This is a genomic window from Clostridium sp. CF012 (genome assembly GCF_018861755.1).
In the GTDB taxonomy this organism is placed as follows: domain Bacteria; phylum Bacillota; class Clostridia; order Clostridiales; family Clostridiaceae; genus Clostridium_AD.
This window is the reverse complement of sequence record NZ_JAHLEF010000033.1, coordinates 1-55,512: the sequence shown is the minus strand read 5'-3', so window position 1 is coordinate 55,512 and position 55,512 is coordinate 1. Positions and strand designations below refer to the sequence as shown.

The following is a 55,512-nucleotide window of genomic DNA, read 5'->3' as shown; positions in this document are numbered from 1 at the left end:
AAAAAGAATACACAGTAGCATCGGTTATATATCCCCTCAAAAATGTGAAGATTTAGCTAGGACAACCGCATAAAAAGTTCAACTTTTTGTGTCTAAGATATTGACATAGATTCAGTATAGGAACTGTTGGTACTGTAGTCTTAGGTATTATTTTATTTAAAGAACCGTTTAATGTGATGCGTATGATTTGTATTGTATTTATAGTTATTGGAATCGTTGGTCTAAAATTAATATCAATAGACTAATAATCGTATATAGTTTAGAAATAGCAAAAAATAAGTATAATATTACCGAAAGAGAAGTAATAAGGGTAAAATATGTAGCTATCTCATTTTAATATGAAGGAGGAATTTCAATGAAAAGGTTTGTTATTGAAGATGATTTTTGGAGCCTATTTCCCAATGCACGGATAGGAGTTGTTATTTGTCACGGCATAGATAACTCTATAAAAGATGAAGAACAATATAAGGATATGATTTATAATTCAGAAAAGGAAGCCTTAAAACATTTGAAGAATGCAGAATTCAGCAGTAACGAAGTTATAAAAGTATGGAGAGAGGCGTTTCAAAAATTTAAAACGAAGAAAGGTGCAAGGTCATCGATTGAGGCATTACTAAAGCGAGTGCATAATGGAAACCATTTAGGGACTATTAATCCACTAGTTGATATCTACAACTGTATTTCATTAAGATATGCATTGCCCTGCGGTGGTGAGGATATCGATACATTTGTTGGGGATATAAAATTAACTAAAGCAGTTGGAAATGAAGATTTTGTTACATTAGGAACGGATGAAAATGCTCCACCATATGAAGGTGAAATAGTATATAAAGATAATGAAGGAGCAATTTGCAGGTGTTGGAATTGGCGTGAAGCAGTAAGAACAATGCTTACTGAAAATACAAAGAATGCTTTTTTATGTATTGAATTGGCGGATGAAAAAAGATATATGGAATTTGACAATGCCTTAAAAGAACTGGCAAAAACAGTACAAAACGATTTAGGAGGAACAACTCAAATTTCAATTTTAGATATTAATAATAAGAAGATATCAATTGATTAATTTAGTTTGGAGGGATGATAAATGAGTATTTTCAATTACAAGGATGTTTATTTAGAGGATGGCCTAAGGGTTCTTGAAGTTAATATTCTACCAGAGAAATATTGCAACTTCGATTGCATATTCTGTCCAATTGGAAGGTCAAACAATAAAATAGATACGCCACAGTCCTTTGATGAAATGGAGAATTCATTAAGAGAACTAGAAAGTATCTTAGAAAATAGTAATGTAGACTTAGTCTTTATTAACTCTAAAGGTGAAGCTTTAGTAAATGATAAAATTGTTAATGTTATTAATTTAATTAAAGATAAGGGATTATCTGTAAGATTGCTTTCAAATGGATACCTACTGGGTAGGGATGAATATATTAAAATTGCCAATATGTGTGATGAAGTCATTGGTGAACTAAAAGTAATATCTGAAGAACATTTTCAAAAAATTCAAAGACCAATTAACGGATATACAATGAAGGAGCATATTTCAAATATGGTTTCTTTTAATAAGCAATACAAAGGGAAATTTATATTTGAAATTACTATCATTAAGGGCTATAACGATGATGAAGAATCAATTATGAAGACAAAAGATATTATTAAGGAAATATCTCCCGATAAGATAATTATTGTAAGAATGGACGATGAAAAATTTAAGAAAAAACTTGGTATAACAGATGAAAGATTTGAGGAAATTTCAAATGCATTACTAAATATTTAATAATGTTAATAAATAATATTCCTTTATTATATAACAAGTGAGGATAGGTTCATGGAAGATATCGTTATTAAAGATGGATTAAAAAATATGCACTTCGAGAAAGTTACCAAAATGCTTTCAAATGCATTATTAACCTCCATTTTATAAACTCTTGACCTCTTGTTTCAGAGAAGTTATAAACTCTTATTTTGCAATGTCTTTCAATTATAATAAAAATGGCAAACACTAAATTTGTGCCTACCATCTTTTACTGCATAGTCAGGAAATAAGTGGAGCTTTTTATTACCCTTTATTTTATGCAATATTCTCCACCAACTGTATTCTCATACCGTTTGGATCCTTTATAAAGAAATATCTAACATGCGGGTTAGGCTGGGTCGGCCCGCTGTCAACATTGATATCTTTTTCTTTAACCAAAACAAGTGCCTTATCAAGAGACTCGACTTCAAATCCCCAAGAAATATCATTGCCGACAACTGTATCCCTGCTCTCACCGTCGCAAATGAGCTCAATTTTTGTTTCTCCTTTGCCTAAAAATGCAATCTCCACTTCAGGCCCTGCGTTAAATTTGCTTACCACCTCAAGCCCTATGACGTCTGTATAAAACTTGATTGATTCCTCCAAGTTCTTTACGTTTAGGGTACTCCAACAAAATCTCATAAAACCACCTCCCAAAATATACAACATTATTATAGTGTAAAAACAAATTGCGAACCCTTTAAAATAATTCTCACAAATATTATACAAGGTTAAAAATGTAGGAATTTGTTACATAAAACTATATAATTTTACGCTTATTTCAATATTTATTTAGTTATAATTGACAACTATGATCTTTGGCTTTGTATTGTTCTAAGAATAAAGGATGAAAAATCATTTGGTTTTCGTCCTAATATCCAAGTTAAAACATTTGGATTGCCGACAAATCCATGTTCATTATAATGCTTAAACATCTTTAATAACGTACTAACTTGATAGTCCCCTACTCCATGCTTTTTTAATTGTGCTGCAAACATTTCGTCCTGAGGCGTTTCAACTTTGATTTCGCGGCCAAAATGCTGTTCCATAGCTGCCAGCATATCCGACAAAGATAAATTTTCAGGTCCGCAAAGTTCATATGTGGCTCCCGTATAACCAGGATTTGTGAGAATTATAGAAACAGCCTCAGCTAAGTCTTTCAAGTCAAGCAAACACATGCGAGTTTCTGATGAAGTAAAAAACTTCTGTTGAAATATACCTTTTTCACTAAGTGACTTCCAAGACTCTAGTATATTCTGCATAAATACTGCTGGTTGAATAATAGTATATGGGATTCCTGAATTCACCAGAAGCTCCTCAACCATGAGTTTTTTCTGATGATGTGGCATATCTTGAAGTACCGAATGCAATACTGAATGGTATACGAAATGCTCTACTTTGGCCTTGCGAGCAGCGTTTATTGCCATTTGTCCTATCTCAACTTCGTGGGGATTTACAGCAGAACATATGTGATAAACTGTACTAATTCCGATAAATGCTTCATCAACAGCCTTTTGATCCATCATATCTCCTACAACTACTTCCATCTCGCCTAAGGATTTAATTTTCTGAATTTGTTCGGTTGTATAAACGAAAGCCCTAATCCTCTCACCTTTAGATAATAAAGCTTTAATTATTGCACGACCAGTTTGCCCATTTGCTCCAGTTATAAGTATCATAATAATATCTCACCTTTCTATATTAAAGTAAATTCTTTGATAAAAAATTAAGTAAAGAGGTTAATTCCTTCAATTGATCATCCTCAAGTCCAGACATTAGCTTAGCAATTATATTGTAGTGTATAGGCAAAATCTCCTCCAATATACATAATCCTTTTGAGCTTAGACGGACTAAATAACTTCTCTGATCACTAGGGCTTGGAATTTTCTCTATGAAACCTTGATTTTCAAGGCCAGCTATTAACCCTGTCATTGTTCCCTTAGTAACTTCAGCCTTTTTGCTAAGGCATATTGGAGATAATTGATAATCACTCTGGCGATATAAAAGCATTAAAATTGTAAATTTTCCTTCCGAAATATCATATTTAGAAAAATGTTCATCAAGTATTTTTGATATATCAGAAGCCGTTCTGAGAAGTGCGATACAACCTTCAACTGCATCTACATTTATACCTGAAAATCGGTTAGAAAATTTATTTAAAATCTCTCGTTTTGGTATATCCCTAAGACTAAATTTAAAACCCTCCATAATAAAACCTCCTTATTTACATAGTAAGCCTCCTTACTACATTTGTAAACATTTATTTCATAAACATAACTAAGTATATATTTTCTGTAATATTAAAAAACACCTTCCTTCAAAGTTACTCAAGCCACTAATTCATTACAGCCAAAAGCACTGATATTTGTTCCAGAAAGCAAAATCTGACCGGATGTTGGCTTCATAATCGTAGCAATGCAATTCAATAGTGTTGTCTTCCCTGAACCACTGGCTCCCATAATTCCTAAATATTCTCCAGGAAGGACGTCAAAAGTAATACCCTTTAACGCTTTTGTGGGAATACTACCTTTTTCATAAGACTTGTGTAAGACCCTGACTTCTAATAATTTTTCTGTATAATTCATAAATAGATACCTCTCATTTCATTTGATTTATTCCTAATTTACAAGTTCATTTTACATTATAGTGACATGATATTCCACTTACATTCATTGTAAGGTTTATTTGAATATGATTTATTCCGATCAATGCTATGAGATGATTTATTGTTCAAATACATGTTAAATTTTATTTCGAAATAAAGGAAAAATAAAATTTACGTAGAATATAATTACATTAAATCAAATATTATGAAATAATATGGGCTATTATATACTATTTAGAAATGTATTAGACAGGGGGAAATATAATGAAGTATGAGGATTTATGTAGTTCTAATCAAAACAGTGATATTATAGATTTCTATAAACTAGTATTTAAATCTAAGGACCCCATCATTATTGATTTGGTAGGAGCTACAGGTGCTGGAAAAACTACTTTCTGCCAGCAATTTGTAGATGAAGAAGGGAAAAAAATATTAAGCAAGACTATTACATCTTCAGGAAATAACACAATAATTCAAACGGATATAGCCATTCTTGAAAATACAAAGAATCGGCTTTTTTTAAAGGCCAGAGCTAAGAATGATATAATTAGAGACTTAATTTTAGTATCTTTGAGTATAGATTCAGAATATAAATTCAATATAAAAAAAGATATTACAGATGTAGCTAATAAAGCAGGAGTGAAAAATAAGGTGAAGGAAATTAAAATTAATAGCGATTTATTACAAGGTGCATATAATCTATTTAGGACTATTAAATTACTTGGAAGATTTCAAAAAATCGCAAAAGACTTGCAACTAAATTTTACGGATGAGTATATCATTCATGAATATGTAGATAATAATGTAGCCAATGAAGAGTTAAATAAATTACTTGATGATATAATATATTCGCAGTTAAAGATAGATAATTTTTACGAATACCGCCATGAAATTTCACTAGAAGAGGAGAATATTTTAGAGAAAACTATAATACCTACCAAGACATTTAATAAATACAAGGAACAAAAGGAAGAATTTCATGAAATAGTATCTTATAGATTGCTTTTTGAACAGGCCATATTGGTGTTAAATTGTGATGAAAAAGCTAAAGGGCAGTTAACTGAAAAATTTAAAAGTGGAGTAGTTTTTAGAGACTCACAGGGGCATAAAAAAACAGAAGATCAATGCATAGCATCTGATTTTAAAGAGAGATATAAAATATTACTTATTGCTGCTGGTACCGCTGGGGAATTAGTTGATGATAAGTTTCTAGAACAATTAAAAAATATTATATCAGAAGCAAAACAAAGTATAGTAGTAATTACAAAAATTGATAAAGCAAGTTCCTATGAAGAGTATACCCATAGCAGCTATGAGGCATTTATAGAAGGTTTAAAGGAACAAATTGTTATCACTCATAATAGCTTAATTGGAAGATTAGAAGCAGTAGAGGAGTGTAATGTAAATAAGCTTCATAAATTTGATATAAAGACAATGGCCGAAAGGTTAATCGCTTCTTTTGATAACGCATATTTATCAAAAATCACTAAAGATAAACAAGGAAATTATGATGCAGAGCTCCATAAGATAGTATGTAAGAATACAAGTAATAAGGAGATTTCAGCATCAGATATAGAAGATGTAGTAGTTTTAGATAGTTGGCATACCTTAGTTTCAAGTATTTTAGAAAGAGAAAATAGAGGTTGTTATGATCGGGTAATATAGATTTTGAAAATATTAGAATAATAAAAATAAAGATAAATTAATAGTGTAGCAGCAAAAAAAAGAAGGAAAGTTATAGCCATTTTAATATTGGCAGAGCTTTTCTTCTTTTATTATTTTATTTTGGTTTAAGTCTATCAGCATTACATAAAGATTTGCTCTTAGGGACTTAGGCGGTTTATTTATGAAAAGGTCAAATTCAATTTTACTTCCAACAGCTATAGATACTTTTATATCTGCTGCCAATTCCATACAAGCTATTTCGCCATAAACATTATAAAGTGTTGTGGAGTTAACGAAAGATGTAATTTTAATATCCCATTTTGAATACTTCCAGTTAATCATTTCAAGCATTAAATCTGCAGGGGCATTGATAGTTTTATTCAAACTAAACTCCACTTCACGGCTATATAAGTCTGAAATAATAGCTTGAAAAATTTTATTCTTGTTTTCTGCGATTTTTACTCGCTCATCATTTGTAGGACTTTCTTCTGTTTTATAATTTATGTGTCCTGCAGCAAACATTAATTCACTATAGGTAACTCCATTGTAAGCATCACTAGCAAATTTATTTATTGTTTCAGGGGAAGGCGGTGATTTTACTAGTTTTCGGAGTAGTCTTGAGATGTGAGCTGCACTTACATCAACTTTATTTGCATATTGAGTAATTGAACGATCACCTTTGGATTTTTCTAATAATAGAGCAAATGTAACTGTATTAAAATTGCTATGGTCATCCATTTAATCACCTCTTAATAATCATTATACCATTTTACATTGTTTGTAGTCAATAAAAGTGAAAAACATAACAAAGTTTTAAAAAAAGTATTGTGTGCATTTAATAATTATGATATATTGTTTGTAGATAATGTAATTAACTGTAAATAATGTAATTATTTAAGGAGGAAGGATTGTATGGATTTAAAGAAATCTGCATTGCAACATTTATTGGAAGAGTGCTTTGGTAGTAGTTATACAAAGCTATCAAAGGCGATTGGTGTTGATGTAGCACATGTATATCGAGTTCTTGTTAAAAATAACGCCCCTGGGCTTAAGTTCTTCAATGGATTAATGAAGTGGTGTACAGATAATAAGTTAGATTATAGAGAATATATTTTTTTACCCACACCGTTAACTGTAGTTAACAATAAAACTAAAATAGAGTAAAGATGAATAGGTTAAATTCATTGCTGGAAGTAGCACTCAGCTTGAAAATAGTAACTGCTAGATAGTATTTTTATAATTAATACTTAGGGGAGGAATAAAAAATGGCTAAATATAGACAACTTTATACTGAATTTTGGAGTGATAGCTTTGTCCTTGAACTCACACCAGAGGAAAAATATTTTTATTTATATCTTATAACAAATACTAAAACAACTCAGTGCGGAATCTATGAAATATCGAAAAGAACTATTGAGACAGATACGGGATATAACCGGGAAACTGTAGAAAAACTAATTAAAAGATTTTGTGACTATAAAAAGATCTTATATTGTGAGGACACGCGTGAGCTTATGGTTACAAATTGGATAAGATATAATGTGCCTAACAACCAGAATGCTATAAAGTGCGTTCAACGAGAAATAGAAAAGGTTAAGCATAGTGAATTTGTTAAAATACTATTCAACAAATGCCAGGCAGCAGGCCTGGATGTAGAGAAAATTTTTGAGAACTTTATAATAGAAGAATCCTTTGATAACGTGCCTACAAATGATAGAGCGGATTCTTTAGACTCCTCCTTTGAAAAAGTGGAAAAGTCTCCAGTAGAATTTAATTTGGATGGTGGCTCTGAAGAGGAATTTAATTTTGATAAAAATCATGAGGATATTTTTAAGAAAATAGAAATGCTACAGCCAGAAACCATTGATGATGAGATGCAAGCGAAAAAAATCCAGAAAACAAGTCAAGTTAAAATAAATAAGCCCCTTGTTAGGGGCTTACAAGGGGATACTAAGGGGCTTGGTAGTAATAGAATAAGAAGTAATAAAGAAGAAATAAGAAGTAATAAACAAAAAGCAATAAATAAAGAAGAAGAAGTAAGAAGCAAAAAGATGGGAGTAATAAAATTTGAAAATAATTCTGTTACTGATTCTGAAGGGCTTAAAAATATAATTAAAGTTTTCGAGAAAAATGTACATGCTATCACCCCACTAGAATATCAAAAATTATTGGATTTTTCTACTCAGGTAAGTTGCGATGTTATTATTATGGCCATTGAGGAAGCTGTAAACTATGATGCTAAGACCCTGAAGTATATAAGCAAGATACTCAATAGCTGGATTAGTCAGGGCATAAAAACTGGGGATGAGGTAAAAATTCATCAAAAAAAATGGACTAATAAAAGGGCAAATAGCCTAAGGCAAAGCGTGAAAAAGGGTAGTTTCTGTGACTTTGAACAAAGAACCTATGACTATGATGACCTTGAAAAAAAGTTGTTAGGATATCTGGATGCTGAGGACAATAATGATACTGAGGGTGCAAAGGGTATTAAGTATATAGAATAAACTATTAAGGAAAATTAATTTAAATTTATTTGAATAATTTAAATATAAACTAGAATGCTGACAAATTATTTTTTAAATATCCTAATTAATAAGTAAAAGGGTGGTGTATTTTATTATGGAAAAACTAATTGAAAAGGCTAAAACTAGAGAGGGAGGAGCTACAGAAGAGATTATAGAAAAATTCAAACATCTTATATTCAAGGAGGCCGCCAGATATCACATTCCAGGTTATGCTCTAGAAGATTTGGTCCAGCATGGATACCTGTCTGTTATAAAAGCCATAGCCATGTATACGCTAGGCAGCAATAGCTTTAACGGCTACTGCATAAATAGTATAAGAATGAACTTCAAAGCTCTTCTAAAGGGCCAAATAAAACATTTCAGAGAGGTTCCAAACAATGAAATGCTAGATTATGATACCTCTGGAGATTATGAATTTACCTTAGAGGATGAGGTGATAGCTTATGATGAAGTTAAAAAACTGTATGTAGCTCTTGATAAACTGGACCCTTTGGAGCGCGATATTTTACAGAGATACTATATTTTGGACCAATCTCTAGGAGAAATAGCCTGTGATAGCGATAAAAGCTATCATCAATTTGCAAGAATAAAAAGAAAAGCCCTAGAAAAACTAAGAGCACTTATGTAAATTTATATTTTTTTAAAAACTCCGCACAAAACTTCGAAGGGGCATATATATTCAATGAAAACAAAATGAAAGGGGGAATTAACATGGCAGTTAAATCAACAAAGGTAGCCAGTGCATTAAAGCTTACTATGATAGTTGGAGTTGACATCAAAGGCAAAGACAAACATGCAACAAAAAGACTAAGCAATTTAAAAGTTGCTGCAGCAGATGAAGATATATTTGCAGTAGGACAAGCTATCTCTAACATTAAGACTTATCCATTAGTAGGACTAGACAGAGAAGATCAATACAGCTTAGTTAATGCGTAGTTGTTAGCTAAAAATTGAAAACAGAAAATGAAAACCTAGAATTTAAAACCCTTGAGTCAAATAATTAAAAGGAGGTAATGTGATATGAATAAATTAGCTATGAGATTTTTAACATCTACAGAAGGTAAGTATTTTACTTTAACTGTAGATGACATTAAAGCTGATGAAAATGGAGTTCCATCTGTTACAGAAGCTGAGGTAAATGCTCTTATGGACTTAGTCATTTCAAAAAACATTTTTGCATCAGCTAATGGTAACTTAATTGGCAAGAAAGATGCTAAAATAATTACTACTGATACTAGTACAGTTGAAGTAGGTTAGGAAGGATAGTGCCTGTGAAAGGGCACTGTTTTTTTGTCGATTGAGATTGTATCGGTAAAATTTAGTGGACCATGATGTTGCGCACTTATTATTCTGTTAACATGCCCTTATGGGTATGGTCTAGAAGTTACATACAAAGGAATGATAAAAGTATTTGTATAGGGGCATTTTAATAATTAATAAACAACAGTTTGCTATAGTATTATTTATGTCGGAATATTATTGAAGTACGACGTAAAAATGCCGTAAAATTCAGTTATGAATAATACGGCATTTTAAGGGATTATTCGGTTTTAATAGTTGTGACGCTTAATGCGAATTATCCGAACAAGGCTAACTTGCTACACACCCAAAGAAAGGCAACGAAGATACTGAAATATACTAATATAAAAATAAGGATATTAACGGAATCGTTATATTTAGCGTCCTCATGTTTTTTACTTTTAAACAATTCAAATATAAATTGAATAATGAAATCCATAACTACAACTCCCTACACCTATTTATAAATAGGTTTTTAAAAACAATATTATACCATGTCGTCTTAGCTAATGGTAATTATAGCATATTTCTATCTAAGTAATTACTATCTTTGTAAAACACATCAAATTATTTCATTTTTAAATACCGTATTATGTAGTTTTCAAAGAGCATTGTTCGTACTTCCTATTTCAACTTATACATCGCAATTTTCTCATATTTCGTCTTAACTTAAAATAAAAATACCGTAAAACTAATTTCTGAATTATACGGTATTTAAGATATATCTGAGTTTAGTTCCAATGGACTAAAAACATTCTTTGAAAATTGTTTTTGCGAAAATTATATATATTTTGCCGTTAGCAAAACAGATTGAGTTCACAATTTGTTCACGACCCTCGAGGGTGTTTATGAGCGAAGTGAATTTGCTAATATTACAGGGAAGCTTGATGGCAGAATTGCAGGAGAAATTCAACAGGAATTCATATTAAATTTTTATGAGAAATATCTATACAATAATTCTAATAGTAATGTTGAGGAAGTTTTAAAAAAATATAATGAAGTTAAGAAAATATATAAAAATAATAGCAAAAGGATTTGTGGTACAATCAGTATGCTAATAATACGACCTAAATAACGTAAATCGAAAGGAATGGATTTTAAGAATGATAAACAATACCGAATTAAAACAAAAACAATTCATAGCTGCTATGGATCTTTATGAAAATAAAAGAATTTATCAACTCTTTGGAAAATTTATTTCTACTATAAATATTTCACTTCAAATCATTATAGCGTATATGGTTATACCTATTTATATAGATGTTTGGTGGAAAATATTTTCATTCATTGTTGCGTATGTTCTTGCTGACTTTATAAATGGACTAGTACATATGCATATGGATAATCAGGATGATTATAAATCCATAGCAGGACCACTAATAGCAAGTTTTCATTTGCATCATAAAACACCGCTCTACACAAAAAAAAATATTTTGTTGGTCTATTTTAATGAATCAGGTTCAAAGATTTGGCTTTCGGGGTTTTTAATAATTACGTCAATAGCAATTGGCATATTTCATATTAATACGGTAATTTCATATATCATATTATATTTTAGTTTATTATCATCGGTAGCGGAGGTTTCGCACTATCTTTGCCACGTATCAGACGAAAGATTAGTAGATTTTTTTAGGGGAAGTGGTTTATTACTTGGGAAACGTCATCATGGAACACATCATAGTGAAGATAATGTTAATTATGCATTTTTAAATGGTATGTCCGATCCCTTGATTAATATAATCGCAAAAAGATTTTATTCAGGATATAAAAATACAACAGATAAACATTATGCGTATTACCAAGGTAAGGGCACAAAAAACAGGGGGCAAATTTCAGAGCAAACTTATATAAAGTAAAACATGAACAATTCATAATTGTTCAGTACATCATAGATATACCAAGAGGTAATAAATGAATTTACTAAAGGATATTAAAGACGGGTCAAAAGAATATTTAGAGTACTTATTAAAATATAAAATATTAATTTTAGTAGCATATTTACTTTGTCAATTAGGTATATATATGCTTATAGGAAAAACTAACTATTTTATATTTGCAGCTAGTTTTTTTATAACAATATTTATAATTAGTTCATTAGTTTTAATGCTAAAGGATTCAAAAACTGCCATACTCATATATAATATTTCCATACCAATACTGCCTATGCAGTTATACTTATTAAATAGATTGAATCAAAATAGTATTGCTGCTACAACGTAGCAAACAATAACTTCCAGTTATTGTAACGTCTCCCGAGGTCGTAGCATAGCCATCAACCTAACAGAACCATTAAATGTAAGTAGTGAATTTTTTTTATTAAACCTCTTATAAATACGATCAAATACAGGGTAAAAATTATGATTTAAATTATTAATATTTATTTTAATAAAAGGTGTGTTTTATACCTAATTATGGTATAAAATGCACTTTTGTTTTTTGATTTATTGTTAAATAATATATAATTAGTGTATAGCAAAACAAATTGAGTTCACAATTTGTTCACGACCCTCGAGGGTGTTTATGAGCGAAGTGAATTTGTTATAAATCAATAATATCAGATGTTGAATTAAATGTATTTAGTGAAAAAAACTTATGGAATGAAATTTACTTAGTGGATGAAGAAGATAACTTCTTGTATGTAAATGGATTTTTAAATGAAGATGAAAATGAAATGAACAATTCAGGTTCAAATAATTCAAGCGAAGGTGGGAGAACAGAAACTCATACAAAACGTTCTGCTAGGTCTAAAAAAGCAAGGGACCGGTGTATTGAGATTTATGGAGCAAAGTGTGATATATGTGAATTTAATTTTGAAGAAACATATGGCGAAGTCGGTAAAGGCTTAATACATGTACATCACTTAAACCAATTAAGTAAAAATACTGAAAAACATATAGTTAATGCTCGGGTGGATTTACGTCCAGTATGTCCTAATTGTCATTTAATACTGCAAAGAAGAAAGGAACCATTTTCAATAGAAGAAGTTATTGATATGATTAAAAACAATAAAAATATTCCTAAAAACGTACCAAAAATAAAAGAGTAACTAATCTGACTAAAGCTATTTAAAAGTACGATAAAAGGCGGTTGAGCTAATTAAGGCTAAGCCGCTTTTCGTTTACACTAGGAATTAGTAAAAGGTTAGTAATCGTAAAAAAAAGTTTGCCTCATGGAGAGTTTGCTAAGCAGCTTGAAGATAAAGTAGATATAGGTGCAAGAACTGGTTTATGCAAATTGCTACAGAATTTCCCAATATGTCAACGTTGACGGATTTGAACCAATCTAAGATATTCGCACTTTTAGATATTCCCCAAGAAGAAAGAAAAACCTTTTTAGAAGAAAACCCAGTTAATGAAATGATTACTAGGGAACTCCAACAAGAGAATAACCTACTACGCTGTAATTGAATAGAAAAAGAGCACGGAAAGACAAAACGCATCATATGGCCTTCTAGAAAGACAATAGATAATTGTAGCTAAATTATACACATGACGTACAAGAGTGGCTTAGAGTTGATATTACATGGCTTATAGTGTGAAATAGAGGTAAAAGAAGTTGTAAGGGGGAAGGCTAATGTGTAAAAGTAGGTGGGAGGAAGTTAAAGATAAATTATTATTAATAGAAGCCTGGTGCAGAGATGGACTTATAGAAGAACAGATTGCTAAAAACTTGGGTATAGGTGTATCTACTTTATCTAAATATAAGGTGGAGCATGTAGAGTTAGTAGAAGCCCTAAAGGATGGTAAGGAAGTTGCAGACATAGAAGTAGAGAATGCTTTAAAGAAAAGAGCTACAGGCTACTCATATATAGAATATAAGACCACTACTAATGCAGCTGGGATAAGTACTACTACAGAAGTTACTAAAGAAGTAGCTGCGGATCCTACATCAATGATTTTTTGGCTAAAGAACCGTAAGCCTAAAGAGTGGAGAGATCGTAAGGACATAGATAGTAATATAAATGTGACAGGTGAAACTTCTACCAAATATGATCTTAGTGGATTTACTACAGAAGAGCTCAAAGAGATGCTAAGAGCATAAAAACCTAAATAAGCTATTGAAGTTTTAAATTACTTAGTACCGCATTATTCAAATAGTGTGGTACTTTTTATTATCTTAAATGGGAAGAAGCATTAAAGTGTTTGCATATAATATGTTATAAGAATTAAATAGGGGTTTGAAAATGAATAGAAAAAGAATTGTAAAAATTGTTAAAAAATTAGTTTGTGGCTTAATCCTCGTAGTTTATTTAACTACATCAGGGATTGTTCTGTGGTCAAAGATAGTGAGAGCATCCACCGCAAATAATTCTAAATATACAATTACAAATAAGTATGCAATGACAGAAGATGAAGTGAATTTACTTGCAACTAAAAGTGTATTTTATGTTATTTTCACAGCATCGGAAGATAAAAAGTTGGCATACAGTTCATTAAATATGGAACGGAGTAAAAAGTTTTGAAGTAAGATATAACTTTACAACAATTTTTCTAGATAAAAAGCTAAGTGGACATTGGATATATAAGACCTTGTATTATTATCTGCGAGAATACTTAAAAGGTGAAGTACTTTCGTAAGGTTACACCTCATTTCACAAAGTGTATGCTTAATATATATGATACTTACATTCAAAAAAAAGTCGTATCATGAGCTATTAGTTTTGATGTGGCTTTTTAATTTTATTTGGAAAATTAATGATATATTCTACCGATTAATCTACAACCAATCGTGAAAAAAGCTCATATAACTCCTACATGACCAGAAACTGTAGTTTTTGGTCCTGTACCTAAAACCCCACCAAAGAATGCTCTTAACGGTGCTAAGAATACTTCAAATCCATGTGGGCTCCTAACAAAAGTAAATTCTAAGTACACAGTAATTCTATGAGTTAATCTTAAAAATACCAGTACAAAGAACCGATGAAGTAGTAACTATTGTGGCACATCTAATGCAATAGCCATAAGTTTTTATTAAGAAAGAAGTATTAGAAAAATAGTAGTTGTGCTAACTCTTAGCGCAGGAGTTGCAATAACTGCAAATGCCCAAATAACAAGATTAAATGGATCAGACAGATATTTAACATCTTCAGGGATTATGTTACCAAAGGCGATGATCTTACAGTAGCACCTCTTGTATAAGCTAAAAATGTGCTATCAGTAATTGTTAATCTAAAATTCTGTTGAAAAAACCGTGGCTAAGTTTACAGCATTAAATGTAAAAACTATGAACATTGTTAATGGCACTGAAGTTTTTATTTATGTACAATGCTTTTTAATTAATAAACGAGCTAATCCATCTAAATCTGGATAAATACTAAATTCATCAATACCTGCTAGTTTAAGAAATGTATTAGCTTCTGGAATAGCATCTATTGGTATCTCAAATTTTGTTAAACAAGTTGGATATAACTTTTCTAAAGGTTTTTCATTACTTCCAAAGATAGTAAAAACGCCCTTTTGTGCAAATACTCTAGGACTTTGTTTCTTGGGATAAATTGCTATAGGGTCCTTATTTTGTATTGTGATTTTTTTAATAAAATCATCATAATAATTTACTTCAATATCTAATTCAGGCACTAAAATTGATTCTTTTCCGGTTGATTGTGTATTTAATGCAAAAGGGTCCAACATCCAAATACACGGATTTAAAGCAGTATCATTTCCATTTAAAGCAAAGTATAATGCAACAGCAAAGTTCTCTGACCAATCCAACAATCTAGTTGGCACTCCATGGTGTCTCATTTCGAAAAGTATGTCCCACGATGTGACCTTGCCTAAAAGTAACTGAGCCGAATAAGAATGAAATTCATAATATAATACTGATTCCAGACCAGCAAATCTATTTGGAATACGAAAAATACTTGGTAATAATGGCCAGCTTGAAATACTATGTCCTCTGAAAAATGGAACGTCGCAACCCTTTGCATCAAGCACATTAATTTTTGATTCAATTTTATTTATAAAGCTTGTCCATGAACTCATACTATAATCCTCCTTCATGATAATAATCCTTAACTATAAAAGCTATCTATCTATAATTCTGTAAAAATGGTATTTTTATATATGGTGGTATAATTTATTTGTAAGTTTCATCGGAGTATATTTGTAATACAAAGTAAATGTTATTATTCCTTATAACCATCTGGCGGTTTTCCTGGATCAAACCATATTTCTTTAGTATAATTACGATTTACTATAAAGTATTCATGCGCATAAAATCTTGTTGTTCTATTAGAATTATCTAACATATCATCCGAAATGTTAATGTAATCATTTAAAGGCGCCCACGACAAGAGTGCCTTTTGTTTCGGTGAAATTGGTAATGTTATTTCAATTCTAGGATATGCTAAGCCTGGACTTCTATACATAGCTGGTCTTTCATAAGCTTTTGGGTCAAACCACACACATGGCGCATCAGATGTAATAAAACCAACATTATTATTTGTACATAAAATACTAAGATTCATTGGCATAAATGCTGCTGTTAGTGCATTTATGGATGGAATAAGTGTTTCTTGCAAGGGATCTTTTGCAATTCTACTTACTTCTTCCATACTAAATTTAGGACTATCTTCAGATAAAGGTCCTAGAGATTCCATTGCTTTTCTTCGCTCTGGAGATGCTCCTTCCATATCTTTCTTCATGAAATTCATTAAATCCAAAGCGCTTCCCCATTGCTTTTTATAATGTTCTCTTCGTGACGGCGTTCTACTATAAGAAGCCGCAATAAACGCAAGGATCATAATTCGATCTTCATGATTAATTTCCTTATGTTTAGCTAGACAATTTGTTCGTATATTTGCAAAAGTATTTTCTAAACCAGCCAAACCGTGTTCAATATCTAAAATTCTTGTTCCATCTTTTAACTGAATTGTATACATGTCAGGTTCGAAAAAAATGTTTTTCGGAGCTTTTTTTTTCGGATCACTTCCATCGGATTTGAATCTCCATACATACTTATCATACGCCTTAGGAGTATTAGGGTCACACCATTCTTCTAGATATGATTGAGGTATCCAATGCTGTTTTTTATAATCCATATAAACCACCATCCTTTAATACAACATAATTATATGGAAATTATAACATATTTTTCATACCAGTGTTTTTATTTTAAATACCGCAATATTTAGTTTTCAAAGAACATTAGTTTTGATTAGTAGTGCACGTTTTTTTCACACTGCGTAGTAAAGATTGCAAATAAGTGATTCAAAATACTATAGTATTAGGAAACACGATATAAGCAACCTGGAACAGGCAGCAAATGCAGTCATAACATAATGACCCATACCCCCTTTGTTAGACACGAGGAACTCGTGCTATACTAAAAATGAAGGGTGGATGGTTTATATGAATAAAAGTTATAGTGCTGAATTTAAAATGGAAGCGGTAAAGAGATTAGATAAAACAGGAGAACCAATGTCAAAAGTAGCTGCTGATTTAGGTGTTAAGCCCACTACAATGCAGGGCTGGGTAAATAAGTATAGAAAATCTCCTAAGGCTCCATTTATAGGTAGTGGACACTTAAGCCCAGAAGATGAAAAACTACATAAGCTTGAAAAAGAAAATAGGGACCTCAAAGAGGAGAATGATATATTAAAAAAAGCGGCAGCCTACTTCGCGAGAAACCTCAAATAAAGAGATTTCTATTTATCAAGGCTAATCGCATGAACTACCATATAGCGAAGCTATGCATGGTCCTATCAGTTTCTAGGAGCAGCTACTATGCATGGGAGAAACGTCCAGAAAGTATGAGATCACAAGCAAATAGTCTTCTATTAAAGGAAATTAGTGATATCCATGTTAAAAGCAAGAAAGTTTACGGTTCAACAAAAATTACACGGATATTAAACACCAAAAGCAAATCTCCTATTAATCATAAAAGAGTGGAACATATTATGAGTGAAAATGGCATAAAGTCAAAGGTTTCAAAGAAATTTATAGCAACTACAAATTCTAATCATAAGCTTCCAGTTGCAGAAAATATCCTTAACCGCGACTTTTCTGTGGATAAACCTAATGAAAAAATGGTAAGTGATATCACCTACCTGTGGACAGATGAAGGATGGCTTTATATCGCTGGAATATTGGATTTATGTGGACAAAAAATTGTTGGATTGTCCATGAGTGAAAGAATGACAAAGGACTTAGTTATTGATGCGTTGAATTCGGCATATCTACGTGCTGGTAAGCCTTCAAACGTCATTTTACACTCTGATAGAGGCTCGCAGTACTGTTCTTATGACTACCAAAATTTGATTAAAAAGTATGGTTTTACATGTAGCATGTCCCGAAAAGGTAACTGTTGGGATAATGCACCAATGGAATCTTTCTGGGGTAAATTAAAATGTGAATGGCTCTATGGTACCCACTTTAGAACTCGTGAAGAAGCCCGTGCAGCTGTATTTGAATATGTTGAGGTATTTTATAATCGACAGCGAATCCACGCCTCAAATGGATATGTGACACCTGAAGACTATTATAATAAAGCTAATCGAAAAGCTAAAGTAGCTTAAATTGAAATATTAAGTCATTGTACGAAAACAAGAGATAATACGAGTTTAGAGTGTCTAGTTTATTGGGTAAGGGTCATAAGCCAATGTGTAACACCATTCAATAATTCTGTTTAATGTTACCTGTAATAGGTATAGGCTCTAAAAAACAACAGGATAATAAATAAAACAGGATTTCTTTATATCCAATTTAAGGTAGTAATAGTATAATTAAATAAATGCTTTATGTCGTACTCGTAGATTATGACGAAGCACTTATTATTTATATTTTGTACGTATAACGTACACGAATGGAGGAATAAACTTGGTTGAACTTTGGGATATATTAGATAAAAACGGTAATGTAACAGGACGTGTTCACGAGCGTGGCAAGCCCATGAACAAAGGCGAATTTCACCTTGAGGTTTATGTTTGGATTGAGAACGACAACGGTGAATACCTTATATCGCAAAGGTCTCCGAACAAGACGTTCCCAAATATGTGGGAATGTACGGGCGGAAATGCGGTTGCGGGCGATGATAGCTTGACTACGGCATTGAAAGAAGCAAAAGAAGAATTAGGTATTATTCTTGAGCCGCAGAACGGACGAATGATTCAACATCACTTACCGTGTAGCGACGTTGAATGTCGCGGTTTGGCTGATGTTTGGTTATTTCGGCAAAATGTAGACATATCAACCGTAATTCTTGCTCCTGATGAAACCTGCAATGCAATGTGGGCAAGCCGTGATGAAATTAACCGTATGATTGACGAGGGAACATTCACAACATGGGAACAATATACATACATTGACGAATTGTTTGAGGAAATTAAAATGGATTGCACACAGTATAAGCATTTTTAGTACCAAACTACTACACAACATTCTTATATTGCGCAATTGAGACTGTATTTAAAAATGCAGTTTTTTGTTATTTTATGAACCGATGAGAACATATAAGCGTAAACAATAACATTTGTTTTACACTACACTTTAAATGTGCCAACGTTGGCGACTTTGGATTACTTTTAAGTGGGGTTCAAGGTACTTTTATATTAAAAACTGTAGTCGAAAATATTTATACCATTTTGTATACATGTTGGAATAAATAGTATATTATATATTTAGAGTGTATTTGAAAGGGTGGGGAATATATGTTATATGGATATGCAAGATGTTCTACAGACAATACTAAGCAGGATATTACGAGGCAGACGAGAGAATTAAAGGCGTTAGGAGTTACTACTAATAATATATACCTGGAATATGCTAGTGGCACTAAGACAGACAGAATAGAGTTTAATAAGCTATTAGATAAAGTAGAGCAGGGAGACACTATAATAGCAACAGAAGTTAGCAGAATTACCAGGAGCACCAAACAATTATGTGAAGTTATAGAATTAGCTAAAATTAGAAGAATTAAATTAGTGCTAGGAAATTTCATTGTAGATTGCATAAAAGCATTAGATCCAATGACAGAAGGAATGTTAAAGATGATGGGTGTATTTGCAGAGCTAGAGCGAAACATGATAAGCCAAAGAGTTAAAAGTGGTATGGCTAATGCTAAAGCTAAAGGAAAGTTAATAGGTAGACCTACAACTACTATAGAAGATGTTCCAGTGGCAGTAGTCAAAGCTTATGGCCTATTAAAGAATGGCAAGATAAATAAGAGTGAATGTGCTAGAATGTGCGACATATCAAGATCTTGTTTATATAAATACATTAAGATCATTGAAGAGAGCACTAAGTAATGGGTAAACATAAAAGGTTATATGAGAAGTATCTAGAGCTATAAAACAATGAATGTAAATCAGACATAATAGGTATGACAAATTTATAGAAACTGGACACGATATAGCAATGAAGGATAAGTTTAAAGATGGTAACTGTTTAAGTGACTACTACACAGACAATTAAGAGTTAGAATCGTATTAAATTTAACTGAAATTTAATTATGCAATGAGAGGGTTAACTAAGCCTTCTCTTTTTTTATGTGACGATTTTGGACAATAGATGTAGTAGGTGGTGCAGCAGCATGGATAAATATATGTATCACTTTTATTGTATAGGAGTAATTTTAAAAATGAAAGTTCTAAAAGAAAAACCCCCACACAGAGAAGGAGTAAAGTGGCGTATATATAGATTAATGTAGAGAGGAAAGGACAATAAAAACATCTACAAAAAATAATTTAAAAAATATATACAAAATAATTTCCCCGAAAAAATATTTATAAAGAAGACAAAATAAGATTTACATGATACTTGTTCTATACTTTCGCAGACTAAGAAAGTCAACAGAATAGGTAATCTTTATGTACAAAAAGTAAGTTAAATAAAAATATAAAATAACATCATAGTATTTTCCAAATGAATGATATAATTGAGTGAACATTAGATGAAACACATGGAGGTTATTGCATTATGGCAGAAAACACAGCAACAGTAGGATTTGAAGATAAATTATGGCTCGCAGCAGATAAGCTAAGAGGAAGTATGGATGCATCTGAATATAAGCATGTAGTACTAGGCTTAATATTTTTAAAATATGTATCAGATTCTTTCTCGGAAAAACATGAGGAGCTAGCAAAAGAAGAAGAAGGATTTGAAGAAGATAAGGATGAATATTTAGCAGAGAATATATTTTGGGTACCATTAGAGGCTCGGTGGAATGAAATAGTATCTTATGCTACTTCTGTAGATATTGGTAAAAAAATAGATACAGCTATGGAACTCATAGAAAAAGAGAACCAATCTTTAAAAGGCGTATTAAACAAGAACTATTCAAGACCAGAACTTGATAAAACTAGATTAGGTGAGCTAGTGACATTATTCACTAATCTTGATATAGGAAGTGATAAAGCAAAGGAAAGAGATATGCTTGGACGTGTATATGAGTACTTTCTAAGTAAATTTGCTAGTGCGGAAGGGAAACTAGGAGGGGAATTTTATACGCCATCTTGTGTTGTGCGTACTTTAGTAGAGATTTTAGAACCATACTCAGGACGTGTATATGATCCGTGCTGTGGATCTGGTGGTATGTTCTGCCAATCTGCTAAGTTTGTTAAAGAGCATCAAGGCAATATTAATAATATATCTGTATATGGAGAAGAAAGTAATCCTACCACATGGAAGCTGGCTAAAATGAACCTAGCTCTAAGACAAATAGAAGCAGATTTAGGAACTCATAATGCTGATACATTCCATGAAGATTTACATAAAACTTTAAAAGCAAACTATATATTGGCTAATCCTCCATTTAATATATCTGATTGGGGCGGCGAAAAGATACAAGAAGATATTAGGTGGAAGTATGGGGTACCACCAGTTGGCAATGCTAATTATGCATGGTTACAACATATGATCCATCATCTGTCACCTAATGGAGTAATGGGTTCAGTACTTGCAAATGGTTCATTAAGTTCCAGTACATCAAATGAAGGAACAATAAGAACAGCAATAGTAAATGATGATATAGTTGATTGTATTGTAGCGATGCCAGGACAATTATTCTATTCTACAGGTATACCAGTATCATTATGGATATTGCGCAAGGGTAAGGAAGAAATTACTAAGAATAAAGTATTATTCATAGATGCCAGAAATTTAGGTCATTTGGTAAATAGAAGATTAAAAGAACTAGATGAAAATGATATTAAAAAGATTGCAGATACATATCATAATTGGAAAAATAATAAGAGCTATGAGGATATAAAAGGTTTCTGCAAATCTACTAGTATAGATGAAATAGCTCAGCATGGATATGTATTGACTCCTGGAAGATATGTTGGGATAGAAGAAATAGAAGATGATGGAATTCCTTTTGAAGATAAGATGGAAGAAATAACGAGTCAATTAGCCAAGCAGTTTGAAGAATCTAAGAAACTAGAGGATAAAATTAAAAATGCTCTAGGAGGAATTGGGTATGAATTATAACAAATGTTCCTTGAAAATAGGAGAATATTTATATATTAAAGGTCGAATAGGTTGGAAGGGCTTGAAAAAATCAGAGTATTTAGAAGATAGTAATTATAGAATTATCAATGGAGATGCATTAGAAGTTTATGGAATTAATTGGAACAAATGTGGTCATATTAGTAAAGAAAGGTATAACGAATCGCCAGAAATAATATTGAAGGAACAAGATATATTAATTTCAAAAGATGGAACAATTGGAAAAATTGGATATGTAATGAGTCTAGATATTCCAACAACAGTTGCATCAGGTATTTTTGTAATAAGAAATGAGAGAACAGATATAATAGATACGGATTTTTTGTATTACTATTTTAAATCGCAATATTTTAAATCATTCATTGCAGCTAGAACAGAAGGAAGTGTAATACCTCATCTATATCAGAGAGATTTTGTAGAAATGCAATTTCCATTGTTTGATTTGCGTATTCAAAAAAAAATGAGCTATATTCTTAAAATTATTGATAGTAAAATCGATTTGAATAATATAATTAACGAGAATCTACAAGCTCTATCTCAGCTCTTATTTAAACAATGGTTTGTGGATTTTGATTTCCTAAATGAAGTAGGATTACCTTATAAATCTTCTTGTGGAGAGATGGTTGATAGCGAGTTAGGAAAAATTCCTAAGGAATGGAAAGTAGGTACTCTAAATATAATTGGAAATTTTAAAAATGGAAAAGGTATTAAAGAAGAATTAAGAACGGGAAAAGGTAATAATTTTATATTTGGTTCGAATGGAATAATAGGAAAAACTAATGAAATATTACAACATGAATCATGTATAGTAGTGGGTAGAGTAGGGGCGTATTGTGGTTCAATACGATTAACACTAAAACCATGTTGGATAACAGATAATGCTATAATTGCTTCATCAGTTGAAAAAGAAAATTTACCATATTTATATATCTGTCTCTTAAGATTATCATTAAGAGATTTAGCTGGAGGTTCCGCTCAACCGCTTATAAATCAAAATATTCTGAATAATATAAAAATAATTTTGCCGCCATCAAATTTAGTAGAAAAATATTCTATTATTGTATTTAGTTTAATGCAGAAGATAGAAATCAACATTGAACAGAATGCTAAATTAAATAATCTAAGAGACACCCTTCTCCCCAAACTAATGAATGGAGAAATAAATTTAGATAACCTAAAAATAAATCTTTAAAAGTGAGGTGATACCCATGACTTTTACAGAAGATACTTTAGAGAAAGCAATAATAGAACAGTTTCAATTATTGGATTATGAATATGTATATGGGCCAGATATACAGCGCGATTATAGTCAAGTTATTCTTAAGGATTATTTCTTTGAATATGTTACTAGTATCAATAAAGGTATAACGCAGGATATATTAGAAGAGGCCTACAAGCAGGTAAGAAACTTAGGGCTTATTAAGCTAGCAGATATTAATGAGGGCTTTCACAAGCTATTAATTGAAGGGGTGTCGATACCTTATAAAAAGGATGATGAGAATAGAACCTTTCAAGTTAAGATTATAGACTTTGAGAATGTTTATGCTAATGATTTTAAAGTAGTTAATCAGTACACAATTATAGAATTTAAAACGAAAAGGCCAGACATAATTATATATGTTAATGGCATCCCTTTAGTTGTGTTTGAACTTAAGAATGCAATGAAGGATGATACTACTATAGAAAATGCTTACAATCAGATAAAGAACTACCAGCTAGATATACCATCACTATTTTACTATAATGCTTTTAATGTTATATCAGATGGAGTAACTGCAAGGATGGGAACTATTTCAGCAGATTTTAGCAGATATATGGAATGGAAGTCTAGACATGGAGAAGCACCTGTTGGTGACTTTAATCCTATTGATGTGTTACTCGATGGGGTATTTAGAAAAGGTAGGTTACTAGATATTATTAGAAACTATATTGTATATCAAGATGTAAAAGGTATTACTGTAAAAATTGTGGCCGGTTATCATCAATATTTTGCTGTTACTAAGGCCGTCAACAGAACTAAGGAAACATTAGCTAATAATGATAAAAAAGTAGGTGTTGTTTGGCATACACAAGGAAGTGGTAAGAGCTTTTCTATGGTATTTTATACAGGATTACTTGTGACAGATCCAAAACTTAACAATCCTACAGTAGTAGTAGTAACAGATAGAAATGATTTGGATAATCAACTATACACTACCTTTGCAGCTTCATCAAAGCTATTACTTAGGCAAGAACCTAAGCAAGCTAAAGATAGAGAACACCTAAAAGAGCTACTAAGGGTAAATGCAGGAGGCATCATATTTACTACTATTCAGAAGTTTGAAGAGAATCCAGATGTGTTATCAGAAAGAAGTAATATTATATTTATAGCAGATGAGGCTCATCGCTCACAATATGGATTAGAGGCTAAGTTAGATAGAACTACAGGTGAATGGAAGTATGGATATGCTAAAAATATGCGAGATGCCCTACCAAATGCTACGTTTATAGGATTTACAGGCACACCCATAGATTTTAATGATAAATCTACAAGAGAAATATTTGGAGAATACATAGATGTGTATGACATGACACAAGCAGTTGAAGATGGAGCAACTGTTCCTATTTATTATGAAAATCGAACTGCTAAATTAAAACTGGATGAAGAAGTGCTAAAACAGATAGATGCTGAGTACGCTAAAATAGCTGAGGAAACAACAGTGTATATTATAGATAAATCTAAACAGGACTTATCCAGAATAGAAACTATAATAGGATCTAAGCAAAGACTTCAGATGCTTGCTAAAGATATAGTAAAGCATTATGAAGAACGCCAATATGTCCTTACAGGGAAAGCCATGATTGTTTGTATGAGTAGAAAGATAGCAATAAATCTCTATAAGGAAGTACTAGAATTAAGACCAAACTGGACTAATAAGGTAAAGGTAGTTCTTACAGAAAGCAATCAAGATGATGAGAATTGGCACGATATTATCGGTAACAAGGAATATAGAAAAAATCTAGCTATTGAATTTAAGGATGAAAAAAGTGAAATGAAGATAGCCATTGTAGTTGATATGTGGCTAACAGGCTTTGATGTACCATCTATGGCTACTATGTACGTAGACAAGCCTATGAAGGGACACAATTTAATGCAAGCAATAGCTAGAGTAAATAGAGTATATAAGGATAAAGAAGCAGGTCTTGTTGTTGACTATATAGGGATGGCGGCAGAGCTTAAGAATGCATTAAATCAATACACTAATAGAGATAAAGACAAAGTCCCAGATGTAAGCCAGGCATTAAATATAGCACTAGAGAAGTTAGAGATAATGAAAGATTTCTTCTACGGATTTGATTATCATGCATTCTTTGGAGAATCACAGAAAGAAAGGTTAGGTATATTGTTAAAAGGTATTAACTATGTACTAGGATTTGATGAAGAAGATTCTAAACTCTTTATTAGAGAAGCAACGGCACTTAGCCAAGCTGAGACACTCTGTAGAGCATTACTTAATGAAGAACAGAAGAAAGAGATAGAATATTTTAAGGGAATAAAAGCTGGTGTATGTAAATTGGCGAATAGAGGTAAGCTTACTGCTAATGAAGTAAATGCAAGAATAGAAGTAATAATTGAGCAAGCTATACAACAAGAAGGAGTATTTAATATATTTGAAGCTACTAATCAAACTAATCCTGAAATATCAATTTTGTCAGAGGAATACATGAATAGCATCAAAAATATGAGGCATAAAAACATAGCTGCTGAGATGCTTAGAAAATTACTTAATGATAATATAAAAGTATTTCAAAGAAGCAACGTTGTTAAATCAGAGCTGTTCTCTAAAAAACTAAAAGATTTAATGAAGAAATATAATAATAGAATGATTACAAGTGCGGAAGTAATACAAGAACTACTTAACCTATCTAAAGACATAGTGACCGCTGTAAAAGAAGGAGAAGAAAAAGGTCTATCAACAGAGGAATATGCATTTTATGAAGCATTAGTAGCAGATCCAAAAGTACTAGAAGAAATGCAGGATGCTACCTTAATAGCAATGGCACATGAATTAACTGACATGGTAAGAAAGAATAAGACTATAGATTGGGACAAGAAGGAATCAGCAAGAGCTGCTATGAGAAGAATGGTTAAAAGATTGCTAAGGAAATATAAATATCCTCCTGAAAAAGCAGATGGAGCTGTAAACATAGTTATTAAGCAAGCGGAACTTATGAGTGCTGGAATATAAAGATTTAAGGACAATAGCTATGTTTATGGGTTCATTAGCATATATTAATTATTTAATAATTCTTGAGGAGGTCTAAAGAATGAATGTGCCAAAGATTTTTATGTCTTATTCATGGAATAATAAAATAATAGCGGATAAGATAGATAAAGATTTTCAATTATTGGGTATTAATTTTATTAGGGATGTAAGAAATTTAAATTTTAAAGATAGTATTAAACATTTTATGAAGAATATTAGGAATACAGATTATGTGCTCATGATAATAAGTAGTAGTTATTTAAAATCAAAAAATTGCATGTATGAAGTTTTAGAATTTATAAAAGATGAAAATTACAAGGGGAGATTATTGCCTATTGTCTTAGATGATGCTGGGATTTTCGAAACCAAAGATAAACTTGAATATATAGGGTATTGGGAAAAGCAACTAAATGAATTAAAAAGTGAGGTAAGTAATCTAGATGCTTTAAATATTATACCAGTATATGAAGAAATGAAGATAATAGAACAAATATCGCGTGTAATTGGTCAATTTATGGTTCAATTAGGAGATATGAATGCTATACCATTAAATAAATTAATGGAGGATAAATATAAGCAGATTTTAGATCTTATAAAGTTTGATAACTCTTATTTGTTGGAAGAATTATTAAATATATATTTTATAAAAGATAAAGAAGAGAGACAGGTTTCATTAGATTCATTTATAGATAAATATAGTAATTATGCACAAGGATACGTCTATAAAGGTATTTTAGCATACGAAGAGCAAAAGTTTAAAATTGCAAAAACAAATTATTTAAAAGCTATAGCATTAGATTCCAATAACATATTAGCTTATTATAATTTAGGGAATACATTTTTTAGTTTGAAGGAATATGAGAAAGCAAAACAATACTTTGATATAGTTTTAAAATTAAATCCAAATCATCCAGATGTGCATAGCAATATAGGAACTATTCTTTGCGAGCAACTACTATACGATGAAGCAGAAAAAATGTACAAAAGAGAGATTGAATTATATCCAGAATCATTTATTGCTTATTATAATTTAGCAAAACTATATGAAGATTTAGAACAATTTGAAAAAGCATTAGATATTGTTATAAAGATTACTGTTATAAATAACGAAGATTATATAGCTTATAAAATTATGGCAGATATATTTAGTAGCATTGGCAATTATGATGAGGCTGAAAAACATTATAAAAACGTAATTGCTTCCAAACCAAACTTTGATGAGGCGTATAATGACTATGGTATTTTACTTTATAAATTAAAAAGATATAAAGAATCAAAAGAGGTTTTAGAAAAAGCAATAAATTTAAATCCATATGAATGCATGTTTTACAATAACTTAGCTAACACGCTTAGTGAGTTGGAGTTATTAGGAGAATCTATACAAATTTATGAAACAGCAATAAGATTTAATCCAAATAAATCAGAGCTATATTCTAATTTAGCAATAGTATTACAAAAATCAAATTTTATGGAAGACGCTATTAAAAATTATAGGAAGGCGATAGATTTAAATCCTAATTTAGCGGAAGCATACAATAATCTTGGAAGTGTTTATCTTGAATTAGGCGATTATAAACAAGCTACTATTAATATTAAAAAATCTATTAAAATAAATAGAAATGTAGCATCATCTTACTTAAATTTAGGGAATGTATTTTTAGAATCAGGAAAGTATACTGAGAGTGTTGAAGCATATAAGAAATATATTAGGTTAGACAATGGTAATTTTGAAGTATACCTAAAGTTAGCAAATGCTTTATTTGAATTAGAAGATTTTAAAAAGGCTATAAATATGTATTTAAAGTCTATAGATATTAATCCAAGCTATATTGTTTCATATTTTAACCTTGCAAATACTTTTTATGCAACAAATAATATTAATGAAGCAATTAAATATTATAAGAAAGTTATTTCGTTAGACCCACTGTACATTGGTGCATATAATAATTTAGGAACTATGTTCCGTATTTTAAAAAAATTTAAAGAAGCTAAAGTGTATTATAAATTGGTAATAAAAAATAAGCCTGATTACGCTATAGGTTACTACAATTTAGCTGCAGTACAATATGAGCTGGGGGAAGAAGAGGAAGCAGTTAGAAACGATGAAATAGCTATTTCACTTGATAAAAGTTTCGGGGAACCACCTTTTAAAAATTAAATCTAGATATAATTTCCATTATACATAACACTAAAAAACTATTTAGTTAAATTTTGAGTTTATGGTAATTAAAAAAAGGAATATAGCAATTTATGGTGAATTAGTTTAATAAATTAAATTTAAAAAGCATGGTTACTAATTGGATAAGAGATTTTCTAAAGGACACAGCTTACAAGAGAGAATAATAAATATTCAAAAAATGGGGGACAAATATGAATAAAAATATTTTCATATCATATTCGTGGAAGAACAAAGACTTTGCAGATAAGTTAGATGAAAGATTTTTGGGAATGGGAATAACACTAACAAGGGATGAGCGGAGGATAAATTATACGGAAAGCATCAAGGAATATATGAAAATTGTTAGAAAGTCAGATTTTGTTTTAATGTTAATTAGTGAAGAGTATTTAAAATCTATTAATTGCATGTATGAGGTTCTTGAGTTTGTAAAAGACGAAGATTATAAGAATAGAATATTACCTATAATTCTACATGAAACAAATATATTTCAGGTCGCTGGACATATAAAATATATCATGTATTGGGAGGATGAGTTAAAAAAACTTAAAGATGAATCAGATAAATTAGATGAGCTAAATTCTATAGAAATAACTAAAGAACGAGTAAAACTTGAAAAAATATCGAGAAAAATCGGTGAATTTCTTAGTGTTATTTCTGATATGAATAATATAGTTATAAAAAAAGATATTTTAGATGATAAAGATTTTGAAAAGATATTAGATAAGATTGGAATATCGAATGACCGATACTATATATTAAATAAAATAAAGACAATGACTCGTGGACAAAGTACTTTACAATGGTGGCAATCTAAACGGGACGGTTATACGGATAATCTTAACATGGCTGGAATATACTCATTAGAGGATGTTGAACATATTATTCAGCCATATGATCATCAAGGTGGTCCCACAAGAAGCATAGCTATACCAATAAAAGTTGCGAAAACCATGTTTGGTCAGCAAACTATAGTTCCATTTAATGATCAATTTATAACATTGATTATAAAGAATAAAGAATATATTAAAGGGGATTTAGTATGGGAAGGACTTCCAAAATCGATGTATTAATTTAGATATTAAAAATAGTATATAATATGCTTTAGATGAAAATGTAAGAAAGAAAATGTGTGCAGGATATCATAGTTTATAATACCCGATGATATTAAATATAAAGAATATCTAGAAAAATATGGATGAAACAAAACTGTTCAAGGGCCTGAGATAGATGGCATATTAACTGGTGTATAAAAGAAAAAATGGCATGATAGTACAATTATGATATGGATTGTGAAAATAAAAAATTAGCTATTTTATTTTGCCCCCTTTTTTGCCCCTTATAGTTTAAAATAAATAGGGATAGATAAGTATAGTTTAAAAAACAAAGTGAGCATTTAAGCCACTTTGAGCACTGTTTAAAATTGCTTAAAACGCCACTTTACGAACCAATTGGTCGCAGGTCCGACTCCTGTCCCACGCACCATAGTAAATGTAGGTACCTCAATGGATTGAGATACCTACTGTTTTTTTAATACAACGTGATAAATATTAAATTATATGTTTTAACATGATCCTTAATAATATTATGAATTAGTTAAGATACAAAGAGCTGTTCCAGTTTTTGTATCTTAACTTGACACTGTATAAACCTTATATATTAGAATTGATTAAATCTTTACTATAAAAATTAAGAAATAATATACTCATAAATATCTTCTCTTATAGGTGTATATAATTGATATTTAATTTCCACAGCAGTCTTATTAGTATTTCCCATAATAATGGGTTTAGCAGTTCCTACTGTCTTAATTTTTCCTAGATAATAAAACTCTTTTGACGTTTCATCATCTTTATTTTTTCTTACAAACAAACTCATTTCAACACCATCTTTTTCAGCAGCATATGCTTGTACAACATCAGCAGATTTTTCGGTTCTCCCTGATTTAGATATTGCAATTAACTGTGAAGCTGACTCAAATCTATCTTCATAATTTATAGAAGCGCTAATAACTTGAGATTTATTATAATTAATAAATACAGGATAGGTTTTGGTGGTTTTATCAAACTTGTAACCGCCTATATTAAGGGCTACTTCACCTTTTTCCCATTCCAATAGTCTACACACATCCTCGTATGTATACTTTTGGTACAATTCAAAGCTTGTATTCATATAACGTACACTATAAAATTTTTTATATCTAGTTATACCAAACTGAATCAGCCCTTCGACCATTTCCTTAAATTCTTTGTTTTTTAAATTTTCAACAAAAATCTCTGATGCTTTATAGTCTAAACCATATTTTTCTAAGAAAATACACTCCTTATATGTTTCCTTACCAGCTCCACTAGAAAATTGATTTGTAAGAACATTAACTATAGAGGTCTCTGTACTATCCTTAAAATTTATATCATATTGTTCTTTTAGAATATGCGTTAGCCTTAATATTAAATCAACCTTATAATTTATTGCACATTTAATCATTTCTAATTCGTGGATTCGCTTTCCAGAAGCAAGCTTTTTAGAAATAAATTCTATAAAAGATTCTTGCACTGAGCTAAGCTGCACCGTATATTCTTTTTCGTACTTTGTTAAAAATTTATAATATGAGCCTAAGCTGTTATTATCGAAAATCCTTAATGGATCAATAGAATCATGTAAATCAAAATCATTTAAGTTAGGAATTTTACCTAATTTTTGTTTTAAACTATTGTAACTCTCCTTAATAAGTTTAATATTATTGAATTTGGCTTTATCAATTGATTCAAAAATACGTTTCTTAGAAATTTCATCGAAATTCACAGTAGAGCAACCAGGAATTATTCTATTACCTTCCATAACATATTTCCGGATAGTATCTTTATTATAGGTTCGGTCTCCTGAAAGTGCTATAGGAATTAGAAAGTTACTATCATAGTTTCCTACGAAGTCTATGATGACAACATATTCTTTATAAGTATATTTTCTAAGGCCACGTCCTAATTGCTGTATAAAAATTATAGCTGATTTAGTAGGTCTTAACATAACAACTTGATTAACTGATGGTATATCTATTCCTTCATTAAAAATATCAACTGTAAAAATATAATCTAAACAATTAACGGGTTCATCTTGCTCCAAGCGCTCAATAGCTTCCTCACGTTCAGGTTGAGTATTTTCTCCTGTTAATGCTAATGTTCTTAAGCCGTGGTTATTAAACTTAATGGATAACTCTTTAGCTTCTTTCTTATCACTACAAAAGATTAGCCCTTTTACTCTATCTCCACAATATCCATAAAAACTGATTTTATCAATAATATGATTAACCCTTTGTTCATCCACTAAATATTTAAAATCTGTTGTATCATCTAAGCCAGTACCATCTATAGATATATCTGTAATCCCAAAATAGTGGAACGGACAAAGTAAATCTTCCTCTAACGCTTGTTGTAGACGAATTTCATATGCCACATTATAATCAAACATCTTAAAAATATCAAAGTCATCAGATCTTTCTGGCGTAGCTGACATTCCTAATAAAAATTTAGGCTCAAAATAATCCGCGATTTTTTGATAGCTTATAGCACCGGCCTTATGAACTTCATCTATAACAATATAATCAAATTCATTTTTATGAAAGCTTAATAATACATCATCTTTTGATAAAGTTTGCACTGTCGAAAATATAAAATCTTTATCAATATCTTTTGAGTTACCTGAAAGAATTCCCATACTTTTAGTATCACCAAAAACATTTTTATAGCTATCCAAGGATTGTTTTGCAATTTGTTCTCTATGAACAATAAATAACGCCCTTGTTGGATTGAAATTTCTAATATCAAAAGCTGATAAATAAGTTTTACCAGTACCGGTAGCGGAAATTAATAAAGCTTTCTTAGCTCCGATTTCTCTTATCTTGTCTAAAGCCTGAATGGCAGATACCTGCATCTTATTTGGCTTTAATAAGTGTTGCAAAATTCTTGGAACTCTGCTTTTTCTAAGAGACTCTCTTTGTTTTAGGTATATTTTTTCATAAGTTTCAATCCACTCTAAAGTTAAATTATCAGCATCCTTCCACATGGATCGAAACTCATTTAATACTTCCTCTGTTAAAGAACCTTTCTCTAAAGAAGACATTTTTATATTCCATTCTTTATTTTTAGTCAATGCTGATTGAGTCAAATTAGAACTACCAATAATAAGCCTATAATGATCACTATGCTTAAAAATGTATCCTTTAGTATGAAAGTTATTTTTAGAATATAATCTAATATGAATATTAGAAAACTCTAAAAGCTTCTTTAATGCCTTTGGTTCACTAAAGTTTAAGTAATCCGTAGTTAAAATTTCTCCCTTAATCCCATTTTCCTCTAAGTATTTAAAGGTTTCGAGTAGTGGAGTCACCCCACTACTTGTAATGAATGCCACAGATATCATAAACTCATTGCAGTTCATAAGCTCTGAAACAATATCACTTAATACTTTACTGCCCTTACTATAATCATTTAAAATAAGCTTGGGTCTTAATGCCAAATTAGAATCTACTAGGCAACTTATTAAACCTGTTTCATTTGCTTTTAAAATATCCTTGGCAATATTAGTTTTACCATCATAGCTTGCATCAATTGTTTTAAAATCTATAATAGATTCTAAATTTCCTTTTTTATCTATTTCAACTAAATTCTTCATAGTTCCCCTTCCTTAAAAGATGCTTATTTTTTATCTATAAATACACAATAAATTTTTGGCTCTAATGTTATCTCTTAACGTTTTTTTATCCTATATAAACGTGACTAGAGTCGCATGGATTTTTATTGTAAACTCACTTAGCATTTTGTTAAGCAATAAGCCCCATATGAACTAAGTTTCACTTAATATTATAACATATATGTATAATTATAACTTAGATGATTAAAGAAGATTTACAGTCGTATTACTACTTATGCTGTCAATGATTCCTCATAATATAAGTTTTAATGTAAATTATTGTGTTATAATTTATTTAAAATACTTTATTTTTTAGGAGAATGAATATGAAAAAACAAATAATTTCTTTTTTAATATTACTTAAAAAAACGACTATATCATTAACACAGTTAGAAAACATATTTTCCGGTGATATTTCTTATGATATTATGGCAATTAATATAAAAGAGTTAATTGATGAGGGAATACTTGAGGAAATTAGCCCTAAACATAATAATGGTAAAAATAAACCACTTGCCTATAAATTTAGAATTAATAGATCTAAATTAAAAAAAGAATTAATTGAAGAAATACAAAGTATAAGATTGAAAATTCAACCTGAAATAGATTTAGAAGATTATTTTATATTAAGTGAAGATACTTGGAGAAAAGATTTGCCGTATATTTTAAAGGTTAATGAGTACTTGAAAGAAAATAAGCTCTTTGAGAAAGTAACCAATCAAGAACATTCTTATAATATTACTGGAGATGAAAAGTGGATTGATGAAAAGGGTGGTAGGAAGCTACTCGAGCGAATAAAACTTTGGGATAAACTTGAAATACTAAGCACAGGTGAGCCATTAATGCTTGCAGTGAACCCAGTCCAATTTTCAAAGGGCGAACATTTACATCTAATAGTTGAAAATAAGGCAACCTTTTATGCACTGCTTGATACTCTAAAAGAAACAGCTTTTACATCATTGATTTTTGGGTCAGGTTGGAAGGTTGTGTCAAATATTTCTATGCTAAGTAGGCAGTTAGGGTTAAAAGGAGAAAATAAATTATATTATTTTGGAGATCTGGACTATGAGGGTATAACCATATGGAATTCTTTAAACGAAAAGATCCATTCTAAATTAGCTGTGGGATTCTACACGGAACTTTTGAAAAAGAACTATAGCTTTGGAAAAGAAAATCAGCAAAAAAATCAAGGAGCTTTAACGCAGTTTCTTAAAGCTTTTACAGGGGAGGAGCAAGAGTATATTAAAAGACTTCTTGGTAATGGAGGTTATTATCCTCAAGAAGGTTTAAATAAATATGAACTTGACAATATATGGAGGAATAACATATGGGAGTAAACTTAAAAAGTATTACTGAAAATTATAGAGAAAGAATCCAAAGACTAGCTTTGTTTGATACTTTGTATAAGCTTGACAATAAAAAATCTAAAGATAATAGTGACAAGCTTATTGATTATTTCAGTTTGGGTTTATTAACTTTACTATTTTTCTTTGAAAATATGTTAGTGCGTAATAAGAAAACAGGTGTAAAAGAATTATCTATATTCTTAATTGAATTAAATCAAGGGGAAATTGATTTAGAGCCTGAAGGGTTTGAAAAAATAGCAAGAACAATTATAGGGGTATTTCGCCCGGCTACAGGTAAGCGGAATACTAAAAGTTTTTATAATTGGGAAACAAGAACCGAGGAAAGTGTGCAATATTCTATTTTGAAAGCGGATAAAGCAGATTTAACCACTAATACTCAATACTACACCTTGGATGATCAAGGCTTAGAATTGATTTTTGCTACAAAAGAATATTTTAATGAGTTTCAGCTATCAATTAATCAGTTAGTTCTTAGAAAACAATTAGAAAAGGGTGAATTTGTTGGAGCCCTTAGGCAAATTGATGAAATGAGTTTAGATGTTAAAAATCTGCAGGATCGTATGTTTAGAATAAAACATGAGATCCAAAGAAATATTGTATCTAATGAAACCTTTGAGAGGTACAAGAGCATTATTGAAGATATTAATATGAGGCTTTACAGGGAAGATGAAGAATTTGATGAACTTCAATCTTTTGTTAGAGAGACAAAAGAGAAAATCGGAAACGATATGTCAAATGAAAAGGATCGTAAAACTTATGAATTAATATTGCAAATTGATAGAGAACTTGATCATGTTCATTATGAACATAGATTGTTACTTAAAGAAAGTATAATTTTAAAAACCTCAGCTCTTCAAGCAGCGCAAGAATCTCTTTATTATGTAGGAATAGATTCTTTTAATTTTGATCAAGAGATTACTAGCAGAGTTTTTTCATCTCCGCTGCCTTTAGAATCGACCCGTATGCTTATTGAACCACTTTTATATTTAGAAAAGCAGCAAAGCTGGTCTCCCCTTACGGTATTTTCACAGCAGAGATTAGAAGCGCGAGATAAACTTGAAAAATCTAGTGAGTTTTTTAAGGCAACGGGTGAAGAAGATAGAAAAGTTGATTTGATGTTACTGAGGGGTAATTTTAAGAGGATAATGGAAGTTATATTAGTGGCAATGAAAGGGAAAAAAGAAATTACAATTGAGGCTGTGGTTGAGGACTTAAGAGTGAGAAAATTAGAAGAATTTCTATTACATCGAAACTTTTATGATTTTTGGGTTATACTGCATCAAAAGTCTCCTATTATTATTGATGATTCTGAAAAGTCGAGGGAAGATTTATTTGGAGAAGTTTTGACTTTACTTGAAAATAAAGGGAAGGTAATGAAGGTTGAGGAAATAGAAGGCATTTTAAAAATTACTGATAGGTATACCATAAGAAATATGAAATTAAGATTGGAGGATGGTTTTGATAACTTATAACAATGAACAAGTAATTCAGGCTTTTAAGCTGTATTCAATTTTAGCTATGAATACCTATGGAGATAAAGAGTCGTTAAGGCTTTATATGGCGGATGATCAGATAAGAGGGTTAGTAGATCAGTTTTCTAGAGAAGTGGACTGTACAATATTTACTTCTGGGGATTGTATATATATGATTCCAATTTCAAAGAACTCCATATTTCATGTTTCAAATGAATTTTTGAAGAATACATATCTTCCATCTAAGGCTGTTAATCTAGATCTTTACCTTATGTATGTTTCCATTATCGTTTTATTTGGAGAGTTTTATGATAGTTATCAGACAACTGAGCCCACCAGGGATTTTATAACAGTGGGTGACTGGCTTGATAGTTTAAATCATAGAATCTTGTCGCTTAAGGAACATGGTGATGAAAAGTTAAAAGCAATGGATAAAAATCTAGATTATAATTGGTCCACAATAGTTGAAAAGTGGGAGGACATGGACGATATTAAGGAAAAAGTAAAAGCTCAAGATGCTAGGACAAATAGTAGAAAAAGTTTTTTGAATACCGTAAAACAGTTTTTAATAGCTCAAGAACTAACCGTTGATATTGGAAATGAGGAGTTAGAGCTTACTGAAAAGGCTAAGACTATTATACAAAGGTATTACATGGAATATGATTATAATAGGGGAATACTCGATTTTATATATGAACTAGATCAGAGGAAAGGAGAGAGCTAGATGCCAGCAATTTCAAAAATAAGATTTACCAATGTAGTATATGAAAATGGTGATAAGAGATACAATGATGATATTTTTCAATTTGATGGTCAAAATGCAGCTATCCTTTTAGAAAACGGAGGGGGTAAAACTGTATTTGTACAGACAGCGCTCCAGGCTATAATCCCTCATATTGAGGTAGCCGATAGAAAAATAAAAAACACTTTGATGTTAGAAAACAGCGCCGCACATATAGCTATTGAATGGATACTCAATGAACATCCAAGGAGATATGCAGTAACAGCAGTTACTTTATTCATTAACAAAGGTAATGTGGATTCACATAAATATGTTTATGAGTATGATGAAGATGACGATAATTCTATAGATAAAATTCCATTTGTTAAAGAAACTAGTAATGGCAACAACCGGCCTGCAACTAAAGAAGAAATGGGAGAATACTATTACGATATGAACCAAAATCGCATGAATGCACATACCTTTAGTACAATAAAAAATTATCATGAATACATTGAGGATAATTTTAAAATAATTCCCTCAGAGTGGAGAAAAATAGCTTTGATAAATGGAGCAGAAGGTGATGTAGAAGCCTTTTTTGATGCTTGCCAAACTACCAATCAACTTATTGATAACTTATTGATACCAGTAGTTGAAGAAGCTCTTGCGGGTAATGGAACCAAAGAATTTATAGATACTTTTGAAAAACAGCGTGAACATTTTAAAAAACATAAACAGTTAAGGACAAGGATAGAGGAAAGTAAAAAAGTAGAGCAGCAGATAATGAAGTATGTTAATGTTTTTGATGTCTTTGAGCAGGCAAACAAAAAAATAGTTAATGCTAGAGAAGAAGCTAAAGCTATCTATAATTTTACCAAGAGAGAGTCTATAGTTAATGGAAGAGAAATAATTGAAAATCAAAATTCACTGATAAAACAAGAAACTGAGCTAGAACTTTGTAATCAAAAACAAGCTTCCTATAAATTAGCTGTTTTAGATAGACAGGTTGTTATAGCTGAAAAGGCTTTTAACGAGGCAAATAATGAATATGCACAAGCTGAAAATGTATTTGAAGAAAAAAATGGGAGGCTTAATAATCTAAAGGTTGCAAAACTCAAGAAGGATATTAAGGAGCGCAAAGAAAAAATAGAATATTTAACTGAGCAGATAGATCTACTTGATAAGGAAGAGGATATTATTGACCTTAAAGAAGAATTATTGCAAAACAGCAGTGAATTAAGAGGTTATTATCAGGAGCAAGAGCAGAAATTAATAAAGCAGCAAAATGTTATTAATAGCCAAATTGAAACTCATAAAGATGAGTTAAAAGCACGTGAAACCGAAAAAGAAGTTGTTAGAGAAGATGAAGAGAAACTTAAACATAATGAAACGAGAATAAAGACAGAAATAGATAATTCAGAAAAGAACATGAAAAAAATTACCAACGAAATCCTTGCGAATCCACTTCAGGAGAAGATAGAAGAAGAAAATGTAAAATGGAAAGGAAGATTAGAACAACTTGAGAAGAATATATTTGATTATGACCAAAAGTTAAAAAAATCATGGGCACAAAAGCAGGATTTAATAGGTGAAATAGATATATCTAGATGTCAACTTAATAAGTCTACAAAACAAGAAACAATCATGGATGGAGAAATAAACAGCATTCGTGAAAAACATGATATATTGCTAAACAGAATTAAAGTAATTAAAAATAATAGGAATTATTCAGATTCTCTTTATTCGAAACAGGAGAGTATTTTGCAGCAGTTAGAACTTAGAATAGAAAACCTAAGAAGTGATCGAGAAAAATTACTCCTAAAGGAACGATTAGCTCATAGATATTTAGATGAGTATAAGTATAGTGAGTACTATACTGGCGAGCCTCTAATTGAAAATTGGATTAAAAGCTGGGGTAATAGTTTTAAATACATAGAAAGTGGAACAAAATATATTCAAAGAGTAGCAAAAGGCATTGAAAAAACAGAAGCAGATTTATATAAAATCAATCCATATTGGTCCGTAACCATAATTGTGTTTGATACTGAAATAGAAAAATTAAGAGAGAGGGTTTACAAAAATAATAATGAAATTAGCACTCCAATTTTTATAATGACAGAAAAAGAAGCACTCGGCTCTATAAAAGGAGAGATCGTGGAGGATTCAAGGACGATTTTCCCATTATTATGGCAAGATAATATTTCTCAAAAGTTATTTGAAAGTTGGAAAAGTGAAATTGAATTTAAGGCTAATGAGGTAACAGAAACTCGCGATCTCAAAGAAAGAGAATATAGTATTTGGACCGATTTATTAAGGGACGTGAGAGAATTTTACGAAAATTATCCTTATGATGAATATGTGGAGTTACAAAAGAGGTTCAAGGAGATAAAGGAGAATAATTTTAATATTAGCAAGGAAATAAACGCAAAGGAAGAGGTTATTAAGCAAATTGATAAAGGAACTATTAAATATCAAAAAATGGAGACGGATGATAGAGAAGAAAAATATGTTTTAGAAAATAAGGTTATAAGGGCTCAGGATTATATAAGCAGCAGAGATGAAAGTCTTAAGTGGAGACTAGAAATAAATAAAGTTAAAGAATTCTTATTGTTATACAAAGAAAAAATCTCGAGGTGTGATATAAAAATAAATGACTCTACAAGAGTTTTAAATGAAATGTTAGAGGACCTTCGTGAAAACAAATATAATATTCGTCAACTAATAGCAGATGTTATCTTTCAAGAGGTTAAGTCTTCTGCGCCCCGATACACCACAGTAAGTAAGGTTATTCTAATTACAAGAAGGAAAGATTTAAAGGATGCAATAGACAAGAAACAAAAGGGCAGAGAAGTGTTAGAAAGCAAACTTAATGATGCACAATCAGGAATAAGTGGCCTAGAGTATGATTTAAATAACCTACGACTAGAAGTAGATTTTGAATTAAATGAAGAGCTTGAATTTCCATTATATGGAGGAGATGAAATTGATAAACTTATAGAAAGTATAGGTAATTTAAAAGAACCATTAAAAACATTAGAAAGGGCTTTAGTTAAAATCGAGAAAAATTATAATGACAAGAAAGCCGTTTATACTTTAAGAAAAGGAGATTTTTATAAGAAGTATAAGGAAATATTGATTTTCACGGTAACATTAGCAGAGGTTGAAATTCAGTTAAATAAAGAAAAATTAGAATTCGGGCAGCAAAAAGAATATCTTACAAATAGAAAAAATCAACTCTCTACTGTTATGGATGATATTACGCGTACCATAAATGAACTTAATATTCAAAATGGTAAATTTGCATATTTATCAGAAGAAATTAAAGAGATAACATTGACGGAGGATGTTAAAGCGAGTCTTCCATACCAGAGAAAAGAGTTCGTTTCCAAGATAAAAGATGAGTTGCAAAATTTAAATGAAGTTCTTGTGATTCAAAGTAGCAAAGTTGAAATGGAGCAGCAAGGGTTTATTAAATTTTGCGATAGTGAAATTAATGACATTAAACTTAAAGAAATGGCTGTAACAGGGATTCAACATAAAAAACTCTTTAGGGATATATTAGAATGGCAGCAAAGGATGAATGAGCGAATAGCGAGAACCATTGAAATCGCAGAAAATGATATTAGAGATCACGATAAGGAAGTACAGCAATTTATAAGCCATCTTCATTCATATCTACGTACCATGGCGGAGGAATTAAGGACTATTCCTAAAAAGACTAGGATAAAAGTACAAGATCAATGGAAGGATATATTTTTGATAAATGTACCTGAATGGGATGAAAAAGAGGGTAAGGAAGAGCTAAGTAATCATATTGATTGGATACTCAAACAATTAGAGAGCGATCAATATAAGGATGAAAATGGGGTTGAGGTTGAGGCGAGTGTAAGAAAGGCTATAGAGAAATGGATGAAGTCAAAACAACTACTTCAAAATATAATGAAACAAAATTCAATTAAAGTAAAATGCAGAAAGGTAACCAATGATGGAAATGTAAGTAGTTCACCTTTTACCTGGGAAGTATCAAACTCTTGGTCAGGTGGCGAGAAATGGAGTAAGAATATGACTTTATTTCTAGGAATACTGAATTACCTTGCAGAAAAAAGAAAAAATATAGTATCTACAGCTAAACGTTACCGTACAGTTATTGTAGATAATCCCTTTGGAAAAGCTTCCAGTGACCATGTACTAGACCCTGTATTTTTTATTGCTGAGCAGTTAGGTTTTCAAATAATTGCATTGACCGCTCACTCCGAGGGGAAATTTATAAGGACATACTTTCCTATAGTTTATAGTTGCAGATTAAAAGCAGCTGAAAATAGTAGTAATGTTCAAATTCTACTAAAAGAACGTGAAATACGAAAAGCGTTCTTTAGGGATAGTGACCCTCAGACATTGCAAAGGTTAGGTCAATTAAAGCAAATGGATATATTTGATTATAATCCTAGTTTAAATTTGGGTAATAGTGAAAAAGAGAGGTCTGGGAATAAATAGAAATAAAATGCAAGTAAGTTTATATAAAGAATTTACAGAAAAGGTATAGCAAAAATTGCTATACCTTTTCTGTAAGAAGCTGTTCTACAGCTGGAATGTCAGCTGGAGCCCATTTTAGAGAAAGTAAATTATTTCTATGTAACCATATTAATTTTGAATGCTCGCTTATGGTAGGAGTACCAGTTACTAAGCGGCACTTAACAGTAATTAAATTTACTATAAACTTATCATATTCGTGAGTATTATCATTAAAACTATCAATAAATTCAACATCGCAAGCAAGTTCTTCTTTTATCTCTCTTTCAATAGCCTCTTTTAAAGTTTCGCTACCTTCTATTTTACCACCAGGAAATTCCCACATGTTTGGAATAGCCATTAGTGGAGAACGAAGAGCACATAGGATTTCATTATTTTCATTTTCAATAATAGCCCCTACGACTTTAATTAATTTTTTCATATAAAACACCTCTAAATAAGTTTAGCATAAAAGGGGTGAATGATAAAGTTATGGGGTTTTAATTATCAGTTTTTCGGCTATACCCATAATTTCATTATCAAGTTCGTATAAATCGTCTATTGATTCAAAATCATAAGAGATTTTACCAGCGTCATTATTATAAGGTAAACTTATTCCTCTTTTATTTGTACATACTTTACATACCCATTTTTCTGGATTATTTTCTAAAATCACAGTAAAATACATATCGCTATGAATAAAAGTTACATTTTCAGGGCTAATAATTTTTCTTAGTATTGATTTCACTATATAAAAAGATTCTATTTCAATTTGCGTCATTGTCATTGGATTTTCTATATTTTCAACATCTAAATTATTATCATATTTAACGCTGTGTTTATTATGAGCTATTAAATTTTTTAAGGATGTCTTTGTGTATTCTCTAAAAATATCAACTAAGGTCTTAGTCTTTCTGCCAATATGCATTTCACCCAGTATGTAATTTACAAAAGCATCACTTGGTTTCTTGCTTTCAGAAATAATTAATTGCTTGATTTTATTTAAATAGCGTAATTCTGAAGCGGATTCATGTATTTCATCCACATTAAAATTACTCTTGGTGTATTTGCTAATCTCAATAATATCATTATTAGTTAGATCCAATATGTTAAATTCAAAAAAACTTTCTGTATCCATAATATTTTTCTCATCTAAATCTGTATAAAATATAAAACTAAAACCATTTGTTAGCATTCCATACCTTGCCTTGCTCACAGCAAAATACCTAAATAATTGAGAGATATGCCTTTTTAAGTTTTTATCTGGGCAGTTTTTAACCTCAATAAGAAAAACAGGACTTAATTCGTTCATAATCACATAATCAATTTTTTCACCTTTTTTTATACCTACATCTGTAGTATATTCTGGGATGAATTCTTCAGGATTAAAAATATCATACCCTAATAGGTGAAAAAAAGGTAAGATTATTGATGTTTTAACTGCTTCTTCTGTTTGTATTTTATCTTTTATTTGCATTATTCTATTTGAAAATAGTTTTATTTCTTCTGTAAAATCCATAAATGCACTTCCTCCTAATTGTTATTCTGTAATGGGATTATTCTACATATTAATTAATAATCCTCTTTTTTGACGGCATCATAAAGTTTAGGTTTAATTATACATGGCTTTAAAGTTTATTATAAAAAATAAACTAATTGTTGCCATAGTAAGTGTAGGATAAAAAAAATAATAATTGATATTTACACCAGTGGGTAATAGGTAAGAAGGGAATCCCCTCTTAGAGCTAGAATACTCCATACAATAACAATTAAACTGGAGGTATAAGCCACATGTTAAAAGAAGGAATCTACGAACAGATTATATATGAAGATCTTAAAAATCAATTAATAAAATTGGATTCAGATAAATATCTTTTCCAAAAGGAACCCATTGATGTAGAAGAGGCTAGGACCCAATTATCCGGCTACATTTCCTCTGTGGTAAAGAAATGCCTAAGGTTTATTAGAGAAAATAATAAACAAAACGATAAGGAAGCGTTACTTTCACAGATAAAGGCTTGCAATGAGCTCATTAAAGGTTTAAGTAGCTGGCAGAGGATAAGAATATTGAGGGATTAAAAATTGACGAGGAGGGAGAAATTCTTACAGCATTATATTCAAAGATAAACAACATAAGAGGAGTCAAAGGGGGTAAAGCAATTAGACAAGTAACTCCACTTTCCCAAAGCTCACTTTTCACTGGTACTACCCAGGAGCCTAACATGATGGGGGAGATAAAGAAGGAGATATTGAGCAGTGATTCTGTGGACATGCTTGTTTCTTTTATTAAATGGAGTGGACTTAGATGTATCTTTGATGAGCTTAAGGAATTTACTGATAATGATGACCATAAACTTAGGATAATTACAACCTCGTATATGGGGGCAACAGATTACAAAGCTATAGAAGACTGAGTAAATTGAAAAATACAGAAATTATGGTCTCATATGATACGGATAGAACAAGGCTTCATGCAAAGGCTTACCTTTTTCAAAGAGAGACAGGGTTTACTACAGCCTATATTGGGTCCTCAAACCTATCAAATGCAGCACTAACCTCAGGTCTTGAATGGAATATCAAAGTATCAGAAAAGGATTCCTTTGATACTATAAAGAAATTTCAAGCTACCTTTGAAGGCTACTGGAATGATGATGAGTTTACATCTTTTAATGGTCAGAGCGAAGAGGATAAAAGAAGGCTTAAAAGTGCGTTGAATAAAGAAGGAAAAACTGATAATAATGTAAATTTCATGTTTGATATAAAACCTTATTATTATCAAAAGGAAATTTTGGAGAATTTGAAGGCTGAGAGAGTGTTATTTAATAGATACAAAAAGCTCATTGTTCTTTTAGGGCTATTTTAAAGGACAACAATTTTGGGGATTTATTTGTAGGTTGTAATGTTCCAGATTCATTAGATTATCTGTTCATGAGCATGCAAAGTTTTAACTCAACTAAACTTTATGAAAAAACCACACCGGATTTTTACGACTTCATAATAGTGGATGAATTTCATCATGCAGAAGCACCCTCTTATCGAAAACTACTGGACTATTATCAGCCTAAAATATTACTGGGATTAACTGCTACCCCTGAAAGAATGGATGGTAAAAATGTACTTGAGCACTTTGATGATAGAATAGCTGCAGAAATTAGATTATCAGAAGCTATAGACAGAAAGCTTTTAAGTCCATTTCAGTATTTTGCAGTTTCTGATTCCATTGACCTTACTAAACTTAAATGGGCAAGGGGAGGCTATGATAAACAAGAATTAGAAAATATTTATACCAATAATGATATTAGGGTAAATGGGGTAGTAACCAGCATTAACAAATATGTTACGGATATAGAGGAAGTTATAGGACTTGGTTTCTGCGTAAGTGTTCCGCATGCTATTTATATGGCTGATAAATTTAATGCAAGTGGCATACCTTCAATGGCTGTGACATGTGAAAGCAGTCCAGCAGATAGAAACAGTGCTAAAAGAAAATTGGTAAGTGGAGAGGTTAAGTTTCTATTCACTGTTGACTTATATAATGAAGGTATAGATATACCTGAAATAAATACTGTGCTATTCTTAAGACCCACAGAGAGTTTAACAGTATTTCTTCAGCAGCTAGGAAGAGGGCTTAGACTTAGCGAAGATAAAGAATGCTTAACAGTTTTGGATTTTGTAGGTCAAGCTCATAGGAGTTATGATTTTGAACAAAAATTTAAAGCTTTAATGGGAAGGGCAAAGCATTCAGTAGAAAACAGCATAATTAATGGTTTTTTAAATCTACCAAAGGGTTGTTACATACACTTAGAAAAGCAGGCTAAGGAATATATACTAAGAAACATAAAGGATGCAAGGGTCACAAAAGCAAATTTGATAAGTAAGTTAAAATACTTTGAAAGTGATACAACTAAAAAGCTTACCCTAAGTAATTTTTTAGAACATTATAATTATACATTGAATGATGTGTATGGCAAAAGTGGAGATAGAAGCTATAGCAGAATGAAGGTCGAGGCAGGAATAATGCAGGACTTTAAGAATAAAGATGAAGAGGTAATGACAAAGCGATTAAAAAATTTGTTTCATATTAATTCAAGAAAGCTTATTGAGTTTACAACAAATATATTAACCACGGGTAAGATAATGCAAGGCTCTGAGTTTAATAAAGAAGAGAAACTAATGCTTGGAATGATATACTATAGTTTTTATTTAGGTGCACCACAAAAGCTTGGGTTTAATTCCTTTGAGAAAGCTTTGGCTACTCTTTATGAAAATAATAAGGAAATGATTGAAGAGGCATTTGAGATATTGCAGTATAACTATTTGCACATTGATTTTGTTGATAAAAATGTGGATTTAGGATACATATGTCCTTTAGATTTATATTGCTCATATTCTACAGACCAAATCATGGCAGCGCTAGGATACTTTGATGAAAGTATAAAGCCAGCCTTTAGAGAAGGAGTAAAGCATTTTAAAGAAAAGAAGTTGGACGCCTTTTTCATTACATTAAATAAAACGGAGAAAGATTATTCACCTTCTACTCTATATGAGGATTATGCTATCAATGAAAGGCTATTTCATTGGCAAAGTCAGAGTCGGACTACAGCGGAAAGTGATATGGGCCAGAGGTACATTAACCATTTAAACACTGGTAATAAGATAATTCTGTTTGTACGTGAAAATAAGAAGAAAGATGGATTAGTTGCCGCATATACTTATCTTGGAGAGGGGGAGTATGTACGTCATAGCGGAACCAGTCCTATAAGTTTTGTATGGAGACTTAAGGAAGAGATACCTGCGGGACTTATGAGGGCGGCTAATAAGGGTATTGTTTAGTGAATATTTAAAATACAATTACAGGATATTAATAAAAATATAGGAGTGAATAAATGTTTAATAAGAAGAATGATAAGAAGGAAAATAAAAGATTTGAAACTATATATGAGCAGGGTAATATGGCATCACGTTGTAAAATACTTGTTGATACAGAAACTGGAATAAACTATTTAATTAACATTGATGGTTATGCTGGAGGGATTACTGTATTGTTAGATAAAGATGGAAAGCCTGTGGTATCATCAATAATAATTGAGTAGAAAAATAGATGTTTGGCCATAATTATAAATGAATTTATAATTATGGAGGAGTTTATATTGGATACTTTTGGAGAGCGATTTAAAAGTGTAAGGTTATCTAAAAATTTGACTCAAAAGCGATTAGTAGATGAGTTCAATGGTCAATATGGCTACGCATTTACAAAAACCACTATTAGCCAATACGAAAATAACAAGAGGATACCTGAGATGAATGCTATTAGAAATTTTGTAGAATACTTTAATATTTCATTAGATTATTTATTGTGTAATGATATACATGTTATTAAGGAATTGGATCAGAGAGATTATATGCATAGGGATTCTCAATTTATTGAGTTAGAAAAAATAGCAACTTTAATAAAAAGTTTAGCTGCAGAAAAAAAAATACTTCACAATAATAAAGTGTTAAATGAAGAACAAAGAAAAATAATATCAAATGGTATTGATATTATTTGTGGTCTAGTAAAAAGAGAAACAGAGTGTGTGATAAAATAGTACACATTTAAATTGTGGACAAGTATACTATTTATCATAATATTGTGGATGGAATAGTTTGAATATTAGATTTTAGTGTCTATAAGATTTTCTAAATGGATTTTTAAATTTTCATAATTCCCAAAATGATCATTGATCCAGTGATAGCTAGGTAGGTTATTTTTAATGCGAAGCTCATTAATATCAGGCCAGCGATTGTATAAGGTTTTAAATTTTATTATTGAGTCAAGCCTTAATTTGACGTTGGCGGTCATAGATAAACCCTTTAATTTTAAATAATCTAGTCCAAGAGAGTTAACACAACCTTGAATTCCACCCCAATATTTTAAATAAACCTTTTGAGTATAAGTGGTATTTGGGGGACCCAGCTCTCTGTATAGTGGTAATCGTCCAAGTTTATTAATAAGATTTAATAAATCTTCTCTGGCTACCTTTTCATTAAAAGGCAAATTAGCTAAAGTATTTATATCTAATCCAGCTGCAATTAATGCATTATTAAATGTTCCAAACAATAAAGTTATAGTTGTTGAAGAGGGGTAGTCCGGATTATTAAGAAAGTCTCTGGTATAGGGGGTTCTACCATTTTTAGTGTGAAACTCTTTTAACTTTTTAATCACATAGTCTTTTTTATGATCCATGTATAAATCATTTAAGTTTTTATATACTAAATAAAGATTTTTTATATCATAACATAAATCATGGTAACCTAGTGCTGATAATCTCACAATTATTTCATCAGCAAAAACATACTTTAGATTTGGCAAGTTTAAACCAGGTTTGTTATTTTTATTTAAGCACCAATATTCTACTGATGCACCTTTGTCTGTAGCTTTTTTATATTGTTTTTCCTTGTGTTTACAGGCATAGTTGGATGTGGCCGCATCTATTACTTTATGCTTAAGAGGAACATAAATATCTGGTTTAAAATCTAAACCGAATCCACAATATTGAAATAGGCAGTCTCCCTCTAGAATTGAGGCTGATTTTTCAACAAGATACTGCCATGCAGGCCAAAAGTCTCTATAATCTAAAGGAGTAACACCGGCGAGTTTTAAGATATCATTCCAACTAGATACATTAGTATCAGATTTATAATAAATAAAGTGCCGATAGTATGTTTTAAAATGCGGATATTTATCAGTATTTTCGAAATCACAGGTTGTGGGCGCTCGTTTAAATTCATTAAAGAAATTTCTTATTATTTGTAATAATTCATCATCACTTATAGTTGAATATTGTTTGGTTTTATAAGGGAGCATCACTCGACCTTCTTTAGAAGCCTTTCTTTCTTTATATCTCCTACCAAGATATTTATTACATTCCTTGCAGTATTTTTGGTGCCCATCTTTAGAAGATTTATTTAAATTAAATTCTGCTAGTTCCTTAACTTTTTTACAGTGTCTGCATTGTTTATATTCCATAATTACTCCAATCTTGTTTTTATTAATGCTTCAAGATTAGTATTTGTAATTAATGATTTAGTATACATTGATATAGTACTAAAGAATAAAAGTTTACTTTTGCGTTTACTAGGTTTAATAGTAAACCTAGTAATATTAAATACTGGAATGTAAAGAGGTGATCTAAACGCTGATCCGGGATATTTTAAATACATTTCTTATTGGGCTTAAAATTCAGCTTGCTGGTAACTTGCTGGTAACTTGCTGGAGTGAAATGTTGATTATAGTTTTTATGTAGCGACAGAGATTATCCGCTTAATCTAGTACCTCCTTAGGGTGTATGAACCTTAGTAAATTCGCTTCGTTCATAAAACTCCCAAGGGATGTAAACACTCAAAAACAGCACCTAAATTTATGGAAGGTGATGTTTTTAGAAGGAGGATTCCATTGATCCCTCAAGCTGGTGAACAAGCTGAGCATAGCACCAAAAAAATATTGGAGTTTTGTAAAACAACTAGAACTAGAAGTGAAATTCAAGATATTCAAAAGAGGCAGGAATACCTGCCTCTTTTATGGTTCCGGCTACAAAATGCTATTTTGCGTAGACAAGATAAGCTACCAAATGGAAACCCAAAATGGCATCGAAGATAGAACAGCTGATGCGTATTCAGTGATTATTCCTCTGACCATGCAAGCTGGTGAAAAAACTACAGCTTTGCTTTAAGAGTGTTTATATATTCTAACTTTTCATAAACTTTCTTTTCAAGACCCTCTTGGGTGGGCTTATAATACTGTCGGTGTTTCAAATTATCAGGTAGACACTGCATGTTAGTAAGTTTTTCATCTGTGCTATGAGCGTACTTGTAGTCCTTTCCATAGCCAAGGGAATCCATAAGTTTTGTAGGGGCATTTCTTAACTGAAGAGGTACACCCTCGGCAATGGTATTTAAGGCATCTTCTTTTGCACTTTCATAAGCAGCATAAAGAGCATTGGATTTTGGCGCCATTGCAAGGTAAACTACAGCTTGGGTAAGATTTACTGTGCATTCTGGCATTCCAATATAGTGAGAAGCTTCATAGGCTGAGACTGTAATTTGAAGAGCAGTAGGGTCTGCAAGTCCAACATCTTCAGAAGCAAATCGAATTAATCTTCTCGCAACATACAAGGGATCTTCCCCACTCTCTAACATGCGGGCAAGCCAGTAAACAGAGGCACTTGGGTCACTGTTTCTCATAGATTTATGGAGAGCTGAGATTATATTGTAGTGTTCGTCTCCTTTTTTATCATAAAGGAGAGTTTTTTTGTTCAGACATTCTTCGATTATTTTCTTAGTTAAAGTTAGTTTACCTGACTCCATAGGCGTACTACTAATTGCCAATTCCAACAGATTGAGCGCTGTTCTAGCATCTCCATTTGAAAAAACCGCTATAATTTCAAGGAGAGAACTGTCAACTAATATTGGTAGACCTCCATACCCTCTTTGGTCCAATAGTGCATTTTTTAAAACTTTGATTATGTCATTAATGTCTAAAGGGTTCAAAACAAATACTCTAGAGCGTGATAATAAGGCCGAGTTAACCTCGAAGGAGGGATTTTCAGTGGTGGCACCAATGAGAACTATATTACCTTTTTCTACATGTGGAAGAAAAGCATCTTGTTGAGACTTATTAAAGCGATGAATCTCATCAATAAACAAAATAGTTCGGATACCTTGTTGTCGATTTTCTTTTGCTTTTGTCATGACTTCTTTAATTTCTTTTATACCTGAAGTAGCCGCACTAAAGGTTATGAAATTAGCACAGGTAATTTCTGCAATAATCATAGCAAGAGTAGTTTTTCCAACTCCAGGGGGACCCCATAAAATCATGGAAGAAACATTATCAGATTGTATAATATTTCTCAAAACCTTGCCATTTCCTATAATATGCTCCTGACCCACATATTCCTGAAGAGTTCTAGGACGGACTCTATCAGCCAGTGGAGCCTTATGTAACATCTTATCAAATATTGAATTTTGCACATAATCCATTTTAACACCTTCACCTTTTATTAGTAAAATACAAGCACATATGCTAAGTTATTTTCCATTATAACTCTATATTAACTTAATTAGCAAGTGGGAAAATGGCATCAACTATTCTATACCTATTTTTAAACAAAGACTCTAGAAAGACTGAGCAAAAGGGTGTTACTAAGTTGAAAATTTATATGGAAGGTCTATAAAAGAATATTTTATAATTCTTAAGCAAAATACTAGGTTAGAAAATAGGTAGGAACCACAGTCGCTAGCTTCTTTGGAAAATTCCCCGGTGGACGTAAACAAATTGTTAAATCCAAAAATATTCATATCTACTATTTTTCTAGCAAAATAGTTATAATTTGAAGTAGATCTAGCGGATTTTTACTACTTTAGGACATACAAAATAAAAGGATGTGCTGGTGGTGAAAATTACTTTTGCAATTGAGGAAAATAGTAAAGGTCAGAAGGATATTAATTACTATTATTGTAAAATAAGTTCAAATGTGCTATAATTAATTGTCTATTATATTAGAATGCAATTAGTTTTTAGCACAGAACAAAACGTAATTGTTTTAATTATTTTATGATTTGAAGGCAACTTTTAAAAAATGGTTGGCTTTTTTTGTTTTTAAAAAATAGTGTTTTCAAAAAACTAGTTCAATATTTGTAATTGCTTTGAAGATATCTCATATAAAAAGGGGTTGTAGAAGATGATTAAATTAGATACTGTATTCAATGAATTTCATAAACTTGAAACTGAAAGGTTTATACTAAGAGAGGTAGTAGAAAGTGATTATACAGCAATATATGATATATATTGTAATGAAGATGCAGTAAAATATCAACAGATAAAAGCTATGTCAACTATTGAAGCGGCAAAGAAATCAGTAGAGTTTTTTATTGATGGCTTTAAGAATAAAAAGTTTATTAGATGGTGTATTACACTTAAAGAAAATGATGACGTTATAGGATTAATAACACTTCATGATTTTGATACTTGGAATTCTAAAGTAGAGATAGGATACATGCTTAATAAAAAATATTGGGGACAGAACATAATGAGTGAAGTTTCGAAAAAAATAATACAATATGCGTTTGAGGTTCTGGAACTTAATAGAATAGAGGCATTGGTAGACCCTGAAAATATCATATCAATTAAATTAAACATAAAACTTGGATTTGTAAAAGAGGGTTTAAAAAAGGGAGCAGCTTATAATAGAAGAACAGAGAAATATGAAGATCGCTTAATGTTTGGGATCGTAAATAATTTGGTGCAGTTGTAGCAGATATGATTTTGCATATGTGAGTTATATAAAATAAAAATCCACCACAAACCAAATACACTTTCTGTATTCTTTTTTTGTAGAAAATGGAATATATTTAATGAGATATTTACTATTTGTTAAAAGCTGTTAAATAAATAAAAGAGGGGGAATAGAATTGAGCAAAGCATTCACGATAATGCTTATGAGCATAATTAGTATACTAGGATATGCCGTTATAATCTATTTAGTTTACTTGCTAATTAAGGCATTAAGAATATACATAAAGAAAAATTCGTAATATTCTTTATAACTCTGTTTTGCCTATCCTCACTACATTATAAATTAGAGCACTTGATATTTATATTGATAATAAGACAAATAATGAATTGTTGGTTGATATTTTTTTATTTGATGAATTAAAAGGGAGGCAACTATTTTGAAATTAAGGCACCCGCGTAAGTATATTTTATATATGGTTTTTATTTGTTGCATTGCTTTGCTATCTATTAATTTTACTAATAATGGTGTTAATAGAATTGAAGATAAGACTAGCAGAATAATTATTAAAACGATTGAAAAGGAATATGGTCCAGATAGTAAAGACCATAATGAAAATGGAGGGATTAGAACATCAACACCAGTAACAAATGGAAACACCGAATTACATCGGAAATGGAACAGCTGATGGGTAATCAGTATAGATATAGCTGGGCAGAAAAATTGTGAAAAGAATAGAAAAAAATAGCAAACACAGTCGCTAGCTCTTTCGGAAAATTGCCCAGGGACGAAAACAAATTGTTAACAAGTTGTAGAAATAGACTAATGCTAAAATAGCTCACATTTAATTTGTGGACAAGTGTGCTATTTATCATAATATTGTGGATAAAATGCTTTGATTAATAAACTCTCTAATTTTAAATAACCAAGTCCAAGGGAATTGACACAACCTTTAATTCCACCCCAATATTTATAATAAATTTTTTGAGTATAAGTGGTTTTAGGTGGATATAGCTCACCTTACAGGGATTATGATAATCGCTGTTGTTAATTTGGCAGGCTGTATTTCATTTTGGGTTGATTTTTCCTGCTATGTTTTATTTTTTGTCATTTCCTTTTCATACCCCTCATATAAAATATTCATCATTTCGTTTAATTCCTCTTTAGAAATTTTTAACGTCTTTGCTGTTTGAATTAAGTCCTGCATTTTTTGTTCAACAATACGCCGTTTAGAGTCACGAAGCAGCTCTAAATTACCAGCAGAAATAAAAGTGCCAATGCCCACCTGACTTGTAATAAAGCCCTCTTGATCTAATTCATTATAGACACGACGAATAGTAAGAGCACTTACGTTCAAATCATTGGCAAAATTTCTGATAGATGGAAGCGGATCACCCTCGGACATCTCACCTTTAAAAGGGAACTCCATTTAATAGGTGTAACTCTATATCAAGCAATTCTAAACGCGGAAGCGCAAACATAAAGTAATATCTATTTATAATAGTGTAGAATAAAACGTAATTTTCTGATAAAATATAGATAAGTAAGAATGAATAAAACAATGAATAACAGTCAATAGATGACAATTTCATAATGTCGCCAAAGTATGATTTTGTATTTAAGTATATATTTGGAAATGAAAAGCATAAAGACCTACTAATCGCACTTTTAAGTGATGTTTTAGGTGTTCCAGAAGAAGAATTTGAGGGAATAGAAATAATAAATAGTGAACTACTAAAGGATTTCAAGGAAGACAAAAAAGGGATACTTGATGTACGAGTGAAAACAAAGGTAGGAAAGCAAATAGATGTTGAGATACAAATACTACCCACAGATTATATGGCAGAACGCACCATTTTTTATTGGAGCAAGATGTATACAAGTCAGATAAAGCCAGGTGATACTTATGACATGTTAAAGAAATGTGTAACCATAAATATAGTAGATTTCAAGTGTACACCGCTAAAGAGGCTATATTCTAGTTATCACTTAACAGAAGATAAAACAGGTTTTAGATTAACGGATATAATAGAGGTACATTTCCTGGAGATACCGAAATTATTTGATAAAGATATTGAGAGAGATGAAAATGATCCAATAGTTCAGTGGATGGAATTCTTTGATGCAAAATCGAAGGGAGAGATGGAGATGCTGGCAGAAAAGAATAAGGATATAAAGAAAGCCTATGACTTATTGCAAATAATAAGTAAGGATGAAAAGGCTAGAATATTATATGAAGCTAGACAGGCAGAAATTAGCGATCAGCTCACTAGGATAAAATCAGCGGAGGAAAAAGGAATAGAAAAAGGAATAGAAAAAGGAATACAAAAGGGAGCAACTGAGAAAGCGATAAAGGTAGCAGAAAAAATGATAATAAAAGGGCTTTCTATGGATGATATAGCTGAAATAACTGAGCTTACACTAGAAAGATTAATTGAAATAAAGCATAATATGGTGAATTAGAACCATAGGGAGAATAATTAAAGGAAAATATCCACCGCCTGGGTAAGATGAATTTATCCAGGCGTTTTTTTATATTAAATTATTTGGAGGTGGTATTGTAGGAATTGTTACCATATAGTGATGAGAGTAAATTTTCTCAGCATAAATATTATAAAAGTATTGAAAGAATGCAATGTGTAAATAGTATCAAAGCCGATATTATTATGCAACAAAAGGTATTTCAACAACAAGGAGAACATTATGCATGAAACAGAGGTAAAAGGTATTTTATCAGCTCAAAATGGAATAAATATATATCGTGGCTGTACTCATGGCTGCATTTATTGCGATTCAAGAAGCAAATGCTATCAGATGCATCATGACTTTGAAGATATAGAGGTAAAGCTTAATGCAACAAAAATTTTAGAGGATGGACTCCGAAGAAAAAGAAAGAAATGTATGATAGGCACTGGGGCAATGAGTGATCCATACATTCACTTGGAAGAGAAATTAGGGAATACCAGAAAGTGTATTGAACTTATTCATTCCTATGGATTTGGACTTGCCATACAGACCAAGTCTGCAAGAATTTTAAGGGATCTGGATTTACTTAAAAAAATTAATGAGAACACAAAGTGTGTTGTTCAGATGACACTTACGACTTTTGATGAAGCTTTATGTAAAATAATAGAACCCAATGTCAGCACTACAAGAGAACGGTTTGAGGTGTTAAAGATAATGCGTGATAACGGAATTCCCACGGTAGTTTGGCTCAGTCCTATTTTGCCATTTATCAATGATACAGAGGAAAATATCCGGGGAATTCTGGATTATTGTATAGAAGCGAAGGTACATGGCATTATTTGTTTTGGCATGGGATTAACATTAAGAGAAGGAAACAGGGAATATTTCTATAAAATGCTGGATGAGCATTTTCCAGGAATGAAGGCTCGATATATAGAAAGATATAACTATGCATATCAGTTGCCAAGTCCTAGTAACGACAGGTTGATGAATATTTTTAAAACAACCTGTAAATCCCATGGTATATTGTGTGATATTGATGAATGCTTCAATTATCTTCATAAATTTGAGGAAAGAAATGAGCATGAGCAGTTAATGCTACCTGGACTAGATTAGCTAACTAATTGCATTATTTTGTTTTGGTTCACTATTAATTTGAGAATGTTTATAGATTTGTGTAAATAATTTTAGACAAGTATATTTCAACTGAAATTAGTATGGGAATTCACTCCTGTACTAATTTTTTATTTTTATGGTAATACTAATAC

The 55,512-nt window shown here is 31.1% G+C and carries 50 protein-coding genes and 2 pseudogenes; 38 read left to right on the top strand and 14 right to left on the bottom strand.

What is annotated here, in order from left to right; translation table 11 throughout:
* Nucleotides 1-116: 116 nt before the first annotated feature.
* The 3 genes and pseudogenes from KPL50_RS21130 to KPL50_RS21120 all read left to right on the top strand — a co-directional run.
* A pseudogene (locus KPL50_RS21130) lies at nucleotides 117-245 on the top strand (SMR family transporter); the annotation flags it as partial.
* Between the two features lie 110 nt (nucleotides 246-355).
* A complete protein-coding gene (locus KPL50_RS21125; RefSeq protein ID WP_216300513.1) occupies nucleotides 356-1,063 on the top strand; it encodes a B3/4 domain-containing protein in 708 nt (235 codons plus the stop codon).
* A 21-nt stretch (nucleotides 1,064-1,084) separates the two neighbouring features.
* Nucleotides 1,085-1,774 (top strand): radical SAM protein, encoded by a 690-nt coding sequence (locus KPL50_RS21120; protein WP_216300512.1) that lies wholly within the window; start codon nucleotides 1,085-1,087, stop codon nucleotides 1,772-1,774.
* Nucleotides 1,775-2,068: 294 nt separating this feature from the next.
* Here KPL50_RS21120 and KPL50_RS21115 read toward each other — a convergent pair whose 3' ends face one another.
* The 4 genes from KPL50_RS21115 to KPL50_RS21100 all read right to left on the bottom strand — a co-directional run bounded on the left by KPL50_RS21115 (nucleotide 2,069) and on the right by KPL50_RS21100 (nucleotide 4,377).
* On the bottom strand, nucleotides 2,069-2,434 hold the full coding sequence (locus tag KPL50_RS21115; protein ID WP_216300511.1) for a VOC family protein: 366 nt from the start codon (nucleotides 2,432-2,434) through the stop codon (nucleotides 2,069-2,071).
* A 167-nt stretch (nucleotides 2,435-2,601) separates the two neighbouring features.
* Nucleotides 2,602-3,471, bottom strand: a complete 870-nt coding sequence (locus KPL50_RS21110; protein ID WP_216300509.1) for an SDR family oxidoreductase — start codon at nucleotides 3,469-3,471, stop codon at nucleotides 2,602-2,604.
* 22 nt (nucleotides 3,472-3,493) lie between these two features.
* Nucleotides 3,494-4,000: a MarR family winged helix-turn-helix transcriptional regulator gene (locus tag KPL50_RS21105; protein WP_216300508.1), complete on the bottom strand. Its 507-nt coding sequence runs from the start codon at nucleotides 3,998-4,000 to the stop codon at nucleotides 3,494-3,496.
* 119 nt (nucleotides 4,001-4,119) lie between these two features.
* Nucleotides 4,120-4,377, bottom strand: coding sequence for an ATP-binding cassette domain-containing protein (locus KPL50_RS21100; RefSeq protein WP_375372952.1), 258 nt, complete (start codon nucleotides 4,375-4,377; stop codon nucleotides 4,120-4,122).
* Nucleotides 4,378-4,661: 284 nt separating this feature from the next.
* Here KPL50_RS21100 and KPL50_RS21095 point away from each other — a divergent pair, with 284 nt between their 5' ends.
* Nucleotides 4,662-6,062 carry a hypothetical protein gene (locus KPL50_RS21095; protein WP_216300507.1) on the top strand — a complete coding sequence of 467 codons (1,401 nt, stop codon included), beginning with the start codon at nucleotides 4,662-4,664 and terminating at the stop codon, nucleotides 6,060-6,062.
* Nucleotides 6,063-6,143: 81 nt separating this feature from the next.
* Here the strand turns inward: KPL50_RS21095 and KPL50_RS21090 are convergent, their stop codons facing one another.
* Nucleotides 6,144-6,800 (bottom strand): hypothetical protein, encoded by a 657-nt coding sequence (locus KPL50_RS21090; RefSeq protein WP_216300506.1) that lies wholly within the window; start codon nucleotides 6,798-6,800, stop codon nucleotides 6,144-6,146.
* Between the two features lie 174 nt (nucleotides 6,801-6,974).
* On the opposite strand from KPL50_RS21090, the gene KPL50_RS21085 reads away from it, so the two are divergent.
* The 12 genes from KPL50_RS21085 (at nucleotide 6,975) to KPL50_RS21030 (ending at nucleotide 14,348) form a co-directional block, all read left to right on the top strand.
* Nucleotides 6,975-7,226 carry a hypothetical protein gene (locus KPL50_RS21085; RefSeq protein ID WP_216300505.1) on the top strand — a complete coding sequence of 84 codons (252 nt, stop codon included), beginning with the start codon at nucleotides 6,975-6,977 and terminating at the stop codon, nucleotides 7,224-7,226.
* Between the two features lie 101 nt (nucleotides 7,227-7,327).
* Nucleotides 7,328-8,566: a DnaD domain-containing protein gene (locus tag KPL50_RS21080; protein WP_216300504.1), complete on the top strand. Its 1,239-nt coding sequence runs from the start codon at nucleotides 7,328-7,330 to the stop codon at nucleotides 8,564-8,566.
* 115 nt (nucleotides 8,567-8,681) lie between these two features.
* Nucleotides 8,682-9,215 carry a sigma-70 family RNA polymerase sigma factor gene (locus tag KPL50_RS21075; RefSeq protein ID WP_216300503.1) on the top strand — a complete coding sequence of 178 codons (534 nt, stop codon included), beginning with the start codon at nucleotides 8,682-8,684 and terminating at the stop codon, nucleotides 9,213-9,215.
* 83 nt (nucleotides 9,216-9,298) lie between these two features.
* Nucleotides 9,299-9,523 (top strand): DUF1659 domain-containing protein, encoded by a 225-nt coding sequence (locus KPL50_RS21070; protein WP_216300502.1) that lies wholly within the window; start codon nucleotides 9,299-9,301, stop codon nucleotides 9,521-9,523.
* An 84-nt stretch (nucleotides 9,524-9,607) separates the two neighbouring features.
* Nucleotides 9,608-9,844, top strand: coding sequence for a DUF2922 domain-containing protein (locus KPL50_RS21065; RefSeq protein ID WP_216300501.1), 237 nt, complete (start codon nucleotides 9,608-9,610; stop codon nucleotides 9,842-9,844).
* An 865-nt stretch (nucleotides 9,845-10,709) separates the two neighbouring features.
* Nucleotides 10,710-10,961, top strand: a complete 252-nt coding sequence (locus KPL50_RS21060; protein ID WP_216300500.1) for a hypothetical protein — start codon at nucleotides 10,710-10,712, stop codon at nucleotides 10,959-10,961.
* A 28-nt stretch (nucleotides 10,962-10,989) separates the two neighbouring features.
* Nucleotides 10,990-11,742 carry a fatty acid desaturase family protein gene (locus tag KPL50_RS21055; protein WP_216300499.1) on the top strand — a complete coding sequence of 251 codons (753 nt, stop codon included), beginning with the start codon at nucleotides 10,990-10,992 and terminating at the stop codon, nucleotides 11,740-11,742.
* 55 nt (nucleotides 11,743-11,797) lie between these two features.
* Entirely contained in the window at nucleotides 11,798-12,106 is a 309-nt protein-coding gene (locus KPL50_RS21050) for a hypothetical protein (RefSeq protein WP_216300498.1), read from the top strand.
* A 391-nt stretch (nucleotides 12,107-12,497) separates the two neighbouring features.
* Nucleotides 12,498-12,932: a hypothetical protein gene (locus KPL50_RS27210; RefSeq protein ID WP_253200745.1), complete on the top strand. Its 435-nt coding sequence runs from the start codon at nucleotides 12,498-12,500 to the stop codon at nucleotides 12,930-12,932.
* Between the two features lie 181 nt (nucleotides 12,933-13,113).
* Nucleotides 13,114-13,293, top strand: coding sequence for a DUF3102 domain-containing protein (locus tag KPL50_RS21040; RefSeq protein WP_290443269.1), 180 nt, complete (start codon nucleotides 13,114-13,116; stop codon nucleotides 13,291-13,293).
* Between the two features lie 166 nt (nucleotides 13,294-13,459).
* Nucleotides 13,460-13,927, top strand: coding sequence for a transposase (locus tag KPL50_RS21035; protein WP_216300495.1), 468 nt, complete (start codon nucleotides 13,460-13,462; stop codon nucleotides 13,925-13,927).
* Nucleotides 13,928-14,069: 142 nt separating this feature from the next.
* A complete protein-coding gene (locus tag KPL50_RS21030; RefSeq protein ID WP_216300494.1) occupies nucleotides 14,070-14,348 on the top strand; it encodes a hypothetical protein in 279 nt (92 codons plus the stop codon).
* 277 nt (nucleotides 14,349-14,625) lie between these two features.
* On the opposite strand, the gene KPL50_RS27590 is transcribed toward KPL50_RS21030, so the two are convergent.
* Nucleotides 14,626-14,760: a hypothetical protein gene (locus KPL50_RS27590; RefSeq protein ID WP_290443268.1), complete on the bottom strand. Its 135-nt coding sequence runs from the start codon at nucleotides 14,758-14,760 to the stop codon at nucleotides 14,626-14,628.
* 127 nt (nucleotides 14,761-14,887) lie between these two features.
* Here KPL50_RS27590 and KPL50_RS27585 point away from each other — a divergent pair, with 127 nt between their 5' ends.
* Complete coding sequence (locus KPL50_RS27585; protein WP_290443267.1) at nucleotides 14,888-15,010, top strand: hypothetical protein; 123 nt, start codon at nucleotides 14,888-14,890, stop codon at nucleotides 15,008-15,010.
* Between the two features lie 131 nt (nucleotides 15,011-15,141).
* Here the strand turns inward: KPL50_RS27585 and KPL50_RS21025 are convergent, their stop codons facing one another.
* Nucleotides 15,142-15,867, bottom strand: coding sequence for an FRG domain-containing protein (locus KPL50_RS21025; RefSeq protein WP_216300493.1), 726 nt, complete (start codon nucleotides 15,865-15,867; stop codon nucleotides 15,142-15,144).
* A 143-nt stretch (nucleotides 15,868-16,010) separates the two neighbouring features.
* Entirely contained in the window at nucleotides 16,011-16,937 is a 927-nt protein-coding gene (locus KPL50_RS21020) for a DUF4238 domain-containing protein (protein WP_216300492.1), read from the bottom strand.
* A 289-nt stretch (nucleotides 16,938-17,226) separates the two neighbouring features.
* On the opposite strand from KPL50_RS21020, the gene KPL50_RS21015 reads away from it, so the two are divergent.
* The 8 genes from KPL50_RS21015 to KPL50_RS20980 all read left to right on the top strand — a co-directional run bounded on the left by KPL50_RS21015 (nucleotide 17,227) and on the right by KPL50_RS20980 (nucleotide 29,825).
* Nucleotides 17,227-18,401, top strand: a protein-coding gene (locus KPL50_RS21015) for an IS3 family transposase (RefSeq protein ID WP_216300491.1) whose coding sequence is annotated in 2 segments (ribosomal slippage) — nucleotides 17,227-17,494 and nucleotides 17,494-18,401 — 1,176 coding nt in all. Because the reading frame shifts where the segments join, the coding sequence is not laid out codon by codon here.
* A 301-nt stretch (nucleotides 18,402-18,702) separates the two neighbouring features.
* Nucleotides 18,703-19,242, top strand: a complete 540-nt coding sequence (locus KPL50_RS21010) for an NUDIX domain-containing protein (RefSeq protein ID WP_253200744.1) — start codon at nucleotides 18,703-18,705, stop codon at nucleotides 19,240-19,242.
* 290 nt (nucleotides 19,243-19,532) lie between these two features.
* The gene (locus tag KPL50_RS21005) at nucleotides 19,533-20,129 is read left to right on the top strand and encodes a recombinase family protein (protein WP_216300490.1); all 597 of its coding nucleotides are present in this window, start codon (nucleotides 19,533-19,535) and stop codon (nucleotides 20,127-20,129) included.
* Between the two features lie 670 nt (nucleotides 20,130-20,799).
* A complete protein-coding gene (locus KPL50_RS21000) occupies nucleotides 20,800-22,311 on the top strand; it encodes a class I SAM-dependent DNA methyltransferase (protein WP_216300489.1) in 1,512 nt (503 codons plus the stop codon).
* Nucleotides 22,301-23,521 carry a restriction endonuclease subunit S gene (locus KPL50_RS20995; protein ID WP_216300488.1) on the top strand — a complete coding sequence of 407 codons (1,221 nt, stop codon included), beginning with the start codon at nucleotides 22,301-22,303 and terminating at the stop codon, nucleotides 23,519-23,521. Before KPL50_RS21000 ends, KPL50_RS20995 begins: the two co-directional genes overlap by 11 nt.
* 16 nt (nucleotides 23,522-23,537) lie before the next feature.
* Nucleotides 23,538-26,558: a type I restriction endonuclease subunit R gene (locus tag KPL50_RS20990; RefSeq protein ID WP_253200743.1), complete on the top strand. Its 3,021-nt coding sequence runs from the start codon at nucleotides 23,538-23,540 to the stop codon at nucleotides 26,556-26,558.
* 79 nt (nucleotides 26,559-26,637) lie between these two features.
* On the top strand, nucleotides 26,638-28,734 hold the full coding sequence (locus tag KPL50_RS20985; protein WP_216300487.1) for a toll/interleukin-1 receptor domain-containing protein: 2,097 nt from the start codon (nucleotides 26,638-26,640) through the stop codon (nucleotides 28,732-28,734).
* 212 nt (nucleotides 28,735-28,946) lie between these two features.
* Nucleotides 28,947-29,825 (top strand): toll/interleukin-1 receptor domain-containing protein, encoded by an 879-nt coding sequence (locus KPL50_RS20980; protein WP_216300486.1) that lies wholly within the window; start codon nucleotides 28,947-28,949, stop codon nucleotides 29,823-29,825.
* A 616-nt stretch (nucleotides 29,826-30,441) separates the two neighbouring features.
* Here the strand turns inward: KPL50_RS20980 and KPL50_RS20975 are convergent.
* The gene (locus KPL50_RS20975; RefSeq protein WP_216300485.1) at nucleotides 30,442-33,420 is read right to left on the bottom strand and encodes a DUF3427 domain-containing protein; all 2,979 of its coding nucleotides are present in this window, start codon (nucleotides 33,418-33,420) and stop codon (nucleotides 30,442-30,444) included.
* Between the two features lie 344 nt (nucleotides 33,421-33,764).
* On the opposite strand from KPL50_RS20975, the gene KPL50_RS20970 reads away from it, so the two are divergent.
* Genes KPL50_RS20970 through KPL50_RS20955 form a run of 4 tightly spaced genes read left to right on the top strand, consistent with a single transcriptional unit; the run spans nucleotide 33,765 to nucleotide 41,492 of the window.
* Nucleotides 33,765-34,775: a Wadjet anti-phage system protein JetD domain-containing protein gene (locus KPL50_RS20970; protein WP_216300484.1), complete on the top strand. Its 1,011-nt coding sequence runs from the start codon at nucleotides 33,765-33,767 to the stop codon at nucleotides 34,773-34,775.
* On the top strand, nucleotides 34,766-36,277 hold the full coding sequence (locus KPL50_RS20965; protein ID WP_216300483.1) for a replicative DNA helicase: 1,512 nt from the start codon (nucleotides 34,766-34,768) through the stop codon (nucleotides 36,275-36,277). The genes KPL50_RS20970 and KPL50_RS20965 overlap by 10 nt, the downstream gene beginning before the upstream one ends.
* Nucleotides 36,264-37,001: a DUF6063 family protein gene (locus tag KPL50_RS20960; protein ID WP_216300482.1), complete on the top strand. Its 738-nt coding sequence runs from the start codon at nucleotides 36,264-36,266 to the stop codon at nucleotides 36,999-37,001. The genes KPL50_RS20965 and KPL50_RS20960 overlap by 14 nt, the downstream gene beginning before the upstream one ends.
* A complete protein-coding gene (locus KPL50_RS20955; protein WP_216300481.1) occupies nucleotides 37,002-41,492 on the top strand; it encodes a hypothetical protein in 4,491 nt (1,496 codons plus the stop codon).
* Between the two features lie 58 nt (nucleotides 41,493-41,550).
* Here the strand turns inward: KPL50_RS20955 and KPL50_RS20950 are convergent, their stop codons facing one another.
* Nucleotides 41,551-41,949 (bottom strand): (deoxy)nucleoside triphosphate pyrophosphohydrolase, encoded by a 399-nt coding sequence (locus tag KPL50_RS20950; protein WP_216300480.1) that lies wholly within the window; start codon nucleotides 41,947-41,949, stop codon nucleotides 41,551-41,553.
* 48 nt (nucleotides 41,950-41,997) lie between these two features.
* Nucleotides 41,998-43,026: a type I restriction endonuclease gene (locus tag KPL50_RS20945; RefSeq protein ID WP_216300479.1), complete on the bottom strand. Its 1,029-nt coding sequence runs from the start codon at nucleotides 43,024-43,026 to the stop codon at nucleotides 41,998-42,000.
* 272 nt (nucleotides 43,027-43,298) lie between these two features.
* Here KPL50_RS20945 and KPL50_RS20940 point away from each other — a divergent pair.
* From KPL50_RS20940 to KPL50_RS20930, 3 genes and pseudogenes are all read left to right on the top strand, one after another.
* A pseudogene (locus KPL50_RS20940) lies at nucleotides 43,299-46,340 on the top strand (DUF3427 domain-containing protein).
* Nucleotides 46,341-46,393: 53 nt separating this feature from the next.
* Nucleotides 46,394-46,600 carry a DUF6440 family protein gene (locus KPL50_RS20935; RefSeq protein WP_216300478.1) on the top strand — a complete coding sequence of 69 codons (207 nt, stop codon included), beginning with the start codon at nucleotides 46,394-46,396 and terminating at the stop codon, nucleotides 46,598-46,600.
* A 57-nt stretch (nucleotides 46,601-46,657) separates the two neighbouring features.
* Nucleotides 46,658-47,095: a helix-turn-helix domain-containing protein gene (locus KPL50_RS20930; protein WP_216300477.1), complete on the top strand. Its 438-nt coding sequence runs from the start codon at nucleotides 46,658-46,660 to the stop codon at nucleotides 47,093-47,095.
* Nucleotides 47,096-47,160: 65 nt separating this feature from the next.
* On the opposite strand, the gene KPL50_RS20925 is transcribed toward KPL50_RS20930, so the two are convergent.
* Nucleotides 47,161-48,516: a homing endonuclease associated repeat-containing protein gene (locus KPL50_RS20925; protein ID WP_216300476.1), complete on the bottom strand. Its 1,356-nt coding sequence runs from the start codon at nucleotides 48,514-48,516 to the stop codon at nucleotides 47,161-47,163.
* Nucleotides 48,517-48,958: 442 nt separating this feature from the next.
* Here KPL50_RS20925 and KPL50_RS20920 point away from each other — a divergent pair, with 442 nt between their 5' ends.
* Entirely contained in the window at nucleotides 48,959-49,219 is a 261-nt protein-coding gene (locus KPL50_RS20920; RefSeq protein WP_216300475.1) for a hypothetical protein, read from the top strand.
* Here KPL50_RS20920 and KPL50_RS20915 read toward each other — a convergent pair.
* The gene (locus KPL50_RS20915) at nucleotides 49,203-50,525 is read right to left on the bottom strand and encodes a replication-associated recombination protein A (protein ID WP_216300474.1); all 1,323 of its coding nucleotides are present in this window, start codon (nucleotides 50,523-50,525) and stop codon (nucleotides 49,203-49,205) included. The two genes, KPL50_RS20920 and KPL50_RS20915, sit on opposite strands and share 17 nt — an antisense overlap.
* Before the next feature lie 701 nt (nucleotides 50,526-51,226).
* Between KPL50_RS20915 and KPL50_RS20910 the strand changes: the two genes are divergently transcribed.
* Nucleotides 51,227-51,799 (top strand): GNAT family N-acetyltransferase, encoded by a 573-nt coding sequence (locus KPL50_RS20910; RefSeq protein WP_216300473.1) that lies wholly within the window; start codon nucleotides 51,227-51,229, stop codon nucleotides 51,797-51,799.
* Between the two features lie 418 nt (nucleotides 51,800-52,217).
* Nucleotides 52,218-52,466 (top strand): hypothetical protein, encoded by a 249-nt coding sequence (locus tag KPL50_RS20905; RefSeq protein ID WP_216300472.1) that lies wholly within the window; start codon nucleotides 52,218-52,220, stop codon nucleotides 52,464-52,466.
* A gap of 402 nt (nucleotides 52,467-52,868) precedes the next feature.
* On the opposite strand, the gene KPL50_RS20900 is transcribed toward KPL50_RS20905, so the two are convergent.
* The gene (locus KPL50_RS20900) at nucleotides 52,869-53,183 is read right to left on the bottom strand and encodes a GntR family transcriptional regulator (RefSeq protein WP_375372951.1); all 315 of its coding nucleotides are present in this window, start codon (nucleotides 53,181-53,183) and stop codon (nucleotides 52,869-52,871) included.
* A gap of 188 nt (nucleotides 53,184-53,371) precedes the next feature.
* Between KPL50_RS20900 and KPL50_RS20895 the strand changes: the two genes are divergently transcribed.
* From KPL50_RS20895 to KPL50_RS20885, 3 genes are all read left to right on the top strand, one after another.
* Entirely contained in the window at nucleotides 53,372-54,241 is an 870-nt protein-coding gene (locus tag KPL50_RS20895; protein WP_216300470.1) for an Rpn family recombination-promoting nuclease/putative transposase, read from the top strand.
* A gap of 104 nt (nucleotides 54,242-54,345) precedes the next feature.
* The gene (locus tag KPL50_RS20890; RefSeq protein ID WP_216300469.1) at nucleotides 54,346-54,489 is read left to right on the top strand and encodes a hypothetical protein; all 144 of its coding nucleotides are present in this window, start codon (nucleotides 54,346-54,348) and stop codon (nucleotides 54,487-54,489) included.
* Entirely contained in the window at nucleotides 54,482-55,360 is an 879-nt protein-coding gene (locus KPL50_RS20885; protein WP_216300468.1) for a radical SAM protein, read from the top strand. The genes KPL50_RS20890 and KPL50_RS20885 overlap by 8 nt, the downstream gene beginning before the upstream one ends.
* The last annotated feature ends 152 nt before the right edge of the window (nucleotides 55,361-55,512 follow it).

Excerpts from the sequence above, each read along its gene's own strand:
- KPL50_RS21125 (WP_216300513.1), top strand. The coding sequence starts at position 356 with ATGAAAAGGTTTGTTATTGAAGATGATTTTTGGAGCCTATTTCCCAAT.
- KPL50_RS21120 (WP_216300512.1), top strand. The coding sequence starts at position 1,085 with ATGAGTATTTTCAATTACAAGGATGTTTATTTAGAGGATGGCCTAAGG.
- KPL50_RS21115 (WP_216300511.1), bottom strand. The coding sequence starts at position 2,434 with ATGAGATTTTGTTGGAGTACCCTAAACGTAAAGAACTTGGAGGAATCA.
- KPL50_RS21110 (WP_216300509.1), bottom strand. The coding sequence starts at position 3,471 with ATGATACTTATAACTGGAGCAAATGGGCAAACTGGTCGTGCAATAATT.
- KPL50_RS21105 (WP_216300508.1), bottom strand. The coding sequence starts at position 4,000 with ATGGAGGGTTTTAAATTTAGTCTTAGGGATATACCAAAACGAGAGATT.
- KPL50_RS21100 (WP_375372952.1), bottom strand. The coding sequence starts at position 4,377 with ATGAATTATACAGAAAAATTATTAGAAGTCAGGGTCTTACACAAGTCT.
- KPL50_RS21095 (WP_216300507.1), top strand. The coding sequence starts at position 4,662 with ATGAAGTATGAGGATTTATGTAGTTCTAATCAAAACAGTGATATTATA.
- KPL50_RS21090 (WP_216300506.1), bottom strand. The coding sequence starts at position 6,800 with ATGGATGACCATAGCAATTTTAATACAGTTACATTTGCTCTATTATTA.
- KPL50_RS21085 (WP_216300505.1), top strand. The coding sequence starts at position 6,975 with ATGGATTTAAAGAAATCTGCATTGCAACATTTATTGGAAGAGTGCTTT.
- KPL50_RS21080 (WP_216300504.1), top strand. The coding sequence starts at position 7,328 with ATGGCTAAATATAGACAACTTTATACTGAATTTTGGAGTGATAGCTTT.
- KPL50_RS21075 (WP_216300503.1), top strand. The coding sequence starts at position 8,682 with ATGGAAAAACTAATTGAAAAGGCTAAAACTAGAGAGGGAGGAGCTACA.
- KPL50_RS21070 (WP_216300502.1), top strand. The coding sequence starts at position 9,299 with ATGGCAGTTAAATCAACAAAGGTAGCCAGTGCATTAAAGCTTACTATG.
- KPL50_RS21065 (WP_216300501.1), top strand. The coding sequence starts at position 9,608 with ATGAATAAATTAGCTATGAGATTTTTAACATCTACAGAAGGTAAGTAT.
- KPL50_RS21055 (WP_216300499.1), top strand. The coding sequence starts at position 10,990 with ATGATAAACAATACCGAATTAAAACAAAAACAATTCATAGCTGCTATG.
- KPL50_RS21050 (WP_216300498.1), top strand. The coding sequence starts at position 11,798 with ATGAATTTACTAAAGGATATTAAAGACGGGTCAAAAGAATATTTAGAG.
- KPL50_RS21040 (WP_290443269.1), top strand. The coding sequence starts at position 13,114 with ATGCAAATTGCTACAGAATTTCCCAATATGTCAACGTTGACGGATTTG.
- KPL50_RS21035 (WP_216300495.1), top strand. The coding sequence starts at position 13,460 with ATGTGTAAAAGTAGGTGGGAGGAAGTTAAAGATAAATTATTATTAATA.
- KPL50_RS21030 (WP_216300494.1), top strand. The coding sequence starts at position 14,070 with ATGAATAGAAAAAGAATTGTAAAAATTGTTAAAAAATTAGTTTGTGGC.
- KPL50_RS21025 (WP_216300493.1), bottom strand. The coding sequence starts at position 15,867 with ATGAGTTCATGGACAAGCTTTATAAATAAAATTGAATCAAAAATTAAT.
- KPL50_RS21020 (WP_216300492.1), bottom strand. The coding sequence starts at position 16,937 with ATGGTGGTTTATATGGATTATAAAAAACAGCATTGGATACCTCAATCA.
- KPL50_RS21005 (WP_216300490.1), top strand. The coding sequence starts at position 19,533 with ATGTTATATGGATATGCAAGATGTTCTACAGACAATACTAAGCAGGAT.
- KPL50_RS21000 (WP_216300489.1), top strand. The coding sequence starts at position 20,800 with ATGGCAGAAAACACAGCAACAGTAGGATTTGAAGATAAATTATGGCTC.
- KPL50_RS20995 (WP_216300488.1), top strand. The coding sequence starts at position 22,301 with ATGAATTATAACAAATGTTCCTTGAAAATAGGAGAATATTTATATATT.
- KPL50_RS20990 (WP_253200743.1), top strand. The coding sequence starts at position 23,538 with ATGACTTTTACAGAAGATACTTTAGAGAAAGCAATAATAGAACAGTTT.
- KPL50_RS20985 (WP_216300487.1), top strand. The coding sequence starts at position 26,638 with ATGAATGTGCCAAAGATTTTTATGTCTTATTCATGGAATAATAAAATA.
- KPL50_RS20980 (WP_216300486.1), top strand. The coding sequence starts at position 28,947 with ATGAATAAAAATATTTTCATATCATATTCGTGGAAGAACAAAGACTTT.
- KPL50_RS20975 (WP_216300485.1), bottom strand. The coding sequence starts at position 33,420 with ATGAAGAATTTAGTTGAAATAGATAAAAAAGGAAATTTAGAATCTATT.
- KPL50_RS20970 (WP_216300484.1), top strand. The coding sequence starts at position 33,765 with ATGAAAAAACAAATAATTTCTTTTTTAATATTACTTAAAAAAACGACT.
- KPL50_RS20965 (WP_216300483.1), top strand. The coding sequence starts at position 34,766 with ATGGGAGTAAACTTAAAAAGTATTACTGAAAATTATAGAGAAAGAATC.
- KPL50_RS20955 (WP_216300481.1), top strand. The coding sequence starts at position 37,002 with ATGCCAGCAATTTCAAAAATAAGATTTACCAATGTAGTATATGAAAAT.
- KPL50_RS20950 (WP_216300480.1), bottom strand. The coding sequence starts at position 41,949 with ATGAAAAAATTAATTAAAGTCGTAGGGGCTATTATTGAAAATGAAAAT.
- KPL50_RS20945 (WP_216300479.1), bottom strand. The coding sequence starts at position 43,026 with ATGGATTTTACAGAAGAAATAAAACTATTTTCAAATAGAATAATGCAA.
- KPL50_RS20935 (WP_216300478.1), top strand. The coding sequence starts at position 46,394 with ATGTTTAATAAGAAGAATGATAAGAAGGAAAATAAAAGATTTGAAACT.
- KPL50_RS20925 (WP_216300476.1), bottom strand. The coding sequence starts at position 48,516 with ATGGAATATAAACAATGCAGACACTGTAAAAAAGTTAAGGAACTAGCA.
- KPL50_RS20915 (WP_216300474.1), bottom strand. The coding sequence starts at position 50,525 with ATGGATTATGTGCAAAATTCAATATTTGATAAGATGTTACATAAGGCT.
- KPL50_RS20910 (WP_216300473.1), top strand. The coding sequence starts at position 51,227 with ATGATTAAATTAGATACTGTATTCAATGAATTTCATAAACTTGAAACT.
- KPL50_RS20900 (WP_375372951.1), bottom strand. The coding sequence starts at position 53,183 with ATGTCCGAGGGTGATCCGCTTCCATCTATCAGAAATTTTGCCAATGAT.
- KPL50_RS20895 (WP_216300470.1), top strand. The coding sequence starts at position 53,372 with ATGTCGCCAAAGTATGATTTTGTATTTAAGTATATATTTGGAAATGAA.
- KPL50_RS20885 (WP_216300468.1), top strand. The coding sequence starts at position 54,482 with ATGCATGAAACAGAGGTAAAAGGTATTTTATCAGCTCAAAATGGAATA.